Annotated in this window: 55 protein-coding genes (1 of these 55 cut by a window edge); 34 read left to right on the forward strand and 21 right to left on the reverse strand. The window is 70.6% G+C overall.

The features are described from left to right. The 4 genes from NP777_RS36015 to NP777_RS36030 form a co-directional block, all read right to left on the reverse strand. Positions 1-976, reverse strand: partial view of a S1C family serine protease gene (locus NP777_RS36015; RefSeq protein ID WP_256654396.1) — the 5' portion only. The gene continues 149 nt to the left of window position 1, outside the view; 976 of the gene's 1,125 nt are visible here — the first part of the coding sequence; it begins with the start codon at positions 974-976; its stop codon lies beyond the left edge, outside the window. Positions 977-1,088: 112 nt separating this feature from the next. Further along, positions 1,089-1,406, reverse strand: coding sequence for an acyl-CoA-like ligand-binding transcription factor (locus NP777_RS36020; RefSeq protein WP_305890482.1), 318 nt, complete (start codon positions 1,404-1,406; stop codon positions 1,089-1,091). Positions 1,407-1,534: 128 nt separating this feature from the next. Further along, positions 1,535-2,557 carry a LacI family DNA-binding transcriptional regulator gene (locus tag NP777_RS36025; protein WP_256654397.1) on the reverse strand — a complete coding sequence of 341 codons (1,023 nt, stop codon included), beginning with the start codon at positions 2,555-2,557 and terminating at the stop codon, positions 1,535-1,537. A gap of 23 nt (positions 2,558-2,580) precedes the next feature. After that, the gene (locus NP777_RS36030; RefSeq protein WP_256654398.1) at positions 2,581-3,393 is read right to left on the reverse strand and encodes a response regulator transcription factor; all 813 of its coding nucleotides are present in this window, start codon (positions 3,391-3,393) and stop codon (positions 2,581-2,583) included. Positions 3,394-3,720: 327 nt separating this feature from the next. Here NP777_RS36030 and NP777_RS36035 point away from each other — a divergent pair, with 327 nt between their 5' ends. Continuing rightward, on the forward strand, positions 3,721-4,641 hold the full coding sequence (locus NP777_RS36035; protein ID WP_256654399.1) for an alpha/beta hydrolase: 921 nt from the start codon (positions 3,721-3,723) through the stop codon (positions 4,639-4,641). Between the two features lie 81 nt (positions 4,642-4,722). Here the strand turns inward: NP777_RS36035 and NP777_RS36040 are convergent, their stop codons facing one another. After that, entirely contained in the window at positions 4,723-6,681 is a 1,959-nt protein-coding gene (locus tag NP777_RS36040; RefSeq protein ID WP_305890468.1) for an ABC transporter ATP-binding protein, read from the reverse strand. Next, the gene (locus NP777_RS36045; protein ID WP_256654400.1) at positions 6,678-8,420 is read right to left on the reverse strand and encodes an ABC transporter ATP-binding protein; all 1,743 of its coding nucleotides are present in this window, start codon (positions 8,418-8,420) and stop codon (positions 6,678-6,680) included. The genes NP777_RS36040 and NP777_RS36045 overlap by 4 nt, the downstream gene beginning before the upstream one ends. Before the next feature lie 121 nt (positions 8,421-8,541). Between NP777_RS36045 and NP777_RS36050 the strand changes: the two genes are divergently transcribed. From NP777_RS36050 to NP777_RS36075, 7 genes are all read left to right on the forward strand, one after another. Next, positions 8,542-8,817 (forward strand): MoaD/ThiS family protein, encoded by a 276-nt coding sequence (locus tag NP777_RS36050; protein ID WP_020869510.1) that lies wholly within the window; start codon positions 8,542-8,544, stop codon positions 8,815-8,817. Positions 8,818-8,828: 11 nt separating this feature from the next. After that, complete coding sequence (locus NP777_RS36055; protein WP_256654401.1) at positions 8,829-10,298, forward strand: hypothetical protein; 1,470 nt, start codon at positions 8,829-8,831, stop codon at positions 10,296-10,298. Between the two features lie 85 nt (positions 10,299-10,383). Continuing rightward, on the forward strand, positions 10,384-11,070 hold the full coding sequence (locus NP777_RS36060) for an LmeA family phospholipid-binding protein (protein WP_256654402.1): 687 nt from the start codon (positions 10,384-10,386) through the stop codon (positions 11,068-11,070). Positions 11,071-11,281: 211 nt separating this feature from the next. After that, on the forward strand, positions 11,282-11,362 hold the full coding sequence (locus NP777_RS48660) for a putative leader peptide (protein ID WP_359104787.1): 81 nt from the start codon (positions 11,282-11,284) through the stop codon (positions 11,360-11,362). Positions 11,363-11,520: 158 nt separating this feature from the next. Further along, entirely contained in the window at positions 11,521-12,360 is an 840-nt protein-coding gene (locus NP777_RS36065; RefSeq protein ID WP_256654403.1) for a sulfurtransferase, read from the forward strand. 32 nt (positions 12,361-12,392) lie between these two features. Continuing rightward, a complete protein-coding gene (locus NP777_RS36070; RefSeq protein ID WP_020869513.1) occupies positions 12,393-12,680 on the forward strand; it encodes a DUF1416 domain-containing protein in 288 nt (95 codons plus the stop codon). A 115-nt stretch (positions 12,681-12,795) separates the two neighbouring features. Further along, positions 12,796-13,053 carry a DUF3099 domain-containing protein gene (locus tag NP777_RS36075; protein WP_014053929.1) on the forward strand — a complete coding sequence of 86 codons (258 nt, stop codon included), beginning with the start codon at positions 12,796-12,798 and terminating at the stop codon, positions 13,051-13,053. Between the two features lie 90 nt (positions 13,054-13,143). Here the strand turns inward: NP777_RS36075 and NP777_RS36080 are convergent, their stop codons facing one another. Further along, positions 13,144-13,509 (reverse strand): DsrE family protein, encoded by a 366-nt coding sequence (locus tag NP777_RS36080; protein WP_256654404.1) that lies wholly within the window; start codon positions 13,507-13,509, stop codon positions 13,144-13,146. A 272-nt stretch (positions 13,510-13,781) separates the two neighbouring features. Between NP777_RS36080 and NP777_RS36085 the strand changes: the two genes are divergently transcribed. From NP777_RS36085 to ygfZ, 3 genes are all read left to right on the forward strand, one after another. After that, positions 13,782-14,345, forward strand: a complete 564-nt coding sequence (locus NP777_RS36085; protein WP_137978920.1) for an FABP family protein — start codon at positions 13,782-13,784, stop codon at positions 14,343-14,345. 160 nt (positions 14,346-14,505) lie between these two features. Further along, on the forward strand, positions 14,506-15,015 hold the full coding sequence (locus NP777_RS36090; protein ID WP_256654405.1) for a Fur family transcriptional regulator: 510 nt from the start codon (positions 14,506-14,508) through the stop codon (positions 15,013-15,015). A 9-nt stretch (positions 15,016-15,024) separates the two neighbouring features. After that, positions 15,025-15,990 (forward strand): CAF17-like 4Fe-4S cluster assembly/insertion protein YgfZ, encoded by a 966-nt coding sequence (gene ygfZ / locus NP777_RS36095; protein WP_256654406.1) that lies wholly within the window; start codon positions 15,025-15,027, stop codon positions 15,988-15,990. Between the two features lie 34 nt (positions 15,991-16,024). Here the strand turns inward: ygfZ and dtd are convergent, their stop codons facing one another. Continuing rightward, positions 16,025-16,450, reverse strand: coding sequence for a D-aminoacyl-tRNA deacylase (dtd, locus tag NP777_RS36100; protein ID WP_137978918.1), 426 nt, complete (start codon positions 16,448-16,450; stop codon positions 16,025-16,027). 146 nt (positions 16,451-16,596) lie between these two features. On the opposite strand from dtd, the gene NP777_RS36105 reads away from it, so the two are divergent. Next, positions 16,597-17,229, forward strand: a complete 633-nt coding sequence (locus tag NP777_RS36105) for an RsiG family protein (RefSeq protein ID WP_256654407.1) — start codon at positions 16,597-16,599, stop codon at positions 17,227-17,229. Positions 17,230-17,437: 208 nt separating this feature from the next. Then, positions 17,438-18,685: a GNAT family N-acetyltransferase gene (locus tag NP777_RS36110; RefSeq protein WP_256654408.1), complete on the forward strand. Its 1,248-nt coding sequence runs from the start codon at positions 17,438-17,440 to the stop codon at positions 18,683-18,685. A 12-nt stretch (positions 18,686-18,697) separates the two neighbouring features. Here NP777_RS36110 and soxR read toward each other — a convergent pair whose 3' ends face one another. Beyond that, positions 18,698-19,159 (reverse strand): redox-sensitive transcriptional activator SoxR, encoded by a 462-nt coding sequence (gene soxR, locus NP777_RS36115; protein WP_256654409.1) that lies wholly within the window; start codon positions 19,157-19,159, stop codon positions 18,698-18,700. Between the two features lie 52 nt (positions 19,160-19,211). Here soxR and NP777_RS36120 point away from each other — a divergent pair, with 52 nt between their 5' ends. From NP777_RS36120 to NP777_RS36130, 3 genes are all read left to right on the forward strand, one after another. After that, entirely contained in the window at positions 19,212-19,850 is a 639-nt protein-coding gene (locus NP777_RS36120; RefSeq protein ID WP_256654410.1) for an NADPH-dependent FMN reductase, read from the forward strand. Continuing rightward, positions 19,799-19,975 carry a hypothetical protein gene (locus NP777_RS36125; RefSeq protein WP_256654411.1) on the forward strand — a complete coding sequence of 59 codons (177 nt, stop codon included), beginning with the start codon at positions 19,799-19,801 and terminating at the stop codon, positions 19,973-19,975. Before NP777_RS36120 ends, NP777_RS36125 begins: the two co-directional genes overlap by 52 nt. Before the next feature lie 127 nt (positions 19,976-20,102). After that, positions 20,103-20,960: an NAD(P)H-dependent oxidoreductase gene (locus tag NP777_RS36130; RefSeq protein ID WP_256654412.1), complete on the forward strand. Its 858-nt coding sequence runs from the start codon at positions 20,103-20,105 to the stop codon at positions 20,958-20,960. Here NP777_RS36130 and NP777_RS36135 read toward each other — a convergent pair. The 4 genes from NP777_RS36135 to NP777_RS36150 all read right to left on the reverse strand — a co-directional run bounded on the left by NP777_RS36135 (position 20,957) and on the right by NP777_RS36150 (position 24,346). Then, on the reverse strand, positions 20,957-21,499 hold the full coding sequence (locus tag NP777_RS36135) for a GNAT family N-acetyltransferase (RefSeq protein ID WP_256654413.1): 543 nt from the start codon (positions 21,497-21,499) through the stop codon (positions 20,957-20,959). The genes NP777_RS36130 and NP777_RS36135 overlap by 4 nt on opposite strands. 102 nt (positions 21,500-21,601) lie before the next feature. Further along, positions 21,602-22,474, reverse strand: coding sequence for an oxidoreductase (locus NP777_RS36140; RefSeq protein WP_256654414.1), 873 nt, complete (start codon positions 22,472-22,474; stop codon positions 21,602-21,604). A gap of 175 nt (positions 22,475-22,649) precedes the next feature. Further along, positions 22,650-23,942 carry an RNA polymerase sigma factor gene (locus NP777_RS36145; RefSeq protein WP_391858641.1) on the reverse strand — a complete coding sequence of 431 codons (1,293 nt, stop codon included), beginning with the start codon at positions 23,940-23,942 and terminating at the stop codon, positions 22,650-22,652. 47 nt (positions 23,943-23,989) lie between these two features. Beyond that, positions 23,990-24,346: a YciI family protein gene (locus tag NP777_RS36150; protein WP_191068298.1), complete on the reverse strand. Its 357-nt coding sequence runs from the start codon at positions 24,344-24,346 to the stop codon at positions 23,990-23,992. A 238-nt stretch (positions 24,347-24,584) separates the two neighbouring features. Between NP777_RS36150 and NP777_RS36155 the strand changes: the two genes are divergently transcribed. From NP777_RS36155 to NP777_RS36165, 3 genes are all read left to right on the forward strand, one after another. Further along, positions 24,585-24,998 (forward strand): helix-turn-helix domain-containing protein, encoded by a 414-nt coding sequence (locus tag NP777_RS36155; RefSeq protein ID WP_256654415.1) that lies wholly within the window; start codon positions 24,585-24,587, stop codon positions 24,996-24,998. Between the two features lie 18 nt (positions 24,999-25,016). Then, on the forward strand, positions 25,017-25,718 hold the full coding sequence (locus NP777_RS36160) for a hypothetical protein (RefSeq protein WP_256654416.1): 702 nt from the start codon (positions 25,017-25,019) through the stop codon (positions 25,716-25,718). Positions 25,719-25,836: 118 nt separating this feature from the next. Next, the gene (locus NP777_RS36165; RefSeq protein WP_037955086.1) at positions 25,837-26,181 is read left to right on the forward strand and encodes a DUF2516 family protein; all 345 of its coding nucleotides are present in this window, start codon (positions 25,837-25,839) and stop codon (positions 26,179-26,181) included. A gap of 49 nt (positions 26,182-26,230) precedes the next feature. Here the strand turns inward: NP777_RS36165 and NP777_RS36170 are convergent, their stop codons facing one another. Then, complete coding sequence (locus NP777_RS36170) at positions 26,231-27,457, reverse strand: PP2C family protein-serine/threonine phosphatase (RefSeq protein WP_256654417.1); 1,227 nt, start codon at positions 27,455-27,457, stop codon at positions 26,231-26,233. A gap of 233 nt (positions 27,458-27,690) precedes the next feature. Between NP777_RS36170 and NP777_RS36175 the strand changes: the two genes are divergently transcribed. Next, positions 27,691-28,215, forward strand: coding sequence for an O-acetyl-ADP-ribose deacetylase (locus tag NP777_RS36175; protein ID WP_256654418.1), 525 nt, complete (start codon positions 27,691-27,693; stop codon positions 28,213-28,215). 17 nt (positions 28,216-28,232) lie between these two features. On the opposite strand, the gene NP777_RS36180 is transcribed toward NP777_RS36175, so the two are convergent. Further along, positions 28,233-29,297, reverse strand: coding sequence for a C40 family peptidase (locus NP777_RS36180; RefSeq protein WP_256654419.1), 1,065 nt, complete (start codon positions 29,295-29,297; stop codon positions 28,233-28,235). 485 nt (positions 29,298-29,782) lie between these two features. Between NP777_RS36180 and pstS the strand changes: the two genes are divergently transcribed. The 4 genes from pstS to pstB all read left to right on the forward strand — a co-directional run bounded on the left by pstS (position 29,783) and on the right by pstB (position 33,876). Further along, complete coding sequence (pstS, locus tag NP777_RS36185; RefSeq protein ID WP_256654420.1) at positions 29,783-30,907, forward strand: phosphate ABC transporter substrate-binding protein PstS; 1,125 nt, start codon at positions 29,783-29,785, stop codon at positions 30,905-30,907. Between the two features lie 115 nt (positions 30,908-31,022). After that, positions 31,023-32,012: a phosphate ABC transporter permease subunit PstC gene (pstC, locus tag NP777_RS36190; protein WP_256654421.1), complete on the forward strand. Its 990-nt coding sequence runs from the start codon at positions 31,023-31,025 to the stop codon at positions 32,010-32,012. Beyond that, on the forward strand, positions 32,009-33,073 hold the full coding sequence (gene pstA, locus NP777_RS36195; protein WP_256654422.1) for a phosphate ABC transporter permease PstA: 1,065 nt from the start codon (positions 32,009-32,011) through the stop codon (positions 33,071-33,073). Before pstC ends, pstA begins: the two co-directional genes overlap by 4 nt. A gap of 26 nt (positions 33,074-33,099) precedes the next feature. Further along, positions 33,100-33,876, forward strand: a complete 777-nt coding sequence (gene pstB / locus NP777_RS36200; RefSeq protein ID WP_256654423.1) for a phosphate ABC transporter ATP-binding protein PstB — start codon at positions 33,100-33,102, stop codon at positions 33,874-33,876. Between the two features lie 202 nt (positions 33,877-34,078). Here pstB and NP777_RS36205 read toward each other — a convergent pair whose 3' ends face one another. Together NP777_RS36205 and NP777_RS36210 are read right to left on the reverse strand one after the other, a co-directional pair. Further along, positions 34,079-35,077: an inorganic phosphate transporter gene (locus NP777_RS36205; protein ID WP_256654424.1), complete on the reverse strand. Its 999-nt coding sequence runs from the start codon at positions 35,075-35,077 to the stop codon at positions 34,079-34,081. A gap of 8 nt (positions 35,078-35,085) precedes the next feature. Beyond that, positions 35,086-35,706: a DUF47 domain-containing protein gene (locus NP777_RS36210; RefSeq protein WP_256654425.1), complete on the reverse strand. Its 621-nt coding sequence runs from the start codon at positions 35,704-35,706 to the stop codon at positions 35,086-35,088. Between the two features lie 192 nt (positions 35,707-35,898). Between NP777_RS36210 and NP777_RS36215 the strand changes: the two genes are divergently transcribed. Further along, positions 35,899-36,303 (forward strand): metal-sensitive transcriptional regulator, encoded by a 405-nt coding sequence (locus NP777_RS36215; RefSeq protein ID WP_256654426.1) that lies wholly within the window; start codon positions 35,899-35,901, stop codon positions 36,301-36,303. Between the two features lie 161 nt (positions 36,304-36,464). Here the strand turns inward: NP777_RS36215 and NP777_RS36220 are convergent, their stop codons facing one another. Continuing rightward, the gene (locus tag NP777_RS36220) at positions 36,465-36,776 is read right to left on the reverse strand and encodes a hypothetical protein (RefSeq protein ID WP_256654441.1); all 312 of its coding nucleotides are present in this window, start codon (positions 36,774-36,776) and stop codon (positions 36,465-36,467) included. Positions 36,777-36,975: 199 nt separating this feature from the next. After that, complete coding sequence (locus tag NP777_RS36225; RefSeq protein ID WP_256654427.1) at positions 36,976-37,893, reverse strand: hypothetical protein; 918 nt, start codon at positions 37,891-37,893, stop codon at positions 36,976-36,978. A gap of 95 nt (positions 37,894-37,988) precedes the next feature. Here NP777_RS36225 and NP777_RS36230 point away from each other — a divergent pair, with 95 nt between their 5' ends. Together NP777_RS36230 and NP777_RS36235 are read left to right on the forward strand one after the other, a co-directional pair. After that, the gene (locus tag NP777_RS36230; RefSeq protein ID WP_256654428.1) at positions 37,989-38,195 is read left to right on the forward strand and encodes a hypothetical protein; all 207 of its coding nucleotides are present in this window, start codon (positions 37,989-37,991) and stop codon (positions 38,193-38,195) included. 164 nt (positions 38,196-38,359) lie between these two features. Then, positions 38,360-39,973, forward strand: a complete 1,614-nt coding sequence (locus NP777_RS36235; RefSeq protein WP_256654429.1) for an FAD-binding oxidoreductase — start codon at positions 38,360-38,362, stop codon at positions 39,971-39,973. Between the two features lie 111 nt (positions 39,974-40,084). Here NP777_RS36235 and NP777_RS36240 read toward each other — a convergent pair whose 3' ends face one another. Together NP777_RS36240 and NP777_RS36245 are read right to left on the reverse strand one after the other, a co-directional pair. Then, positions 40,085-40,798 carry a phosphatase PAP2 family protein gene (locus tag NP777_RS36240; RefSeq protein ID WP_256654430.1) on the reverse strand — a complete coding sequence of 238 codons (714 nt, stop codon included), beginning with the start codon at positions 40,796-40,798 and terminating at the stop codon, positions 40,085-40,087. Between the two features lie 236 nt (positions 40,799-41,034). After that, the gene (locus NP777_RS36245) at positions 41,035-42,042 is read right to left on the reverse strand and encodes a bifunctional lytic transglycosylase/C40 family peptidase (RefSeq protein ID WP_308405319.1); all 1,008 of its coding nucleotides are present in this window, start codon (positions 42,040-42,042) and stop codon (positions 41,035-41,037) included. 225 nt (positions 42,043-42,267) lie between these two features. Between NP777_RS36245 and NP777_RS36250 the strand changes: the two genes are divergently transcribed. The 7 genes from NP777_RS36250 to NP777_RS36280 all read left to right on the forward strand — a co-directional run bounded on the left by NP777_RS36250 (position 42,268) and on the right by NP777_RS36280 (position 50,639). Next, on the forward strand, positions 42,268-42,516 hold the full coding sequence (locus NP777_RS36250; protein WP_256654432.1) for a DUF397 domain-containing protein: 249 nt from the start codon (positions 42,268-42,270) through the stop codon (positions 42,514-42,516). Between the two features lie 348 nt (positions 42,517-42,864). Continuing rightward, entirely contained in the window at positions 42,865-43,173 is a 309-nt protein-coding gene (locus NP777_RS36255; protein ID WP_009716148.1) for a hypothetical protein, read from the forward strand. A gap of 330 nt (positions 43,174-43,503) precedes the next feature. Continuing rightward, positions 43,504-44,394, forward strand: coding sequence for a hypothetical protein (locus tag NP777_RS36260; RefSeq protein ID WP_256654433.1), 891 nt, complete (start codon positions 43,504-43,506; stop codon positions 44,392-44,394). Then, complete coding sequence (locus NP777_RS36265; RefSeq protein ID WP_256654434.1) at positions 44,384-45,706, forward strand: hypothetical protein; 1,323 nt, start codon at positions 44,384-44,386, stop codon at positions 45,704-45,706. The genes NP777_RS36260 and NP777_RS36265 overlap by 11 nt, the downstream gene beginning before the upstream one ends. A 2-nt stretch (positions 45,707-45,708) precedes the next feature. Continuing rightward, positions 45,709-47,265 carry an SCO6880 family protein gene (locus NP777_RS36270; RefSeq protein ID WP_256654440.1) on the forward strand — a complete coding sequence of 519 codons (1,557 nt, stop codon included), beginning with the start codon at positions 45,709-45,711 and terminating at the stop codon, positions 47,263-47,265. A gap of 94 nt (positions 47,266-47,359) precedes the next feature. Next, a complete protein-coding gene (locus tag NP777_RS36275) occupies positions 47,360-48,763 on the forward strand; it encodes an ATP-binding protein (protein ID WP_223864918.1) in 1,404 nt (467 codons plus the stop codon). A 1-nt stretch (position 48,764) separates the two neighbouring features. Next, positions 48,765-50,639: a hypothetical protein gene (locus NP777_RS36280; protein WP_256654435.1), complete on the forward strand. Its 1,875-nt coding sequence runs from the start codon at positions 48,765-48,767 to the stop codon at positions 50,637-50,639. Positions 50,640-50,766 lie beyond the last annotated feature (127 nt).

The raw sequence follows: 50,766 nt of genomic DNA on the forward strand, positions 1-50,766 counted from the left end.
TGATCTGGCCGCTCATGTTGATCAGCGCGCCGCCGGAGTTGCCGGGGTTGAGCGAGGCGTCGGTCTGGATGGCCTTGTAGGTGGTGGTCGAGGAGCCGACGTCGCCGTTGTACCGGCCGCCGCCGAACTCGAACGGCCACTGCCCGCCGCCGGGCCCCTGACCGCCCTGGCCCTGGCCCTGATCCGTGGAGACGGTGACGTCACGGTCGAGCGCGGAGACGATGCCGCTGGTGACGGTGCCGGTGAGGCCCTCGGGCGAGCCGATGGCCACGACCTGGTCGCCCACCGTGACCTTGCTGGAGTCGCCGAGCGACGCGGGCTTCAGCCCGCTCGCGCCCTCCACCTTGATCAGGGCGAGGTCCTTCTTGCTGTCGGTGCCGACGACCGTCGCGGTCTTCTTGCTGCCGTCGCTGAAGGTCACCTTGATCGCGTCGGCGCCGGAGACCACGTGGTTGTTGGTGATGATCTCGCCGCCGCTGGTGATGACCACGCCGGAGCCGGTGGACTGACCGCTGGTGCCACCGGCGCTGACCTCCACGATGCTGGGGCTGACGGCCGCCGCGACGGCCGAAACCCCGCTGTGGCTGGTGGAGTTGGCGTTGACCACGGGGGTGGAGATCGTGGTGTCGGACTTCTGGGTGGCGTGGGTGACCAGCGCGGCCGCCCCGCCGCCCACGAGCGCCGAGACCGCCGCCACGGCCGCGATCAGCACGACCGGCCGTGAGGCCCGCGCCCTGCGCCGCCCCCCGCCCCCGTGCGCCCCCTCACTCGCGAACGCGCCGCCGTCCTCCCCCGCGCCGCCGCCACTGCCGCTGCCGCCACTGCCGCTGCCGTCACCCGGCCATACGGTCACCCCGGACGGCGTGGTGACCGGCTGCTGAGGCTGGTACGCGGGCGGATCGGGGTACCCCGCACCGCCACCGTACGCGTAGGGATAGGGCTCGTCTGCGCCGCTGCGGCGTGTGCTGTCCGTCATGTCTATGACTGTGCGGCCGGAGTATGAGAGTCAGCTGAGGGCCCGCTGAGAACCCCGCCAGAAGTCGGTATGCCCGACATAAGGGGAGCCGCCGCAGGGGTGCCGCCGCGGGTCAGCCGCGCACCGCGGCCAGGCACTCGTCGTACAGGTCCAGGATGTCGCCCTTACCGTCGTTGTCGACCCATGCCATCGACGCGGCGTCCAGGCACGCGAACGCCGTCGCGAGCACCGCGCGGGCCCTCGGATCCGCACTGCCGACGGTGACGCCCATCCGCGCCTCGACGAGCGGCAGCAGCTCCTCCTGGAACCGCAGTCGCTTTTCGAGCCAACCGGCACGCAGCGAGGCGGTGTTGTGCAGGAGGCGGAACCGCTCCAGGGCCTGTTCCCGGCTGTCGTGCAGGGCCAGTACGGCGGCGACCCCCGCGCGCAGACACCGGCTTCGGCGGGCTGTTCACCGGCGACAACCTCACCGTCTCCGGCGGCATCGGCGTTCACTCCCGCCCTTGAGGCGTTCACTCCCGGCCCTGACGAGCGGAAGCGCGAAGCGCCAGAAGGACCCTAGGCGCAGCCGCAGGAGTGGCGGACCACCAGTGCCGAGGGGAACTGCCTGACCCGTTCGCGGCGGGAGCCGGAGAGGCGGACGCCGTCGTCCAGGACCAGGTCGACCGCGGCGCGTGCCATCGCGGGGCGGTCGGAGCCGACCGTGGTCAGCGGGGGGTCGGTGAGGTGGGCTTCCTTCACATCGTCGAAGCCGGCCACCGCCAACTCCCCGGGGACATCGAGCCGCAGCTCACGCGCCGCCCGCAACACCCCGAACGCCTGGTCGTCGGTGGCGCAGAAGATGGCCGGGGGCCGGTCGGGCCCGGCGAGCAGATCGAGGGCGACCTTATAGGCGTCGTAGCGGTTGTAAGGGGCCTGGAAGAGCCGCCCGTCCGTCGGCCGACCGGCCTCGTGCATCGCCCGGCGCCAGCCCTCCACGTGGTCGGTGACCGGGTCGCCGACGGTCGGGGTTATCTCGGTGCCGCCGAGGCAGGCCACATAGTCATGGCCGTGCTCCAGCAGATGCCGCACCGCGAGTTGCGCGCCGCCGACGTCGTCCAGCACCACCGCCACGTCGTCGATCGCCTCGGGCCGCTCGTGCAGCAGCACCACCCGGGCGTCCCACGCCTCGATCTCCGCCGCCGCGTTCTCGCTCGGGCCCTGGCTGATAAGGATCAGCCCGGACACCCGCATCCCCAGGAAGGCGCGCAGATAGTGCACCTCGCGCTCGTCCAGGTAGTCCGAGTTGCCGACCAGCACCATCTTTCCGCGCTCGGCGGCCGCCTGCTCGACGGCGTGCGCCATCTCCGCGAAGAACGGCTGCCGGGCGTCCGGAACGATCAGCCCTATGAGATCGGTCCGGCGGCTCGCCATCGCCTGCGCGACCCGGTCCGGCCGGTAGCCGAGCTCCTTGATCGCGGCGAGCACCCGCTCGCGCGTGGCCGGGGCGACCGGCCGGGGTCCGTTATTGATGACGTAACTGACGACCGCGGTCGACGTTCCCGCAAGCCTTGCCACATCATCCCGCGTCACCTTGGCCACGCGCGAAGTCTACGCGGGTCCAGCTAGCTGTTGGCCGGTCGTGCGGCAGCGGGCCTCGCCGCGGAGCCGGCCGCGCCGTCGGGCTGCTCGCCCCGCGCCGCGCCGCCCGCCCCGGCGCCCCGCGCCGCCGCCTTGGCCCGGGCCTCCTCCGCGGCGCGCTCCACCTTCTCCGGCGCGACGAAGCGGTAGCCCACGTTCCGCACCGTGCCGATCAGGGACTCGTGCTCCGGGCCCAGCTTGGCGCGCAGCCGCCGGACGTGGACGTCCACGGTGCGGGTGCCGCCGAAGTAGTCGTAGCCCCAGACCTCCTGGAGCAGCTGCGCCCGGGTGAAGACCCGGCCGGGGTGCTGGGCGAGGTACTTCAGCAGCTCGAACTCCTTGAATGTGAGATCGAGCACACGCCCCTTGAGCTTGGCGCTGTAGGTGGCCTCGTCGACCGACAGATCGCCGTTGCGGATCTCCATCGGGCTGTCGTCGGTGGTGATCTGCTGACGGCCCATGGCCAGCCGCAGCCGGGCCTCGACCTCCGCCGGGCCCGCGGTGTCCAGCAGGACGTCGTCGACGCCCCAGTCGGCGGTGACGGCCGCGAGCCCGCCCTCGGTCACCACCAGGATCAGCGGACAGCCGGGGCCGGTGGACCGCAGCAGCTGGCACAGGCTGCGCACCTGCGGAAGATCGCGGCGGCCGTCGATCAGGATGACGTCGGCGCCCGGGGTGTCCACCAGGGCGGGACCCTCGGCGGGGGCCACCCGCACGCTGTGCAGTAGCAGGCCGAGGGCGGGGAGCACCTCCGTCGAGGGCTGGAGTGCGTTGGTCAGCAGCAGGAGGGAACTCATCGTCCATCACCTGCCCCGGCCGTCTTCTCGAGGTTGTGCACGCTTCGCTCGCCCATTACGTCGGTTCCTCCTCGGTCCCTTGCGAGAGGGGCACCTCCCAGGCCGTGCCCGGGGGAGTCTGCGGCTACTACTTCGTACGGTCACGCTCCGCGCCCTTGGAGCGACGGTGCGCTCAAACGCGCACTCCCGCCCTGAAAGCACAAAAGGACCCGGGGGCTACGTTGCCCGGATCCTCTTCACGACAGAATAACCCACATGACATGCGCCGGAGAGGCTCAATCTGCTCCCCGTTGTCCTTCCGCGGTCACCACGGGAGGGCAACGGGCCATGCTGCTGACCGATGACGGGGTCTCGATCGAGGCGCGCTACGAACCTTCCCCGGGGGTCGGCACCGAACCCTCCGGCCAGCTCGCGCTGGTGGTCGGACACGGCTTCTCCGGCGCCCTGGAGCGCCCCGCGCTGCGACGGGTGGCATCGGCGTTTCACCAGCGTACGGCCGTGATCACATTCTCGTTCCGGGGTCATGGGCGGTCCGGCGGACGGTCCACGGTCGGCGATCGCGAGGTGCTGGACCTGGCCGCGGCGGTGCGCTGGGCGCGCCGGCTCGGACATCGGCGGGTGGCCACGGTCGGCTTCTCGATGGGCGGCTCGGTGGTGATCCGGCAGGCGGCGCTCTACGGGAAGGCCGATGCAATCCAGCCGTTGCAAGACGTACATCAGGGGGAGCGCACAGGGCGCGCGGCGGGGCGCACGGACGGTGTGCTCGGGTTCCCCGGGGAGGTGCTCGGGTCCCCCGGGGAGGTGCTCGGGTCCCCCGGGGAGGTGACCGACGCCCTCGCCGGGCCGGTCGACGGCGCCGCGCCCGATGCCGTCGTCGCCGTGAGCTCACCGGCCCGCTGGTACTACCGGGGCACCGCGCCCATGCGGCGGCTCCACTGGGCGATCACCCGGCCGACGGGGCGGCTGGTCTCCCGCTACGGGCTGCGCACCCGGATCGACCCGCGCGGCTGGGCCGTCGATCCGCTGTCCCCGGTGGCCGCGGCGCCGCTGATCGCGCCGACGCCGCTGCTGATCGTGCACGGCGACCGGGACCCGTACTTCCCGCTGGACCATCCCCGGATGCTGGCGTCGGCGGCGGACCCGTCCACCTCGGAGCTGTGGATCGAGCCGGGCTACGGCCACGCCGAGACCGCCGCCTCCGCCGATCTGCTGGCCCGCATCGCCGACTGGGCCGCGGCCCACGCCTGAGCCCGTCCCCGAACGGTCGCCCATTCGGGTTCCGCCACCGGCCATTCGGGTTCCGCCCCGGCCATTCGGTTTCCGCCCCGGCTATTCGGGTTCCGCCACCGGCTCCGCGAACTGGGACGCGTACAGCCGCGCATACGCACCCCCGGCCGCGAGCAGCGCGTCGTGCGAGCCCTGCTCCACGATCCGCCCCGACTCCATCACCAGGATCACGTCCGCGTCCCGGATGGTCGACAGCCGGTGGGCGATCACGAAGCTCGTACGGCCGCTGCGCAGCGAGGCCATCGCCCGCTGGATGAGGACCTCGGTACGGGTGTCGACCGAGCTGGTGGCCTCGTCCAGCACCAGGATCGACGGCTCGGAGAGGAACGCCCTGGCGATCGTGATCAGCTGCTTCTCACCGGCGCTGACGTTGGAGCCCTCTTCGTCGATCACCGTGTCGTAGCCGTCCGGCAGCATCCTTACGAAGCGGTCCACATAGGTGGCCTTCGCCGCCGCCACGATCCGCTCGGAGCTCGCCCCCTCCGCGCCGTACGCGATGTTCTCGGCGATCGTCCCCCCGAACAGCCAGGTGTCCTGGAGCACCATCCCGATATGGGAGCGCAGTTCCTCCCGTGACATCGCGGCGATGTCCACCCCGTCCAGCGTGATCCGCCCGCCGCTGACCTCGTAGAACCGCATCAGCAGATTGACCAGCGTGGTCTTCCCGGCGCCGGTCGGGCCGACGATGGCCACGGTCTGGCCCGGCCGCACCGACAGCGAAAGACCCTCGATGAGCGGCGTGTCCGGCTGGTAGCGGAAGGAGACCTCCTCGAACGCGACCTGCCCGCGCACCTCCTCCGGCCGCCGCGCGTCCACCGGCTCCACGCTCTGCTCGGGCGCGTCCAGCAACTCGAAGACCCGCTCGGCCGAGGCCACGCCCGACTGCACCATGTTGGCCATGGACGCCACCTGGGTGAGCGGCTGGCTGAACTGCCGGGAGTACTGGACGAACGCCTGGACATCGCCGATCGACAGCGCGCCGGAGGCCACCCGGAGCCCGCCGACCACGGCCACCAGCACATAGTTGAGGTTGCCGATGAACATCATCGAGGGCTGGATCAGACCGGAGATGAACTGGGCCCGGAAGCCGGCCGCGTAGAGCTTGTCGTTCTGCTCCCGGAAGGCCTGCGCGGACTCCTTCTCCCGCCCGAAGACCTTCACCAGCGCATGGCCGGTGTACATCTCCTCGATATGGGCGTTGAGCTTGCCCGTGGTCTTCCACTGCTGCACGAACTGCGGCTGGGCGCGCTTGCCGACGCGCGTGGTCACCCACACCGAGACCGGGACGGTGATCAGCGCCACCAGCGCCAGCAGCGGCGAGATCCAGAACATCATCGACAGCACGCCCACGATCGTCAGCAGCGAGGCCATGATCTGGCTGAGGGTCTGCTGGAGCGTCTGCTGGATGTTGTCGATGTCGTTGGTGGCGCGGGAGAGCACCTCGCCGCGCGACTGCTTGTCGAAGTACGCCAGCGGCAGCCGCGCCAGCTTGTGCTCCACGTCCTCGCGCAGCCGGAAGACCGCGCGCTGGACGACGACGGTCGCCACCCGCGCCTGGATCAGGCCCAGGAGCGCGGCGGCCGCGTACAGCGCCGTGACCCACAGCAGTACGACGCCGACCGCGTGGAAGTCGATGCCCTGGCCGGGGGTGACGTCCATCGAGGCGACCATGTCGGCGACCGTGCCCTGGTCCTTGTCGCGCAGCCACTGGACGGCCTGCTCCTTGCTGACGCCGTCGGGCAGCTGCCGTCCGACGATGCCCGCGAAGATCAGGTCGGTGGCCTGGCCGAGGATCTTCGGGCCCACCACCGAAAGGCCGATGCTGACCGTGGCCAGCGCGAGCACCAGCAGCACGATCCCGCGCTCGGGGCGGAGCCGGGCCAGCAGCCGGCGGCTGGAGCCGCTGAAGTCCATGGACCGCTCGGTGGGCTGGCCGCCCATGAAGCGGCCGGGCCCGGCGGCGGGCGCCGGACCCCTGCGGGGCGCCGTGGGGCCGCTCATGCCGCCTCCTCCTCGGTGAGCTGGGAGAGCACGATCTCGCGGTAGGTCTCGTTGCCGGCCATCAGCTCGGCGTGGGTGCCGGCGCCGACGATCCGCCCCGCGTCGAGGACCACGATCAGATCGGCGCCGCGGATGGTGGACACCCGCTGGGCGACGATGACGACCGTCGCGTTGTCCGTCTCGTCCGCGAGCGCCGCCCGCAGCCGGGCGTCGGTGGCGTAGTCGAGCGCGGAGAAGGAGTCGTCGAAGAGGTAGACGGACGGCCTGCGGACCAGGGCTCGGGCGATCGCCAGCCGCTGCCGCTGACCGCCGGACACATTGGTCCCGCCCTGGGCGATCGGGGCGTCCAGGCCACCCTCCATGGCCGCCACGAACTCCCGTGCCTGGGCGGTCTCCAGGGCCCGCCACAGCTCCTCGTCGGTGGCGTCGGGGTCGCCGTACCGCAGGTTTGAGGCGACGGTGCCGGAGAAGAGGTACGGCTTCTGCGGGACCAGCCCTATGGCCCGGGTCATCACCTCGGGGTCGAGGTCGCGCACATCCACGCCGTCGAGGTGGACGCTGCCGTCGGTCGCGTCGAACAACCGCGGCACCAGCCCGAGCAGGGTCGACTTGCCGCTGCCGGTGGAGCCGATGACGGCGGTGGTCCGGCCGGGCCGGGCGGTCAGCGAGACGTCGCGCAGCACGGGCTCGTCGGCGCCGGGGTAGCGGAACTCCACGCCCCGCAGCTCCAGCAGCCCCCGTCCGGCGTCGGCGGGCGCGGGCGCGACGGGCATCAGCGGCGGTACGACACTGGTCCCGGTGTCCAGCACCTCCTGGACGCGCTCGGCGCACACCTCGGCCCTCGGCACCATCATGAACATGAAGGTGGCCATCATCACGGACGACAGAATCTGCATCAGATAGCTGAGGAACGCGGTCAGAGCGCCGACCTGCATCCCGCCGCTGTCGATGCGGTGCCCGCCGAACCAGACGACGGCCACGCTGGAGACGTTCACCACCAGCATCACGGCCGGGAACATCAGCGACATCAGCCGCCCGGCGCGCAGCGAGACATCCATCAGCCCGGTGTTGGCGGTGGTGAAGCGATCGCGCTCATGGGTGTCGCGGACGAAGGCGCGGATGACCCGGATCCCGGTGATCTGCTCGCGCAGCACCCGGTTGACGGTGTCGATGCGCTGCTGGACGTCGCGGAACAGCGGCCGCATCCGGCGGGCGATGAGCGTGACCACGAGGCCCAGGGCCGGAACGATGAGCAGGAGCAGCCCGGACAGCGGCACGTCCTCGTTGAGCGCCATGACCACGCCGCCGACACACATGATCGGCGCCGAGACCATCAGCGTGAAGGCCATCAGGCACAGCATCTGCACCTGCTGGACGTCGTTGGTGGTGCGGGTGATCAGGGACGGCGCGCCGAAGTGGCCCATCTCCCGGGCGGAGAAGGACTGCACCCGGTCGAAGACGGCGGCGCGCACATCGCGGCCGAGCGCCATGGCGGTGCGGGCGCCGAAGTAGACGGCTCCCGCGGCGCACACGATCTGGACGAGGGTGACGGCGATCATCAGCCCGCCGACACGGAGGATGTAGCCGGTGTCGCCCTTCACCACTCCGCTGTCGATGATGTCCGCGTTCAGCGCGGGCAGGTAGAGGGTGGCGAGGGTCTGCACAAGCTGCAATAAGACGATCAGCGTGATCGTTCGGGTATAGGGCCTCAGATACGCCCGTATCAGTCGTACCAGCACACGGAAACCTTAAGTGACGCTCGTCCCGAACCGGCCGTATTTTCGACGAACCGCGTGTGGTCCCGGGCGCGGCCCCGCACCCGTCATCATGGAGGCGGCAGATGACGGGAAAGGGATCGCGATGGCGATGATGAGCACGCCCGCCGGGACCATCCGGTACTGGGCCGCGGCCCGCGCCGCGGCCGGTACCGCGGAGGAGCCGTACACCGCGTGGACACTGGCGGAGGCGCTCGACGCGGCCCGGCAGCGGCACACCGCGCGGCCGGAGTTCGCGCGGGTCCTACTGCGCTGTTCGTTCCTGGTCGACGGAGCCCCGGCCGGCACCCGTGACCACAAGACGATCCAACTCGCCGAGGGCGGCACGGTCGAGGTGCTCCCGCCGTTCGCAGGAGGGTGAACCCCGAGCTCATGAGCAACCAGCCGCACCAGCCCAACGAGCCGCACCAGCCCCACGAGCCCCACCAGCAGCAGGGCCAGCAGCCGCAGGGCCAGCAGCCGCAGCAGCCGTATCCCCCGTACGGGTCGTACGAGACTCCTTACGGAGGGTACGACCAGAGCGGGCAGCCTTACGGCGGCCATGGCGGCCCCGGTGGCCATGGCGGCCCCGGTGGCAACGGCACTCACGGCGGCAATGGCGCTTACGGCGGCAATGGCGCTTACGGCGGCAATGGCCAGGGTGCCCAGCAGCCGGCCGACTGGCAGGGGTACGCGGGGTATCCGCAGCAGCAGGGGTACGCCCAGGCCCAGCCGTCGCAGTACCAACACCCGCAGCAGCAATACCAGCAGCAGTACCAGCAGCAGCCGTACGCGGATCCCTACGCCGCCGCCCAGCAGGGCCGGCACGGGCAGCAAGGCCAGCAAGGCCAGCACGGGCAGCAGCCGTACCAGGGGCACCAAGGCCAGCAGCCGCACCAGGGCCACCAGGGCCAGTACGCCCAGGGCTGGGATCAGCAGCAGCATCCGTACCACCAGCCCGCCGCCCCGTCCCAGCCGCGCCCCCAGCCCCCGTCCCAGGCACAGGCCCCCTCCCACCCCCAGGCCCCGGCTCAGGCGCAGGCTCAGGCACAGGCCGCGACCGCCGAGCCGCCCGCCCCGCAGCCCGACCGGCCGCTCACCGCCGCCGAGAAGGCGAAGGCCGAGGGCCGTCCGCAGATCGTCCACCCGGGGTTCGTCCCCGCCGCCCTGACCTCCGTGCTGGCCGCCCTGCTCGCGGCCACCGCGCCGCTGGGCCGCCCGGCCGTCGCCGTCGCCGTGGTGGCGCTTCAGGCGGTCACGGCGGCGGGCTGGTTCCGGCTGAACGGCATGTGGCCCGCCCGGCAGGGCATCGCGCTCGCCTTCGCGGGCGGTCTGGCCGCCGACATCGGCCTGCTCGCCACCGAGCCGTCACACGCCCCGACGGTCGTCATCGGCGCCATCGGCGTCTGGCTGTTGCTGGTGCTGATCCTCCAGCTGCGCAGCCACGCCTCCCCGGACGAGCGGCTGTACGGCCTTACGGCCGCCGTGGCGGCCACGGCCCTCGCCGTGCTCGCGGCCGGTCATCTGGCCGCCGTCGCCGAGTCCTCGGACGCCGTGGTGGTGGGGGCGGCCGCCGTCGCCGTGGCCGTGCTCGTCCGGGCGCTGCCGCTGCCGACCGCCGCCGCCGTCGTGGTCGCGCTGGCGGCCGCCACGGGCGCCGGGGTAGGGGCCGGGCAGCTCACCGGGACGGGCACGTCCACCGCCGCCCTGCTCGGGTTCGCGGCCGGGGCGTGCGCGCTGATCGGCCACCGGGTCGCCAGCTACGACTACCCCTCGCGCTTCGTCCATATGACGGCCGGCGTGGCGCTGCCGCTCGCGGCCGCGGCCCCCGTGGTCTATGTGATCGGCCGCGCCCTGGGCTGACTCCCCGGCTCCCGCTCACCCGCTCCGGATAGGCTCGCAGTCTCAGGCGCGAGGGCCTGAGCGAGAGCCTGGGGGACCCACGCACATGCGCGCACTACGCATCACACTGATCGTCGTCGTGATACTCGGCGGCCTCTTCGTGGCCGCCGACCGCATCGCGGTGTACATGGCCGAGTCCAAGGCGGCCGACAAGATCAAGAGTTCTCAGGGTCTGACCACCACGCCCAATGTCTCGATCAAGGGCTTCCCGTTCCTGACCCAGGTCGTGGGCAAGGAGCTGGACGAGGTCGACGTCGGCGTGGACGGGCTGACGACGGACGCGGGCGACGGCCGCAGCGTCCGGGTCACCGAGCTCGACGCCCAGCTGCACAACGTCCGCATCTCGGGCAACTTCTCGTCGGCCAGCGCCGACCACGCCACCGGCTCGGCCCACATCAGCTACGCCGACCTGTCACAGGCCGCCGGTCCGGGGATCACGGTCGGCTACGACCCGTCGGGCACCAACAAGGTCAAGATCACCGGCAGTCTGCTGGGCCTCAGCCTCTCCGCCCACTCCCAGGTCACCATCGTGAACGGCAACACCATCCGGCTGCACGCCGAGTCCATACCGGGCGGCAGCATCCCCCAGTGGGAGGACAAGGTGCGCGAGAAGGCCGACATGGAGCGGAAGATCGAGGGCCTGCCCACCGGCATGCGGCTGGAAAAGGTGGAGACCTCAAAGGACGGCATAGACGTCTCGGTCGCGGGTAATAACGTCCAGCTGACGGGCTGACGCGATCAGTACCAGGGGCGTCCGATCACGCCTCTGGTCCATTCACTGAGACGATCATGTCCGCACCCATGGACGCTCCCGCCCGGCGTGGCCCCCTCCGACCACGCCGTCCGGCCGTTCAAGGTTCTCTCATCTCACTCTCCGGACGATAACGTCTCATCATGCGACATGCCGGTGACATGCCCGCCTGTCCGTCCCTACGATCGGACCCATGAAGCGACAGGCGGATCTCACGAAGCGGCGGGCAGTCGACCTGTGCCGCGTCGCCGCCATGCTCTGTCGCCACGTCTGAATGGGACGTGGTCCGCACACGCCACGGACCGGCCCCCTCTTCGGCCCGTCACGCCGGGCCTTCCCGCACCTTCGCTCGTACGCTCGCCGCACGCTCGCGACGCGGCGCCGCGTCGCGAGCGTGCCCGTACCGCCGCAACTGCCCCGGAGGAGAGAAACATGAGCCGCAGTGACGTCCTGGTGGACGCCGACTGGGTCCAGGCCCGTATCGACGACCCCAAGACGGTCATCGTCGAGGTGGACGAGGACACCTCGGCCTACGACAAGAACCACATCAAGAACGCCATCCGGATCGACTGGAAGCAGGACCTCCAGGACCCGGTGCGCCGTGACTTCGTCGACCAGGCCGGCTTCGAGAAGCTCCTGTCGGAGAAGGGCATCGGCAACGACGACACGGTCGTCCTCTACGGCGGCAACAACAACTGGTTCGCGGCGTACGCCTACTGGTACTTCAAGCTCTACGGCCACCAGGACGTCAAGCTGCTCGACGGCGGCCGCAAGAAGTGGGAGCTGGACTCCCGCGACCTGGTCGCCGAGGTGCCGACCCGCGCGCAGACCGAGTACCGGGCCAAGCCGCAGGACACCGCCATCCGCGCCTTCCGCGACGAGGTCGTGGACGCCATCGGCTCACTGAACCTGGTCGACGTGCGCTCCCCCGACGAGTTCTCCGGCAAGCTGCTCGCCCCGGCCCACCTCCCGCAGGAGCAGTCGCAGCGTCCGGGCCACGTCCCGAGCGCCCGCAACATCCCGTGGTCGAAGTCGGCCAACGACGACGGCACCTTCAGGTCCGACGACGAGCTCAAGGAGATCTACGAGGGCGCGGGCGTGGATCTGTCGAAGGACACCATCGCCTACTGCCGCATCGGTGAGCGCTCCGCTCACACCTGGTTCGTCCTGCACGAGCTCCTGGGCCAGACCAACGTCAAGAACTACGACGGCTCCTGGACCGAGTACGGCTCGCTGGTCGGCGTGCCGGTCGAGCTCGGCTCCGACAGCTGACCCCTCTCCCCCGAACGTAAGGACAGACATCCATGTGTGGAGCCAAGGCCGGCGGCCCCGACGCCTCGACGATCAAGCCCGGTGAGACCACGATCCAGGGTTCGGTGACCCGCGACGGCGAGCCCGTCGCCGGGTACGTCCGGCTGCTGGACAGCACCGGCGAGTTCACCGCCGAGGTCCCCACCTCCGCGACCGGACAGTTCCGTTTCTACGCCGCGGAGGGCACATGGACGCTGCGTGCCCTGGTTCCCGGCGGCACCGCGGACCGCACCGTCGTCGCCCAGAAGGGCGGGCTGGCGGAGGTCGCCATCGCCGTCTGACGCGCCACGGCGCGTCGTGACTCACGGCCGGAGGGCCGCACCCCGGGGTTGGACGCCTCGGCGGGGTGCGGCCCTCCGTCTGTCGGTGCGGCGGTCCCGGACGTACGCTGGACATATGTACGCGCGACGCCGCCACGCATACTTCTTCCTGATGGGCGCGTGTCTGACGCTCTTCATCTCGGCGTGGGCCTTTGTGCGCCTGTGGTCCGTGCCCGCCGCGGTCGCGATGTGCATCGTCGCCATGGTGATCCCGCCCCTGGCGGCGATCGTCGCCAATCGCCGCGGCCCGGACGACCGGTGGTGGGACGAATCGGGGGACGAGGAGTCCGACCGGTGGTGGCGGGAGCTGGACGAGCACAACCACCGCCATTGACCGACATTGACCGGGAACAGCCCGCCGCGGGCGTCACGACCGCCCGGACGCCCCCTCGCACACGGGCTGATACCCGGGCTGACACCCGGGCTAATACACGAGCGCCTGGACGCCATCCGGCATGATCTCGCTCACGAAGACCTGAGCGCCCGCGATCCGGGCACCTTCGATCAGATCCTTCTCCTCGATCTCCCGGCGCGCGGCGCACTGCGTGCACACCGTGATCGCCCCGCCGCCCGTAAGGATGCCGTCGATCAGATCCGGAAGCGGCGCGGCATGCGGAAGCTCGAACTCCGCGGCCCGGCCCGGCAGCGCGAACCACGTCGCCTCCCCGGTCAGCCAGAGCGAGACCTCGACCCCGCTCGCCGCGGCCACCGCCGCCACCGTGAACGCCTGGGAACAGCGCTCGGGAGCGTCCGCGCCCGCCGTCACCTTGACCACCAGCTTCTTCGCCATGCGTCAACCATAGGCTCGGCACCCGGGGCCCGGCGCCGCACGGCCACCTGTCTCCACCGGCCGTCCCGGCGGCGACTAGACTCGGTGCCGTCCGTCATCTGTTCCGAGGAGCGCGCTCGTGCTTGAGGCAGTCTTCACCACCCTGATGATCCTGGTCGCCGTGGCCACGCTCGGCTTCGCCGCGCTGACCTGGAAGAAGCTGTACCAGGGCCAGCGCTGAATCACTCCCGCCCCGCCACCACGGCTCGACTCTCGACAGATCGCCTGAATTCATGATCCAGATTCCGTCCGACCTCCACCCGGACCTCGTGCCGCTCGCCTTCCTCCTGGGCAACTGGGAAGGGGCCGGCGTCTCGGACTTCCCCGGCGCCGAGAAGTGCAACTTCGGCCAGGAAGCCACCTTCACGCACGACGGCCGTGACTTCATCGAGTACGTCTCGCACACCTGGGTGCTGGACTCCGAGGGCAAGAAGGTCCGCCCCCTGGAGACCGAGTCCGGCTACTGGCGGATCGACAAGGACCGTAAGGTCGAGGTCGTGATGAGCCGCGACCAGGGCATCATCGAGGTCTGGTACGGCGAGCTCGCGGAGGGCAAGCCGCAGATCGACCTGGCGACGGACGCGGTGGCCCGCACCGCCCACGCGGCCCCGTACTCGGGCGGCAAGCGGCTGTACGGCTACGTCAACAGCGATCTGATGTGGGTCGGCGAGAAGGCCACCCCCGAGGTCGAGCTGCGCCCTTACATGTCCGCGCATCTGAAGAAGGTCGTGGACCCCCGGGAGTGGGCCAAGGACCTCAAGGACCTGCCGGACGACGGGATCGCCTTCTTCCGCTGAGCTCCCCCGGCTCGCGCCTTCCGCTCTCCGCTCTCCGTTCCCTGCTCTCCGCTCTCCGTTCCTGCTCTCCGCTCTCCGCCGAGGCGGGCTCTTCCGTGCCGCGTCCGGTTCTGCCCCTGTGCGTCCGGCCGGGCACCGCGGGCCCGCCTACACTTGCACCGTGGCGACCACCGACTGGAAGAGCGATCTGCGGGAGCGCGGCTACCGTCTGACCCCGCAGCGCCAGCTCGTGCTCGAAGCCGTCGATCATCTGGAGCACGCCACTCCGGACGAGATCCTGACCGAGGTGCGCCGCACCGCGAGCGGCGTCAACATCTCCACGGTCTATCGCACGCTGGAGCTGCTGGAGGAGCTGGGCCTGGTCAGCCATGCCCACCTCGGCCACGGCGCCCCCACGTACCACCTGGCCGACCGGCACCATCACATCCATATGGTGTGCCGGGACTGCACGGATGTGATCGAGGCCGATGTCTCCGTGACCGACGCCTTCACCCGGCAGCTCCGGGCGGACTTCGGCTTCGACACCGATCTGAAGCACTTCGCGATCTTCGGCCGGTGTGCCTCCTGCTCCGCCCGGCAGCGCGGTGGAGAGGCCGGTGGAGACCCCGGACGGCTCGATGGGGACGACGCCGAAACCCGCTCCGGTGAGGGCCGAGCCCGCAGGTCGTAGGCTGAGTTCATGAAGAGCCCTTTGCTGTCGCTGCCCGGCGCCGTCCCCGGCGAGGGCCCCGACGAAGGCGTCGCCGCCCACTACGGCGACCTGTTCCGCGAGCAGCGCACGCTCGCCGACGGCACCGGCTTCGTGGACCTCTCGCACCGCGGCGTGGTCACGGTCAGCGGTGCCGACCGGCTCAGCTGGCTGCATCTGCTGCTCACCCAGCACGTCAGCGACCTCCCGCCGGGCCAGGCCACCGAAGCCCTGATCCTCTCCACCCACGGCCACATCGAACACGCGCTCTATCTCGTCGACGACGGCGAGACCACCTGGGCCCATGTGGAGCCCGACAGCCAGGGCGAGCTGATCGCCTACCTGGAGAGCATGAAGTTCTTCTACCGGGTGGACATCGCGGACCGCACCGAGGACTACGCGGTCGTCCACCTCCCGGCGGGCAGCATCACCGACGCCCCCGAGGACGCCGTCGTCCGCGAGACCCCGCACGGCCGGGACCTCTTCCTGCCGCGTGAGCGCCTTACCGCCTTCGCCGAGACGAGCGGCCCGCCGATCGGGGTGCTGGCGTACGAGGCGCTGCGGGTCGAGGCCCACCGGCCGCGGGTCGGCCTGGAGACCGACCACCGCACCATCCCGCATGAGCTGGGGTGGATCGGCTCGGCCGTCCATCTCCAGAAGGGCTGCTACCGCGGTCAGGAGACCGTCGCCCGGGTGCAGAACCTGGGGAAGCCACCGCGCCGGCTGGTCTTCCTCCACCTCGACGGCAGCGAGGTGGCACTGCCGTCCCACGGCGCGCCCATACGGCTTGCCTCGGAGGGCGAGGAGGGCCGCCAACTGGGCTTCATCACCTCCTCGGCCCGCCATCACGAACTGGGGCCGATCGCGCTGGCGCTGGTCAAGCGCAATGTGCCGGTGGACGCGGAGCTGATCGCGGACTCCACGGCCGCCGCACAGGAGACGGTCGTGGAGCCGTGAACCCGCTGCCGGTCCACCGGGCCCCGCGGTTCGGCTAGACCTCGACGAGCACCGTGAACGGGCCGTCGTTCGTGAGCGAGACCTTCATGGCCGCTCCGAACCGGCCCGTTTCCACGTGTGCGCCCAGCTTCCGCAGCTGGGCCACCACCTCGTCGACGAGCGGTTCGGCGACCCCGCCGGGCGCCGCCGCGTTCCAGGTGGGACGGCGCCCCTTACGGGCGTCGCCGTAGAGCGTGAACTGGCTGATGACCAGCAGCGGAGCGTCCAGGTCCGAACAGGACTTCTCGTCGTGGAGCATCCTTACGGACCACAGCTTGCGGGCCAGTTGGGCCGCCTTCTCCGGGGTGTCGTCATGCGTCACCCCGACCAGTACGCACAGCCCCTGGCCGACGATCTCGCCGACCGTCTCGCCGTCCACGACGACGCTCGCCCCGTCCACTCTCTGTACCACAGCACGCATGGCGACCATCATGCCGTGCGTCCATCCGGGGCCGATCGGGTGGAGAGCCGCTGCACAGGGAGCATCACTGGTGGCACGATGCGTGCAGGCGGTGCAGGCGGGCAGGAACTGCGGGAACGACGCATCGCTGGAGGGGACGGACACCAATGACCACATCGGGCACCGGCCAGCCCATGGCCACCGAGGGCCTGCTGCCGCCGCGGCCGCCGAGCCAGCGCGGCGGGCGGCTGGCGGACTCCGCCGCCGTGACGGCGCCGACCGTGACGTCCGCGGCCGCGAGCGGTCTGGACGCTCTGCGGCTGCCGGAGCTGCGGGCACTGCGCCGCTCGGCACAGCGTGAGGAAGCGGATCTCAGCTATCTGCGCAGACTGCTCCAGGGGCGGATCGACATCCTCCGCGCCGAGCTGGGCCACCGCCGTGACCCGGCGCCCGCGGCGGCCGCGGCCCAGCCGCCCGCCGCGCTGGTGGACCGGCTGCCGGAGATCCTCGCGGATCTCCCCTCACGGCACCGCTCCTCGGCCCGGCATGTCACGCTCGGCACGCCGCAGGACGCGGAGTACGAGCGGCTGGCCGAGGAGATGCTGGCCGAGGTGGGCCTGTCCGATCTGCGGGCCCGTACGGACGAGGAGCTGCACGGGGCGATGGCCCGCCTCGTCGGCCATGAGCAGCAGGTGTCGCGGCGGCGGCAGGAGCTGCAGCGCACGGCGGACGGCTGCAGCGCGGAGATCGCCCGCCGGTACCGCGAGGGAGAGGCGCAGGTGGACGACCTGCTGGCGTAGGCGGCGACGGGCCGCCGGGGGCTGCCCGCGGGGGGTGCTCGGGACACGGTTCGCGAGACGCTCGGGGCACGTTCGCGAGGTGCTCGGGACGCTGGTTCGCGGGGTGCTCGCCGAGCTGTCCACAGGGTGCGGTGTGATGAAAAGACCTGGTCCGAGGGGTGTGGAAATCGGCGTGCGGCCGGTGGCGGCGGGCGCTTAGCGTGTGCGCATGGCCCTCGAACTCCGCACCCCACTCGCCGATTCCGACCTCGTCAACTGGACCGTCGCGCTCAACACCGGCTTTCTGCGCCCGCCGGAGGCGCCGAAGGAGGAGGTGGAGCTGCGGCGGGAGCAGATCGACCTGTCCCGTACGCAGGGCGTCTTCGACGGGGACCGCTGCGTGGCCACCTTCCGCAGCTTCGCGCAGCGGCTGACGGCGGTCGGCGGGGCGGATGTCCCGGCCGACGCGATCAGCAATGTCGCGGTGTCGGCCACCCACCGCCGCCGGGGCCTGCTCAGCCGGATGATGGAGCACGATCTGCGTGCCGCCAAGGAGCGGGGCGAGGCGGTGGCCACCCTGATCGCGGCCGAGTATCCGATCTACGGGCGGTACGGCTTCGGCCCGGCCACCTGGATCACCGAATGGCAGGTGGACGTCCCCCGCGCGGGCCTCGACCCGCGCCACTCGGCTCCGGTGGACGGCGGCCGGGTCGACTTCGCCGACGCCGACGAGGTGCGGAAGCTGGGCCCCGCCCTGCATGAGCGGCTGCGCGCCCGGCAGCATGGCGTCATCGACCGCCCGGACCACTGGTGGCGGATCAACACCGGTCAGCGGCGGTACCCCAACCGCCCCTGGACCGAGCCGTTCTATGTCCTCTACCGCTCCCCCGACGGCTCGGTGGACGGGCTGCTCGCCTATACGGCGGACGACCGCTGGGAGGGCAACAAACGACCGCACAACACCGCCACCGTGCTCGAGCTGACCACGGTCACCCCGGCCGCCGAGCGGGCGCTGTGGCACTTCCTGCTCTCGGCCGACTGGGTGACCCGGGTCAACACCGGCCGACGCGCACCCGACGATCTGCTTCCGCTGCTGCTCGGCGACCCCCGCGCGGCCCAGGTCACCATGTATGCCGACTGGCTGTGGCTGCGCCCGCTGGATGTGCCCCAGCTGCTGGAGACGCGTACGTACCCGGCCGAGGGCTCGCTGGTGCTTGAGCTGCGCGACGCCGCCGGGCTGGCCGGGGGCCGCTACTTCCTGGAGGCGGGCCCCGACGGCGCGGCGTGTGCGACCACGGGCCGTCCGGCCGATCTGACCATGGACATCGGCGAGTTGGGCACCCTGTGGCTGGGCGACGAGTCGGCGGTCCGGCTCGCCTCGCTGGGCCGGATAGCCGAGGAGCGCCCGGGCGCCGCGGCGCTGGCGGACCGGCTGCTGCGGACCCCGCGCCGCCCCTGGTGCCCCGATAGCTTCTGAGGCGCCCGGCGCTCAGCAGCTGGACTTGAGCAGTCGGCGCGCTCCCGCACCCTGCTCGCCCAGCCGGTCGTAGGGGTTCGCCAGCGCGCACTTGTCGATCGACAGACAGCCGCAGCCGATGCAGTCGGTGAGGTGGTCGCGGAGGTTCTCCAGCTGTTCGATGCGCTCATTGAGGTCCGCGTGCCAGCACTCCGAGATCCGGGCCCAGTCCTCCTTGGTGAGGACATGGTCCTCGGGGAAGAGCCCGAGGACCTCCCGGATCCTCGCCAGCGGGATGCCGACGCGCTGCGAGGAGCGGACGAAGGCCACGCGGCGGAGGGTGTCGCGGGTGTAGCGGCGCTGATTGCCGGAGGTGCGGCGGCTGTGGATCAGCCCCTCGCGCTCATAGAAGCGCAGCGCGGAGGCGGGCACCCCGCTGCGCTGCGCCAGATCGCCGACCGTGAGCTCATGGGTCTTCCAGGTCAGTTGCGTCATAGTGCCGAGGGTAGCTTGACTTCAACCTTTGTTTAAGTCCGAGGCTCGTCCCATGACGACAGACACCGCCGTCCTGACGGCGACCACCACGCCCGTATCCGCCACCGACACCGACTCCCCCATCCGGCTCGCCATCATCATCGGCAGCACCCGCGAGGGCCGCTTCGGGCCGAAGGTCGCGGACTGGTTCGCCGGTCATGCGACGCTCCGCTCCGATATGGCCGTCGATGTCGTGGACCTGGCCGAGACCCCGCTGCCCACCGACCTCACCCACCGGCCCGGCCCCGAGGACGTCGCGGCCCTGGAGGCCGTGACGCCCAGGCTGGACGCGGCCGACGCGTTCGCCGTGGTCACGCCCGAGTACAACCACAGCTACCCCGCCTCCCTGAAGAACGCGATCGACTGGCACTTCACCCAGTGGCAGGCCAAACCGGTCGGCTTCGTCTCCTACGGCGGTATCTCCGGGGGCCTGCGCGCGGTCGAGCATCTGCGGCCGGTCTTCGCCGAGGTCCACGCCGTGACCGTCCGGGACACGGTCAGCTTCCACAACGCCGGCGGGCTGTTCGGGGAGGACGGCCGACTGAAGGACCCCGAGGGTCCGGACACCGCCGCCGGGGCGATGCTCGACCAGCTCACCTGGTGGGCGCGGGCCCTGCGCACGGCCCGCACCACCCACCCGTACGGCGGCTGATCCACCCGGCGGCGCCGACCCCCGTCGACGGCGCCGCCGGAAACGCGGCCCCCTACGACGAGTTCGTCTTCGGCCTGGAGCGGATCCTCGACGGTGTGGAGGCGCTGATCAGCGGGCGTAGCTGACCGCCCGGGGCCTCGCGCTCCGCACGCCCTCGGGACTCCGTCGGTCCACCGGACTGGCCAGATTCTTGTACATCCTGGCCATCCGGCCACTCGTCGGCCCCGGGGCCGGTTTCCGAACATGGTGGGCATGAATGTGCTGTGGATATTCGCCCACCCCGAACAGCGTTCCCTCAGCGGGGCGTTGCGCGACGAGGGGCTGCGCGCCCTGCGCGAGGCGGGCCATGAGTACCGGCTGTCCGACCTCTACGCGATGCGCTGGAACCCCGTGGTGGACGGCGCCGACTTCCGGCATGACGCGGACGAACGCCTCATCGTCGGGGCCGCCTCGCGGCGCGCCTATGACGCGGGGACGCTCGGCGCGGACATCCGCGCCGAGCAGGAGAAGATCGCCTGGGCCGATACGCTCGTCGTGCAGTTCCCGCTGTGGTGGTACGGCATGCCCGCCATCCTCAAGGGCTGGTTCGACCGCGTCTTCGTCAAGGGCTTCGCGTACGGGGTCATCGGGCCGGACGGCCGCACCCTGCGCTACGGGGACGGCAAGCTGGCCGGTAAGCGCGCCATGGTGGTCCTGACCGCCGGGGCGCCCGAGGCCACCATGGGCCCGCGCGGTGTCAACGGTGAGCTCGGCGATCTGCTGTTCCCGCTGCACCACGGCACCTTCTGGTACAGCGGGATGTCCGTGCTGCCGCCGTATGTGGTGTACGGCGCGGACCGGGTCCCGGCCGAGGTGTACGAGACCCATGCCGCCGAGCTGCGGAAGCGGCTGGCCGCCCTGCCGACCGAGGAGCCGATCCCGTTCCGCCGTCAGAACGGCGGGGACTACGACGAGCGCCTGGTGCTCCGCCCCGACCTCCTGCCGGGCCGCACCGGCCTCTCCGTGCACTACGCACAACCCCGCACCCCGGCCGCCGAAGACGCCCAGGGCACGCAGAGCAACCAGGGCACAAAGGGCCCACAGGGCACGCGGGCCGCCGTGAACGGCTAGGAGGGCGGCCACAGCTCCAGCCGCCAGTCGTTGCACCGCGTCATCGTCCCCACCGGATACTCGAATTCACACTCGCCGAGCAGTGTGAACCCGGCCTTGCGGCACACCCCGTTCGACGCGGGATGGCCGATGGACGGATACGCGTGCAGATACCGATGGGTTCGTTGCGCCGCGGCCGCCCGGGCCACCTCCCCCGCGGCCGCGGCCGCGATCCCCCGCCCCTGGAACGGCGGCAGCACGCCCCAGCCGGTCTCGTACACCGACTCACCCCGCCACTCCCGCTCCCAGTACCCGATGCTGCCGACCGTCTCGTCCCCCTCGTCCCCCTCCGGCAGCACGATCCGGTACATCCGCCCGGCGCCCGGCCCGGTCAGCTCGGCGTACCGCCGGTGGCGGACCAGGAGTTGCTCCTCGCTCTCCGGTCCGCCCAGGTGGCCCGTCATCTCCGGGCTGTTGACGCGGCGCAGCAGCTCAAGGCAGAGCGCGCTGTCCTCCCACGGCTCGAGCCGCATCCGCGCCCCGCTCGCCCCACCGGACATGCGCCACCTCCCGCCGTCGGCGCACCCTGCGCCCGCCTTCCGTTCATTCGACCACGGGGGTACGACAACGGCCTCGCGCCCAGGTCACGGCCCGGCCCGGCGTCAGTCCGCCACCGGCGCCAGCAGCGCCATGTCGTCCTCGTCCAGGGCGATCCGCGCCGCCGCCATGTTCTCCTCGAGGTGGGCGAGTGAGCTGGTGCCGGGGATCTGGACGATCACGGGCGAGCGGGCGAGGCCCCAGGCGAGGGCGATCTGATGCGCGGTCGCGCCGTGCCGCTCCGCGACCGTCCGCAGGTTCTCGCTCTCCAGGTCGGTGTGGCCGCCGCCCAGCGCGAAGAACGGCACATAGGCGATCCCGGCCGCGGCGCACTCGTCCACCAGCGCCCCGTCGGCCTGGTCGAGCACCCCGAACCGGTTCTGCACCGCCGCCACGGGCGCGATCGCGCGGGCCTCGGCGAGCTGCTCGGCGCTCACATTGCTCACCCCGAGCTCCCGCACCAGCCCCTCCTCCCGCAGTGCGGCCAGCGCGCCGAACCGCTCCCCGATCGGCACCCCGCCCACCGCCTTCAGCCGCCCCACCCGCAGGTACACCAGGTCGAGCGCGTCCACGCCCAACTGCCGCAGGTTCTCCTCCACCAGCCCCCGCAGCTGCTCCGGCCGCGCCTCCGCGTACATCTCCCCGGTCGCGGTGCGCAACGGCCCGATCTTGGTGGCGATGGTGAGGTGCCCGGGGTACGGGTGCAGGGCCTCGCGCAGGATGTCGTTGGCCCGCTCGGTGGCCGAGAAGTAGAAGGCCGCGGTGTCGATATGACGGGCGCCCAGCTCCACGGCGCGCCGCGCGACCGCCACGGCCGTCGCCCGCTCGACGACGGGACCGCTCCACCGCCCCGGCAGCTGCATGGCCCCGAAGCCCAGCCGATCAACCGGTGACGATGGGTACGACGATGCGAACAAGGATGAGAAAGGTGAGGTCATGGGGCAGCATGCGCATGTTTTCGCCCCGACCACAAGATCAACCCGGCTCGACAAGATCAGCCCAACCCAACGGGACCGGACCGGCCCGACAAGATCAGCCCAGCCCGACCGGATCAGCTCAGCACGACAGGACCGGACCGGCCCCACAAGACCAGCCCAGCACGACAAGACCAGCTCAGCCCGCCGCCGACCGCTCCAGCAGCAGCGCCCGCTCCCGGGCGTTACGGGTCAGGGCCGCCGCACGCGCGAACTCCGCGCGGGCCTCCTCATGCCGCCCCAGCCGCTCCAGCAGATCCCCGCGGACGCTCGGCAGCAGGTGGTAGCCCTTGAGGGCCGGTTCCTCCGCCAGCGCCTCGACCAGCTTCAGACCCGCCGCGGGCCCCTCCGCCATCGCGACGGCGACCGCCCGGTTGAGCTCCACCACCGGGGACGGGGTCAGCGCCATCAGCCGGCCGTAGAGGGCGGCGATGGCCGTCCAGTCGGTGTCCTCGTAGCGGATCGCCCGTGCGTGGCAGGCGGCGATGGCGGCCTGGAGGGAGTACGGGCCCTGGCCCGCCCGCTGCAGGGCCTCGACGCCCCGGCGGATGAGCAGGCGGTTCCACTTGGTGCGGTTCTGGTCGGCGAGCAGCACCGGCTCACCGCCGGGGCCGATACGGGCCCCGACCCGGGAGGACTGGAACTCCAGCAGCGAGACCAGTCCGTGCACTTCGGGCTCCCGGGGCAGCAGCCCCGCGAGCACCCGCGCCAGGCGCAGCGCGTCCTCGCACAGGGCCGGGCGCACCAGATCGTCACCCGTGGTCGCGGAGTAGCCCTCGTTGAAGACGAGGTAGATGACCTCCAGGACCGAGGAGAGCCGGGCGGTCCGGTCGTCGCCGTACGGCACCTCGAAGGGGACCTCGGCCTTGGCGAGGGTCCGCTTGGCCCGGACGATGCGCTGGGCGACGGTGGGCTCCGGGACCAGGAACGCGCGGGCGATCTCCTCCGTCGTCAGCCCGCCCAGCAGCCGCAGGGTGAGCGCGACCCGGGCCTGCGTGGCCAGCACGGGATGGCACGCCGTGAAGATCAGCCGCAGCAGATCGTCGTCGATGTCCTCGGCGGTCCCGGCGAGATCCGCCGGATCGGGCGGTGAGACGTCCTCCAGGGCCCGCCCGACCTCCGCCAGCTTGCGTGCGTAGGTCTCCTTACGGCGTACGAGATCGATCGCGCGGTGCTTGGCGGTGGCCATGAGCCAGGCGCCCGGATTGTCCGGCACACCCGACTCCGGCCACCGCTCCAGCGCGGTGACCAGGGCGTCCTGCGCGAGTTCCTCGGCCAGCCCGACGTCCCGCACGATGCGGGCGACGCCTGCGATGATTCGCGCGGACTCGATCCTGAAGACCGTTTCGACCGTTCCGGCGATGCCGGCTGTTTCGCCGCCCTGGGCGCTTTCAGCCGCTTTCGCCGCATCGGCCGGGTTTGCTGCCGTCACGGCCACCATGAGAGCAGCCGTAAGGGGACGGAGCAAGCGTTACCGGCTCAGGGCTCGACCACCTCGCGGACCTCGACGGTGATGGTCCAGAACTCCTCATGGACCCGCAGGAACCGCTTGGTCCACTCCAGGGCCTCGGCCTTGTCCTTGGCCTGGAGCAGGGCGTAGCCGCCGATGACCTCCTTGCTCTCGGTGAAGGGGCCGTCGGTGCAGCTGATCTTTCCGCCGGACCAGGTGACCCGGGTGCCGTCGGAGGTCGGGGTGAGCCCGGCCGTGTCCAGCATGACCCCGGCCTTGGTCATCTCCTCGATCAGCTCGCCCATCCGCTCCATGAGCTCGGGGCTGGGACCCTCGGCGGGGGCGTTCTGCTCATCGACGCGGATCATCGACAGATAGCGCGGCATGGTGACTCCTCATGCGGAACGAGATCGAGATTTCGGAACGGAGGCCGGGGGCTGACCCCGCCTCTCACCCCTGCGTCGAACGGGCACCGCCCGGATCGACAGATCTCACGAAATTTTTTGGCGAGGCCGGATCGGCGAGGTGCGCCGACAGGCCCACACCGACGGCCCCCGCATGACACACACCACTATTGCAAGCAAATGCTTGCAATAGTTAGCGCTCCTGTTGCAGCATCGAGGCATGGCATCACTCAACGTCGGCAACCTCGGCGAGTTCCTGCGTGAGCAGCGGCGCACCGCGCAGCTGTCGCTGCGGCAGCTGGCCGATGCGGCCGGGGTGTCCAATCCGTACCTCAGCCAGATCGAGCGCGGGCTGCGCAAGCCGAGCGCCGAGATCCTGCAGCAGCTGGCGAAGGCGCTGCGGATATCCGCCGAGACCCTGTACGTACAGGCGGGGATCCTCGACGAGCGGGACCGCGAAGAGACCGAGGTGCGCAGCGTGATACTCGCCGACCCCTCGATCAACGAGCGGCAGAAGCAGGTCCTGCTGCAGATCTACGAGTCCTTCCGCAAGGAGAACGGGCTCCAGACCGCCTCGGACGACGCCTCCGACACCCCCGACACCGGCGCCGACGTCGCCGCACCCTCGAACTGATCCGGGAGGACCATCACCATGGCCATCACCGACGACGTACGCAAGACCCTCACCGACCCGACCCCGCTGTACTTCATGGCGGGCACGGCCGACATCGCCGCCCAGAAGCTCAAGGAGGTGCCGTCGTTCGTCGAGAAGATCGTCGCCGAGGCCCCGGAGCGCCTGAACGCGGTGCGCAACACCGACCCCAAGGTCGTGCAGGAGCGGGTCTCCCAGCAGGCCAAGGGCGCCCAGGACAAGCTCACCGAGATGCTGGGCACCATCGACACCGACATCAAGCGGCTGCGCGACACCGCGCAGGAACTGGCCCTACAGGGTGTGGGCCGGGCCGCCGAGCTCGCCGTGAAGGCGCGGGAGCGGTACGACGAGGTGGCCGAGCACGGCCAGGAGGTCGTGCGGACCTGGCGCGGTGAGGCGGCCGACGAGGTCGTCGACATCGCCGACGCGATCGAGCCCAAGGGGGAGCGGGACGGCCACGCCACCCGGTCCAAGGCGCCGTCGCACTCGGTCGCCATGGACTCGTCCAAGGAGACCCCGAAGTCCCCGGCCAAGCCGGCCACTCCCGCCGCGTCGGGCGGCTCCGGCCACTCGGGCGGCTCCGGCCACTCGGGCGCTCAGCCGTCCGCGGCCTCCTCGGCCTCCCAGGCCAAGAAGGCCCCGGCCCGCGGCAACAAGCCCGCCACCGCCGCCAAGAAGCCGGAGCCGAAGTCGGCCGGCTGACGCGCACACCCACGACCGGGCCGGGTACGCCGGGTATACCCTGCGTGCCCGGCCCGGTGGGCGGGTACGGTGGCCCGCAGAGACGCTTCCCATACATATCTTCTAGGCGGTGGACGGCGTGCTGGTTGAAGGCTTCGGCAAGCTGATGTACTGGGTCTCCTGGGCCCTGCTCCTCTTCAGCCTCTTCGCCTTCGTCGACTCGGCGATCCGCCGGGAGGACGCGTATCGAGCGGCGGACAAGCAGACCAAGGCATTCTGGTTGATCATCCTCGGCCTCGCCGCCGCGGTGAACTTCTTCATGGGAATCCTGGACTTCCTGCCGATCATCGGGCTGATCGCGACGATCGTGTACATCGTCGACGTCCGGCCCGCGCTGCGGCAGGTCTCCGGCGGCGGCCGCCGCTGGCCGCGCGGCCGCGGCTCCAGCTCCGACGGCCCTTACGGGCCCTTCAACGGCCGATAGCGGGCACGAGCGGCCTCATCACGAACGATCGCAAACGGGCCGCGGCCGGTCAGCCGCGGTCCAGCAAGAGCACCGCCAGATCGTCGGTCAGCTCCCCGCCGTTCAGCGACCGCACCTCGGTGACGGTCGCGTCCAGCAGCTCCTCGCCGCGCCGTCCCTCCGCGACCTGGCGCGCCACGATCTCGACCATCCCCTCCTGGCCGAGCCGCTGCACCCCCTGCCCGACGCGGCCCTCGATCAGCCCGTCGGTGTACATCATCAGGCTCCACGCCCCGCCGAGCTCGACCTCGCGGCGCGGCCAGCGGGCGTTCGGCAGCAGGCCCAGCGCCGGGCCGTTCTCGTCGGTCGGCAGCAGCCGGGGCGCCATGCTCGGGCGGATCGCCAGCGGTGCGGGGTGCCCGGCCAGGCAGACCCCGGCCCGGCGGCCGTCCGGGGCGATATCGACGGTGCACAGTGTGGCGAAGATCTCATCGTCGGCGCGTTCGTTCTCCAGCACCTGCTGAAGGGTGCCGAGCAGCTGATCGCCGCAGAGCCCGGCGAAGGTCAGGGCGCGCCAGGCGATCCGCAGCTCCACGCCGAGGGCGGCCTCGTCCGGGCCGTGGCCGCAGACGTCGCCGATCATCGCGTGGACCGTGCCGTCCGGGGTGCGGACGGTGTCGTAGAAGTCGCCGCCGAGCAGGGCGCGGCTGCGGCCGGGCCGGTAGCGGGCGGCGAAGTGCAGCCCGGAGCCGTCCAGCAGCGGGGTGGGCAGCAGTCCGCGCTCCAGCCGGGCGTTCTCCTGGGCGCGCAGCCGTGACTCGGTGAGCTGGCGCTGGGCGAGGTCGGCACGTTTGCGCTCGACGGCGTAGCGGATGGCGCGGCTGAGGATCCGGCCATCCAGCTCGCCGCGGAAGAGGAAGTCCTGGGCGCCCACCCGCACCGCCTCGGCGGCGCGCTCGGCGTCGTCCTCGGCGGTGAGCACGAGGACGGCGTGCGAGGGCGCGAGCCTCAGCACATCGCGCAGCGTGGCCAGCGAGTCGACGCCGTCGTGGCACGGGCCCGGCAGGGCCAGGAGGATGCACTGCACCCCGTCGGTGAGCAGCCGGCTGGCCTCGGTGAGGTTGCGGGCCATACGGATGCGGACCCGGTTACCCTCGGTATCAAGCATTTCGGGAACGTTGAAGGCACCGGACGGATCGTCCTCGATCACCAGCAGGGTGAGCCCGTTGTCGGGCAGGGTGGCGGGACCGGCCGACTGGGCCGGTGCCTCCCGTTGCCTCGGCACGGGTACGGACATCGCTCGATTCCTTCCCTCCCCCCGAGGGCGCGCCCCGCCGACCGGTGGAGCGCTGTGGGATTCCGGGTACGCACACCGACTGGTCGGTTTCAGCGGCGTCAGGGCGCGGGTACCGGATACTGCCAGGCGACCTTAGCGCTAGGCGGCCGTTTCGCGGAATGGCCTCCAGGCACCGACTTTTGTCATATGCCGCACGTCATGCGGCACTTGGCGGCCCGGGAGACAATCCCGAGATGACGAACATCACGCTGGCGTTGGGCGATATCACCGAGCAGAGCGTCGACGCGGTCGTGAACGCGGCCAACTCCTCCCTGTTGGGAGGGGGTGGCGTCGACGGGGCCATCCATCGGCGGGGCGGTCCCGACATTCTGGATGAATGCCGCGATCTGCGCGCATCTCGCTACGGCAAGGGACTTCCGGCCGGTGAGGCGGTCGCCACCCCGGCCGGGCGACTGCCCGCCCGCTGGGTGATCCACACGGTCGGACCGGTCTTCTCCGCGACCGAGGACCGCTCGGCCACCCTCGCCTCCTGCTACCGCGCGTCGCTGCGGGTCGCCGACGAACTGGGCGCCCGTACGGTGGCCTTCCCGGCCGTCTCCACGGGCGTCTACCGCTGGCCGCTGGACGACGCGGCCCGCATCGCGCTCACCACCGTGCGCGATACGGACACTTCGGTCACCGAGGCCCGTTTCACCCTCTTCGACCAACGCGCGTACGACGCCTTCGAGACGGCCCTGAACGAGCTGCCGCCGGCCTGAGCCCTCGGCGGCCGGTGCTACCTCGCGTCCGGCCGCACCACGCCCAGGATCGGCATCGAACCCGCGCCCGCGACCGTCACCTGGCGGCCGGGGCGGGGGGCGTGGATCATCGCGCCGCCGCCCACGTACATCGCCACATGGCTGGCGTCCCGGAAGTAGATGATCAGATCACCCGGGCGCATGTCCTTCACGCTCACCTTCGGCAGCAGCCGCCACTGCTCCTGCGAGGTCCGCGGGATCGCCCGGCCGGCCGCCGCCCACGCCCGCTGGGTCAGCCCCGAACAGTCATAGGTGGTCGGGCCCACCGCGCCCCACACATAGTCCTTGCCGAGCTGGTCCTTCGCGAAGTCGACCGCGCGTCCGCCCCTCGCGGTGGCGCCGCCGCCGAGCTCCCGCAGTATCCCGGTGTCCAGCCACTTCGCCTGCGCGCCACGGGCCTTGTCCTCCTCCAGCCGGCGCAGCCGCTCCCGCTCGTCCTTCGCCAGCCGGGACTCCAGCCGCTGCGCCCGCGCCAGCTTGCGCAGGATCTCCTTCTTCGCGGCCGCCTTCTTCGCCCGGCTCCCGTCCAGCCGTTCCCACTCCTGGGAGGCCGACTCGGCGTAGCGGTCCAGCGCCACCTGGGTGCGCGCCAGACGGCCGATCAGACCGTGGGTCGCCTTTTCGCCCTTGCGCGCGAGCGTGACGCCGTCGAGGAAGTCACCCGGGTCGCCGTTGAGGAACAGCCGCGCCTCCGCGGGCATCCCGCCGCCGCGGTACTGCGCCCGTGCCATCGCCCCGGCCCGCTTGCGCAGTCCGGCCATCTCCTTCTGGGCCTTCACCACGGCTCGGGCGATCCTCAAGATGGACTTCTCCTGCCGGGTCTGTTTCTCCCGCGCCAGGTTGTACGCGTCGGTGGCGGACTCCGCCTTGCGGTAGAGCCCCTCGACCTCCTGACGGACCGCCTCCAGACTCCGGTCCCCGCTCCCGCCGCCGGTCCCGCCGCCCGGCGTCGGCCCCGGCTCGCCGGGCGCGGCGTACGCCGTCTCCGGCACGGCCGACAGTCCCAGCGCGCAGACGAGCGCGGTGGCCGCGGCGACGCTCACACCCCTCCCTCTCCCGTCCCGCCTCACCCGCGGTCTCCTCTCGTTCCGCTCCGGTCGTTCCGCTCCGGCCGTGCGCGCTCCTGTCCCTCTCCGTGCCAGACCTGACGTACCGGCACGTAGGGACGGATAGTGACATGCCGCACCGCAATCCGACAGAGACACGCGGCGGTTACGCCGGCAGCCCCCCCGATCCGGTTCACCGGACGGGTGCCGCACAGGTGTCGGACGGGCCTCGGGCGGCCTCCGCAAGGGGGGTCGCCCTCGTCGCGATCCGGCCGTGACCTGGCCGTGACATGGCCACCACACTGACGGCCGAGGTTCACCATCCGTTAACTCACCCCCTTAAGCCGCTTCACCTGATCTGCCTAATTTCGGCCCTACTGAGCGTGAGCCGAGTACGGCTCCGGCGCACGCCGCAACAAGTGCGCTCCACCCAACTCGCGCGCCGTCCCCCAACCGGCGGCTTCTGGAAGGAACTCCCGAAAGTGAAGCTTCAGCGCAAGAACCGGCTTCGCGCCATCGCCGCCGGTGCCCTCGCTGTCTCCGGCGCCCTTGTCCTCACGGCGTGCGGCTCCGACGACAACAGCAGCGGTGGCGGCGGCAGCGACTCCAAGGCCGCCTCCAACATCAAGTGCGACGGCAAGGGGCAGCTGCTGGCCTCCGGCTCCTCCGCGCAGAAGAACGCCATGGACCTGTGGATCAAGACCTACGGGGCGGCGTGCAAGGACACCAAGCTCAACTACAAGGCCACCGGCTCCGGCGCGGGCATCCAGGAGTTCCTGCAGGGCAAGACCGCCTTCGCGGGTTCCGACTCGGCGCTGAAGCCCGAAGAGGTCAAGTCCTCGGAGAGTGTCTGCAAGGGCGGCAAGGCCATTGACCTGCCGATGGTCGGCGGCCCGATCGCCGTCGGCTTCAACGTGCCCGGCGTGGACAAGCTGACGCTGAACGCCGAGGTCCTCGGCAAGATCTTCAACTCCGAGATCAAGAAGTGGGACGACCCCGCGATCAAGGCGCTGAACAAGGACGCGAAGCTTCCGAGCCTCAAGATCCAGGCGTTCCACCGCTCCGACGAGTCGGGCACCACGGACAACTTCACCAAGTACCTCAAGGCCGCCGCGCCCAAGGCGTGGCCGCACGAGCCGGGCAAGGCGTGGGAGGGCAAGGGCGGCCAGTCGGCCGACGGCTCCTCCGGTGTCTCCTCGCAGGTCAAGCAGGTCTCGGGCTCGATCTCGTACTTCGAGCTCTCCTACGCGACCGCGAACAGCATCAAGACCGTCGACCTGAACACCGGCGCCTCCGCCCCGGTCCAGGCCACCGTCGAGAACGCCTCCAAGGCCATCTCCGAGGCCAAGATCAAGGGCACCGGCAGCGACCTGGCCCTGGACCTGGCCTACGACACCAAGGCTGACGGCGCCTACCCGATCACCCTGGTCACCTACGAGATCGCCTGCGACAAGGGCAACAAGGCGAGCACCCTCCCCGCGACCAAGTCCTTCCTGACCTACGTCGCCAGCGAGGACGGCCAGGCCTCGCTGAAGGAGCTGGGCTACGCCCCGCTGCCGACCGAGATCGCCAACAAGGTCCGCGAGAGCGTCAAGAGCCTCTCCTGACCCGAGTGCGGCTGACTCCGCCGTGGCGATCGCCACGGCGGAGTCAGCCGCATCGTCCGGTGCACCGCCGCGCCAGGAGCCTCATCCACACCAGGCTCCGCAGACCGGAGAACCCATGAAAACGGATATAGAACCCACATCATCAGCCGCAGGGTCACCGTCAAAGGTCAGGACCCGCTCCACCGGCCGCGCCGGTGACAAGATCTTCCTCGGCCTCTCCCGGGGTTCCGGTATCGCTCTCCTGGTGATCATGGCGGCCATCGCGGCCTTTCTCACCTACCGCGCCGCCATCGCGATCTCCAAGGACGAGGCCAACTTCCTCACGTACTTCGAGTGGAACACCGGCTCCTCGCCGATGCGGTTCGGCATCGCCGTCCTCGCCTACGGCACGATCGTCAGCTCGATCATCGCCATGCTCATCGCGGTCCCGATCGCGGTGGGCATCGCGCTGTTCATCTCGCACTACGCCCCGCGCCGGCTGGCCACCCCGGTCGCCTATGTGATCGACCTGCTCGCCGCGGTCCCCAGCATCGTCTACGGCCTGTGGGGCGCGCTCTTCCTCGTGCCGCATCTGACCGGCCTGTACACCTGGTTCGACGACTACCTGGGCTGGACCGGGATCCTCAGCTACCAGGGCGGCGCCGCGCGCTCCCTGTTCACCGTCGGCATCCTGCTGGCGATCATGATCCTGCCGATCGTCACCAGCGTGAGCCGTGAGGTGTTCCGGCAGGTCCCGAAGATGCACGAGGAAGCGGCGCTGGCGCTCGGCGCCACCCGCTGGGAGGTCATCCGGATGGCCGTCCTCCCGTTCGGCCGCTCCGGCATCATCAGCGCCTCGATGCTGGGTCTGGGCCGTGCGCTGGGCGAGACCATGGCGGTCGCCACCGTGCTGTCCCCCAACTTCCTGATCGAGACCAGTCTGCTGGACCCGGGCGGCGGCACCTTCGCCCAGAACATCGCCAGCCGCTTCAAGGAAGCCGGCAACGACGGCCGTGACGCGCTGATCGCCTCCGGTCTGGTGCTGTTCGTCATCACCCTGCTGGTGAACGGCGCCGCGCGAATGATCATCGCCCGCCGCAAGGAGTACTCGGGGACCGCCGCATGAGCACTGTCGTTGACAAAAACCCCGCACGCCGCGCTTCCAGCCTCCAGCAGGCCCGGCTGCCCGGATGGGCCCCGTACGCCCTGGTCGTGGTCTCGCTGGGGCTGGGAGCCGGCGTCGGCGCCGCCCTCGGAATGGGCAACCCGTTCCAGATGGGCCTGCTCGCCGCCCTGATCTTCATTGTCGCCTCGTACGCCCTCGGCGTCGTGGTCGAAGGCGGCCGACAGGCCAAGAACCGGCTGGCCACCAGCCTGGTGTGGGTCTGCTTCCTGCTCGCCGTCGTCCCGCTGCTCTCCCTGATCTGGGAGACCATCGACCGGGGCCGGACCGTGCTCGACGGCTACTTCCTGGCCCACTCCATGGAGGGCGTGCAGACGATCCTGCCCGGCGGTGGCGCGTACCACGCGATCATCGGCACCCTGGAGCAGGTCGGCCTCGCCGCGCTCATCGCCGTGCCGATCGGCCTGCTGACCGCCATCTACCTGGTGGAGTACGGCCGCGGCCGGCTCGCCAAGTCCGTCACCTTCTTCGTCGACGTGATGACCGGTATCCCCTCGATCGTCGCCGGTCTGTTCATCCTCAGCTTCTGGATCATCATTCTCGGCTTCAGCTACTCGGGCTTCGCCGGTGCCATGGCGCTGGCCATCCTGATGATGCCGATCGTCGTCCGCTCGACCGAGGAAATGCTCAAGCTGGTCCCGGACGAGCTGCGTGAGGCGTCTCTCGCCCTCGGCGTGCCCAAGTGGCGCACCATCCTCAAGGTGGTGCTGCCCACCGCGATCGGCGGGATCACCACGGGTGTGATGCTCGCGGTCGCCCGTATCGCGGGTGAGTCCGCGCCCATCGTGCTGCTGGTCTTCGGTGCCGCCGGGATCAACAACAACCCGTTCGAAGGCGCCCAGTCGTCGCTGCCGTACTACATCTACGAGCAGTGGCAGCTCGGCAACGAGGCCTCCTTCAACCGGGCCTGGGCAGCGGCGCTCGTGCTCATCGCCTTCGTCATGATCCTGAACCTGGTGGCCCGCGGCATCGCCCGCTGGAAGGCCCCGAAGTCCGGCCGCTGAGGCCAAGAAGAAGAGAAGTGATTCACATGGCCAAGCGCATCGACGTCAGCGGGCTCACCGCCTACTACGGCAGCCACAAGGCCATCGAGGACATCTCGATGACCGTCGAGCCCCGCTCGGTGACCGCCTTCATCGGCCCGTCGGGCTGCGGCAAGTCCACCTTCCTGCGCACCCTCAACCGGATGCACGAGGTCACCCCCGGCGGCCGGGTCGAGGGCAAGGTGATGCTCGACGACGAGAACCTCTACGGCTCTGGGGTCGACCCGGTCTCCGTGCGGCGCACGGTCGGCATGGTCTTCCAGCGCCCCAACCCGTTCCCGACGATGTCCATCTTCGAGAACGTGGCCGCCGGGCTGAAGCTCAACGGCTCGTACAGGAAGAGCGAGCTCGAGAGCGTCGTCGAGAAGTCCCTCAAGGGCGCCAACCTGTGGAACGAGGTCAAGGACCGGCTCAACAAGCCGGGCGCCGGGCTCTCCGGCGGTCAGCAGCAGCGGCTGTGCATCGCCCGCGCCATCGCGGTCGAGCCCGATGTGCTGCTGATGGACGAGCCCTGCTCGGCGCTCGACCCGATCTCCACGCTCGCCATCGAGGACCTGATCGGTGAACTCAAGGAGCGCTTCACGATCGTCATCGTGACGCACAACATGCAGCAGGCGGCGCGCGTCTCGGACCGTACGGCCTTCTTCAACCTGGCCGGTGTCGGCCAGCCGGGCAAGCTCATCGAGATCGACGAGACCGAGCGGATCTTCTCCAACCCGTCGGTGCAGGCGACCGAGGACTACATCTCCGGCCGCTTCGGCTGACCAGGCCCCTCGCACGACCGGCGAGGACAGAACGTCCTGCGGTGCTGCATGGCGGTGCCACCGCAAGACGAAGGGCCCGCCCCTGGCTCCCGGGGGCGGGCCCACTTTCATGGGTCCGGTCTTGTTGTGCGATGGCCGGCTTGTGCGGCGGTGGCCGGCTTGTGCGGCCGTCAGCTTGTGCGGCGGTCAGCTTGTGCGGCGGTCAGCCGAAGGCCAGGTTGACGATCCAGTAGCTGAGCGCGGCGACTCCGGCCGCCGCGGGCATGGTGATGAACCAGCCGAGGATGATGTTCTTCGCGACCCCCCAGCGGACCGCGCTCACCCGCTTGGTCGCCCCCACGCCCATGATCGCCGAGGTGATGACATGGGTGGTCGAGATCGGCGCCTGGAACATGAACGACGCCGTGTACATGACGCCTGCCGCCGTGGTCTCCGCCGCGAACCCCTGCGGCGGGTCCAGCTCGATGATCCGCCGTCCCAGCGTGCGCATGATGCGCCAGCCGCCCGCGTAGGTGCCGAGCGACAGCATCGCGGCGCAGGAGATCTTCACCCACACCGGAATCGCGTCGCCTTCGTCCTCGACACCCCCGATGACCAGGGCCATCACCACGACACCCATGGTCTTCTGGGCGTCCTGGAGGCCGTGGCCGAGCGCCATGCCCGCCGCCGAGACGGTCTGCGCTATCCGGAAGCCGCGCTTGGCCTTGTGCGGGTTCGCGTCGCGGAAGATCCAGAGGATGACCACCATCACGAAGTAGCCCAGCACCAGGCCGACGATGGGCGAGAGGACCATCGGGATGACGATCTTCTCCACCACCCCGTCCCAGTGGACCGTGCTCGCCCCCGCGAGCGCCGCCCCGACCAGCCCGCCGAACAGCGCGTGCGAGGAGGAGGACGGCAGACCGTAGTACCAGGTCACCATGTTCCAGGTGATCGCGCCGACCAGGCCGGCGAACAAGATCATCATGCCTTGGCCGCCGGTGGGGGTGGCGATCAGGCCCTCGCTGACGGTCTTGGCGACACCGCTGCCCAGGAAGGCACCCGCGAGGTTCATCACGGCGGCCATCGCGAGCGCCGCCCGTGGGGTCAGCGCCCGGGTGGAGACCGAGGTCGCGATGGCGTTGGCCGAATCGTGGAAGCCGTTGGTATAGGTGAAGAACAGCGCGACCGCGATGGTCACGACAAGCGCGAAGGTGTCCATGCCCGGGCTCAGGACTCCTTGACGGCGATGGTCTCGACCGTGTTGGCCACATGCTCGAAGGCGTCCGCCGCCTCCTCCAGCACATCGACGATCTGCTTGAGCTTGAGCACCTCGATGGCGTCGTACTTACCGTTGAAGAGGTGGGCCAGGAGCTTGCGGTGGATCTGGTCCGCCTGGTTCTCCAGCCGGTTGACCTCGATCCAGTACTCGGTGAGGTTGGTCATGGTGCGCAGATTCGGCATCGCCTCGGCGGTCAGCTCGGCCGCCCGCGCCAGCACCTCGATCTGCTGCTCAACCCCCTTGGGCAGCTCTTCCACCTGGTAGAGGACGACCAGGTCGACGGCCTCCTCCATGAAGTCCATGATGTCGTCGAGGGACGAGGCGAGGGAGTAGATGTCCTCGCGGTCGAACGGCGTGATGAAGGAGGAGTTCAGCTGGTGGAAGATCGCGTGCGTGGCATCGTCCCCCGCGTGCTCCGCGGCCCTCATCCGCTCCGAGATCTCGGTACGAGCGGAGGAGTCCGCCCCGAGCAGTTCCATCAGGAGCTTGGAGCCCGTCACGATGTTGTCCGCGGACGCGGCGAACATGTCGTAAAAGCTCGTCTCCCTGGGGGTCAGACGAAAGCGCACTGGGGATCCTCGGAATGCAGCGGATGGGGACTCGACGATGCTAGGCGCATCTTCCGGCCACGGTAACCGGCGTCCCCAGTGTCGCCCATCGGGCAGAGTGCTCAGCACGGGGGCCCGGTTCGACCGGAAAAGGCGGTACCATATACCCACTGGGGGTATATGCGGACATAGCGTAATCAACGGGAGGAAGCCATGACGACCTCGGCGGCCGACACCACCGCGTCCACCGACGGCGACGAGCGGGGCCAGTCGTCCGGGCACACCTCCGCCCAGGACTCCGTACCCCACGGTGGGCATGGATACGCCAAACAAAAGGATCAGCACCTGAAGCGGCTGCGCCGGATCGAGGGCCAGATCAGGGGACTGCAGCGGATGGTTGAGGAAGACGTCTACTGCATCGACATACTCACCCAGGTCTCGGCGAGCACCAAGGCGCTCCAGTCCTTCGCCCTCCAACTGCTCGAGGAGCATCTGCGCCACTGTGTCGCCAGCGCGGCCGTGGAGAGCGCCGCCCAGGGCGAGGCGGAGGGCACGGGAGAGGTCGACGCCAAGGTGGCCGAGGCCACGGCGGCAATCGCCCGGCTGCTGCGGACCTGAGCGCGGGCGCGGGGCGCGTCTCCGGGGCAGCGCCGGTACGGGGCCGTGCCCCGTACCCGGGCGTGGACATGATCGGTCGCCGTCCGCTCACGTCTCGCCGGACGGGGCCGCCCGGCGCCCGCCGGCGAGACGGCGGCATCGACATTGCCGCGGGGCGTCCGCTATGGGGCGTCCGGGCTCCCGGCACCGGCCTCCGGGGCGGCCTTCGCGTCCTCGGCGGCATTTCCGTTCTCGGGGGACTTCGCGTCCTCGGCGGGGTTTCCGCTCCCGGCGCCCCGCGCCTTCTCGGCCGCCTGCGCCTTCTCCGCGCGCCTCACCTTCTCCGGGCGCTTCCCCTCCTCGGCGCCCTTCCCGTTTCCCCTGGCACCCGTGGTCCCCTCGGCCGAATCTGATCGGTCGGCCTGCACCCGGAGCACCTCGTCGATACGGTCCGTACTGAGCCTGTCCTCGTCCGCGCTCGACGCAGCGATCATCAAGTCACCATAGAGATCGATTTCGACGAGGGCCACGGGGTCCGGGCCCGACGAGCCGCGACGCGCAACCACGTGTTTCACCTCCTCCAGCGAGCACCTGCGAGCACTTTCGAGCAGCGGCTTCCCAGCGTAGGGATCGGTACACACTCCGCGCATGGCACGGATGGGCCATTTCGAAGGGCAAAGCGGGCCCCTCCGACTACTTCTGAGGTGATCCGACCTTCCCTGTGTAGATATCCGTGGGCTTGGGGAGCTCAACCTCGGCGGGGGCCCCGAAGTCGTACAGCTCCGTGGTCGAGGCGACCCCCAGTTCGCCGCGCCGCCGTCCGGCGGCGTCCGGGCTCTCCGCCGCCTCCTTGCCGTCGGCCCGGCCGGTCACGGTGAACCGGTGACGCACCTCGCGCAGCCGGCCGAGTCCGTCGAGATACGCGTCGAAGCGCACCGTGCTCTCGTCGAACCCCCTGGCCGCGGCCGCCAGCGGCCCCCGCGCGCCCCGCGAGGCGGCCCGCGCCGCCCGGCCGATGTCGGTGGTGCCGCGGTAGTGGCGCACCAGGTCCCCGCCGAGCCCCTCCTCGCCGACCAGGCTGGCCGCCCGCACCCCGCGCAGCAGCTCGGCCGCGGTCAGCGGATCCGTGGCCCCGCCGGTGACCAGATTGCCGTCGGGGATGTCCGTCGTATCCACCCGCACCCATTTGTCGCGCGGAATGCCCGCACCGCGATTGCGCATGAAAAGCGCCCCGGAGGTCAGGAGTTCGGTGATCGGCGCATGCTCTGCGGTCCCCATCGCGTCCCTCGGCAGCAGCAGCCGCAGCCGACCCAGCCGCTTCTCGAAGTCGTACGCGCCGCTGCCCCTGATGGACACGCGGGTGCCGCCCGTCGCCGTCTCCATGGTCGTACGGACCCGTGAGCTGCCCGCCTTGACCAGCACATCCGCGGCCCGGTGCAGGACCGTGACCGCGCTCTCGCGTGCGGTGCCGCCCGGTCGTTCATCGGCCGCCGTCTCGGTGGAGCAGCCGCTCAGAGTCGCCAGCGACACGGCCAGCAGGCCACCCGACACGGCCCCGGCGACCGCTCTCAGCCGTCTCCGTACGCCGAGCCCGCGCTGCTGGAACACCATCGACCGCCGACCCCCTGGCCACGCTCGTCCCGCTTGGTACTTGTTCGTTTAACGATCCACACCGGGAGCTCGTCACGGCCCGGTAGCGTGGTCATGTGCTCGACTCAGGCGACATAGGCCCCGGCCAGAACCGCACCACCACCGTGGAGCGGGGCTCCTTCTCCATCGCCCGCTGCACCTGCGGCTGGTCCGGCCCGGCCCGTCGCGCCAGAGCCCTCGCCCGCGATGACGCGGCGGACCATGCGACGATCCGTCACACCTCGTCCGAAACAAGCGATTCATCGGACTCGTCCGATGAGTGACGATCGGACTCGTCCGATTGGCGCGGGTTGTCCGTCCCCCGACAACTCTTCGGCCACGAGCGGAACCACACCCCCCGGCCCACCCCTCTGACCAAGGGACCGGGCCGCCTTCGCGGTGCCCGGCCGACGGTTGAGAGCAGCGCCGACAGGGAGGGGACACCGCCATGAACCGGCGGACACTGCTGGCAGCGGGCACGGGGCTGACGGCCACCGCCGCAGGGGTCACCGCGTGCGACGACGACGCGGGGAAGGCCGGCGGTGACACGAGCCCGGTCGGCTCCTCCTCCTCGACGTCGGACGCCCGTTCGGCCTCCGCGAGCGGCACTCGCCCCGCCGTCGACGGCAAGCCCAAGTCCGCGGACTGGAGCGCGCTCGGCAAGGACCTCCAGGGCGACCTGGTACGCCCCGGAGACTCCGACTACACCTCCGCCAGCCGGCTCTACAACACCCGCTTCGACCATCTGCGCCCGGCCGGCGTCGCCTATATAGAGAACACCGCGGACATCTCCGCCTGTCTGGACTTCGCCCGGCGCCACGGCGCCCCCGTCGCGATCCGCAACGGCGGTCACTCCTACGCCGGCTGGTCGAGCGGCGACGGCCGCCTCGTCATCGACGTCTCCGCGCTCTCCGCGATCCGTACGACCTCCGGCGAGGCGCGGATCGGCGCCGGCGCCAAGCTCATCGACGTCTACACCACACTGGGCGCCCGCGGCGTCACCGTCCCCGGCGGCTCCTGCCCGAGCGTCGGCATATCGGGGCTGACCCTCGGCGGCGGCCACGGTGTGGTCTCCCGGGCGTACGGACTGACCGCCGACAGCCTTACGGGCGCCACCATCGTCACCGCGGACGGCAAGGCCCTGGAGGTCTCCAAGAGCCGCGAGGCCGAGCTGTTCTGGGCGCTGCGCGGCGCGGGCAACGGCAACTTCGGCGTCGTCACCGAACTGCGCTTCCGTACGCATGACGCGGCCGACGGCGTGACCTGTTACATGTCATGGCCATGGTCCAAGGCCGCGAAGGTGCTGAGCGCCTGGCAGAAGTGGGGCCCGGACCAGCCGGACGAGATCTGGTCGGCGCTCCACCTGTCGGCCACCCCCGGACGCACCCCCACCGTCTCCATCAGCTGCTTCTCGCTCGGCACCTACGGCGCGCTGCAGAACGCGGTGGACAAGCTCGCCGACGGACCGGGCGGCCCCGGCCCCGCCTCGCAGGTCAGCCTGCGCCGCCGCGGCTATGTCGACGCCATGCGGATGTACGCGGGCTGCGGCGACACCTCCACGGCCAACTGCCATCTGCCGGGCGACAAGCCCGGCCGCAGCACCTCCGGGGTGCTGAACCGCGAGACCTACGCGGCGCGCTCGGACTTCTTCGACCGCTCGCTGAGCCAGGCGGGCGTCCGGGCGATGCTGGACCAGTTGGAGCGCTACGGGCGGCGCACCGGCGGCGGGGGCGCGGTCAGCATCGCGCTCACCGCGCTCGGCGGGGCGGTCAACCGGGTCTCGCCCACGGCCACGTCCTTCGTCCACCGCCGCTCGCGGTTCCTCGCGCAGTACACCGCCTCCTGGGCGGCGGCCGGCTCGGGCACCGCGGGCAACGCCTGGCTGGACGGCGCCCATAAGGCGATGCGGCGGTACGCCTCCGGGGCGGCGTACCAGAACTACACGGACGCGTCGCTGAAGGACTGGCGCTCGGCCTACTACGGCCCGGCCACCGACAAGCTGACGCGGGTGAAGAAGCGTTACGACCCGGACCGGCTCTTCGACTTCCCGCAGGCGCTGTGAGGCCCTCGGCGCGACGCCGCACGTCTGCGGCTGATCTGCGGAGATGACAGAAGGCCCGGCAGCCGCCGGGCCTTCTTCGTATCCGCGTTCGTGGCGTCCGTAAGGATGCCGCTACGCCGCCAGGTCCTTGTTCCCGTGGTCGCCGCCCACCGAGCGGGACTCGGCGAGCTCCGCGCGTGCCTCGTCCGCGTCCTGGTCGGTGGCGGCGGGCTCGGCCCGTATCAGGCGGCCGACGCGCGAACCCGCGACCGCCGTGGTCAGCGGGGTCAGCAGCATCATCGCGAGCGGCGCCAGCAGCAGCGTGACCGCCGTCCCCAGGGCGAACCCGCCGATCACATCGGTGGGGTAGTGGACACCCATGTAGACGCGGCAGAACCCTTCCAGCAGTGCGAGCCCTATGGCGGCAACCCCATAGGCGCGATGGGCCATGAAGACGCCGACGGCGACCGCCATGGTCAGCGTCGCGTGGTCGCTGACGAACGAGAAGTCGGTCTTGCCCGCCACCAGGACGTCGAGCCCCTGATGGTCCCTGAAGGGTCTGGGCCGCTCGACGAAGCCGCGGATGGGGATGTTGGCGATGAGCGCCAGCCCGGCGGCCAGCGGGGCCCACACCAGCCCGGCGACGGCGGACGGCGCCTCCTGCGGCCGCTTCCGGACACTCCACCAGGCGGCCAGGGTCACCAGGGCGAGCCCGATGATGATCCCGTACTCGCCGACGAACTCCATGACGCGGTCGAACCAGTGCGGGGCGTCCTTCGCCAGCCCGTTGATGTCGTAGAGAAGGCTGACATCGGGGTTCGACCCGTCGAGTGCGAGTCCAGCCATATGCCGTGGCCCCTTATCTCTTGCCTGTCACTACGTGCAGCTGCCGACCCCCCGTAATGCCTTGCGAGCCGTGGCAACGCGACCGGCGCCGGAGAGTCCGCCGTCGATCCACGCTGATCCACGCCTCGATCCACCTCCAGGGAACGCCCTCTTCTCGCCAGGGGTTCCGTACTCCACCCAACGATCACCGGGACGTTATCGAAGGGTGACCGATCGTCGCAGCTCAGGGGGAATCCTTACGCGGAGTTCGCCCGCGGCAGCGCTTTCGCGCCATCCTGAGTCACCCGCGTAGCTCCGATGTAGTCCGGCGAGTCGATCTTGTCAAAACGGATCACCGCACCGGTATAGGGCGCGTTGATCATGTAGCCGCCGCCTACGTAGATCCCCACATGGTGGATCGATCTCGGGTCGTCGAGGTCGTAGGCGAAGAAGACCAGATCGCCGGGGAGCAGCTCGCTCCGCTTGGGGTGCGGTCCGGCGTTCCACTGGTCATTGGCGACGCGCGGCAGATCGATGCCGACGGTCTTGTACGCCGCCTTGGTCAGCCCCGAGCAGTCGAACCGCCCGCCCTCCTCCGGCGTGCCGTTCCCACCCCACAGGTAGGGCTTGCCGAGCTGCTTCTGCGCGAAGTAGATCGCCCCGGCCGACTGCTGGGAGGGCTGGACCTTCTGGATCGGCGCCTCGAAGCTCTTGGCGAGGGTGGTGATGGTCTTCACGTAGTTCTGGGTCTCGCGGTAAGGCGGCACCCCGCCGTACTTGATCACGGCATAGGCGCCCGCGTTGTACGAGGCCAGCATGTTGTGCGTCTGATCGCCCGGCACGTCCTTGACGTACTTGGCGAGCGAGCAGTCGTAGGCGGCCGCCGACGGGATCGCGTCCTGCGGGTCCCAGATGTCCTTGACGCCGTCCTTGTTGCCGTCGACCCCGTGCGAGGCCCAGGTGGCGGGGATGAACTGCGCTATCCCCTTGGCGTTGGCCGGGCTCTGCGCCTTAGCGTTCCAGCCGCTCTCCTGGTAGAGCTGCGCGGCGAGGAGCGCGGGGTTGATGGCCGAACAGGAGTTCCCGTACCGCCGGATGAGCGGTTCGTACGTGGCGGGAACGGCGCCCTTGGCCAGCCCGACGGCCTTACCGCCGGCACCGCCGACGAGGTCCGCCGCGACCATATAGGTACCGACGACGAGCAGGGCGACGAAGGAAAAGGAGACTCCGAGACCGACACTGACACCCAGCCAGACCTTACGCACCCGGCCATCCTCCCCCATTCGCCCGCCATGCGAACGCGTTTCCGCTCGCACGGCGAAAATCAGCCGCTCCGCAGCCGAAACCATACGACGGCCGACGACGCGCGCCCCCTTATGCGCCGCCGACCCGCCCCGCACGCCTCACCGCCCCGTCTCGGCCGCCTCTCGCGGGGTCGCGGACCGCGTAGAGTCCAGCCGTCCGAGCACCACGACCCCTGGGGACCGCAGATGACACGGCTCGACTGGCAAGACCTCGACTGGCAGCGGGCCGCACCCGCCGACCTTCCGGAGGGCGCCGCCTACCTCGAGGTGGCCGTGGGCCCCGACGACCAGATCCTGATGCGCGAGAGCAACGACCCGGAGACCGTGGTCGTCACGACCCGCGCCAAATGGGACGCGTTCATCAAGGGCGTCAAGGCGGGCGAGTTCGACGACTTCGCGGACCTCACGGAGACGGACGAGCCCGCGGGGCAGTGAGCGGCCGCGGGGAAACGACGGGCCCGCGGGGAAGTGAGGGGCGGGACACAGCGGGCGGAGGTGCCGGGCGCAGCCGCGCTGATGACCCTTCGCCAAGGAGCCTGCCCGCCAACCCCTCACGGATCGTTGCCCGGCCCCCACCCGCGTGATACACAGAGTGACCATACGACACTCCGTTGACCTGCCTCACACGGCCGCCGGACGGGCGTGTCCCACAACACGCACGAGATCCGCCAAGAAATGCCGCCAAGTCGACATGCGGAAGCGGATTCATCAGCGAAGATAGAGGCTGACCCACGCCATGCCGGCGAGGAGACACAACAACCCACAAGGGGCGGTGAGTTCATCATGTTCCTAGCGGCCGAAAAGGGCGACATCAACACCATCATCGGCGGAATCGCCCCAGACTGGGGTCCGTTCGGCAGCCTGGGCAGCGAGGCCCGCGTCATGATCGAGGTCGTGATGGCGGTCGCACTGCTGCTGTGCTTCGGCATCGCCATCTGGGGCGCGGCCAAGCAGCGGATCGGCGCGACGGCCCTGCGGGACACCTTCAGCGCGGAGCAGGGCAAGGGGCTGATCGTCGCGGGCCTGACCGGTGTGTTCATCATCGGATCTCTGGGCACGCTCTTCACCATCGTGTACGGCATGGCCATCTAGCCGCGTCCCCGCCCGCCCCCGAGCCGCCCCTCCCGCGCGGGGCGCACACCCCTGGCCGCAAGCCTCCGCTCCCGATTCCCTCTACCGGCCCCACACCCCGCACCCGAGGCTGCTCCCTGATGCCCGCTCCCGCTCACCACGCTGAGGTCGTGTCAGCTTGATGTCCACTCACACCAGAGCGCCCGAGCGTCAGTCCTCGCCGTTACCGTCGTATGCGGGTGACGGAAGAGGGACCATGGATGACGCGGTCGCCGGAATCGGCGAGATCGGTGGGATCGGCGGTACCAGCAGGCTTGGCAGGCTCGGCACGGGTGAAGGGGCGTACGCAGGATGAGTCTCGGCGGCGACGACGGATACGGCGGTGACTACGAGGGCCATGAGCCGCGCCGCGGACGCGGCGCGGCCTCCGAAGGTCACCTGACGCGCACCCGCCTGCCCGAGGGCGACGGCGACCCCTACGGTCCACCCCGCCGAGCCCCCGGCCGCGCCAAGCCCAGCCGCAACGTGATCACCGTGGTCGGCGTCGTCGTCCTCCTCCTCGCGGCCATCGCCTTCGTCAACCGCGGCGACGGCAAGGACGGCGGCTCCAGCAGCGGCGACACCGGCGGGGGCGGCGGCACCGAGGCCCACCCCACGGCCCCCACGGGCGAGCGCCCGGTCGACGGCAAGAACGCCACGACCGGCATCGCCTCGGGCTTCGCCAAATCGGAGCAAGGCGCCCAGAGCGCGGCGGCGAACTACGCGGTGGCACTGGGGTCCACCGAGATGTACAACCGCGACCAACGCCATGAGCTCATCCCTCAGATCTTCACCACCGCGGCCGCCGACCGGCTCCAGACCAGGCTCGACAAGGCCTACTCCGCATCGTCCCTGGGGAGAATCGGCCTGGACGCGAACGGTAAGGCCGCCGACGGCATGACCTACGTCTCGCGCACCGCCCCTCTGGGCACCAAGGTCGGCAAGTTCTCGGGCACCAGCGCGACCGTCGCCGTCTGGTGCACCGGCGTGTTCGGCACGGCCGGAGAGGGATCGAAGAACCCGGTCACCAACGACTGGTTCACCCTGACGCTCAAGCTGCGGTGGGTGAACAACGACTGGAAGGCCGAGAGCTACTCGCAGAAGGCCGGGCCGGCCCCGGTCAACAGCGACCGCACCGCGTCCACGGCCGATGAGATCGCCAAGGCAGTCGAGCAGTACGGAGGGTTCACCTATGCCCGCTAGCCCCCGCCGACGCGCTCTCACCCTCGCCGGAGCCCTGGCGTCCGTGCAGACGGCCGCCATTCTGCTGGCCGGCCGCGCCGTGGCGGCGCCGAGCCCCACCCCAAGCCCGTCGGACGACGGTCACTGCGGCGACATCATCGGCCCCGCGCCCTGTGGCAAGGATTCCGGCGGCTCCAGTGGCCCCTCCGACCCCTCCAACCCCCTCGACCCCGCCGCCTCCCTCGCCCGCGGCTGCGCCGACGCCGCCTCCTGGCTCGTCGGCAAGCTCTCCAAGCTCGTCAAGGAGACGGCCAACGTCGACTTCACCAACGAGGCCTTCCTCCGCCAGTACGCCGTCGTCTTCGCCGCCTCCACCGTCCTCACCCTCATCCTCTGGCTCCTCGCCGTCGCCAAGCGCGCCATCCGCGGCGTCCCCCTCGGCGAGGCGCTCTCCGAAGCCATAGGTTTTCTCTGGCTGACGGTCCTGGCCTCCGCCTTCACCCCCCTCGTCCTCTATACGGTCGTCACCGCGACCGACGCCGTCACCGACGCCATCGCCTCCGGCACCGGTGCGGACAACGACGCCTTCTTCGGCTCCTTCTCCCAGGCACTCAAGCAGGACGAGGACATCGGCGGCGGCCCGATCATGCTCATCGTCGTCTCGCTCGTGACGATCCTGGCCGCCGGCGTCCTCTGCCTGGAGCTGGTCATCCGCGCCGCCCTCCTCTACGTGGGCGCGCTGCTCGGCACCGCCGTCTACGCGGGCCTCGTCGACAAGAACATGTGGAGCCATGTGCGCCGCTGGGCGGGGATCATGATCGCTGTGATCCTCGTCAAGCCGGTGATCATCACCGTCCTGGCCCTCGCCGGCGCGCTCTCCACCAACGGCGACAAGCCCGACGCCTTCTCGGCCGTCGTCTCCGGCCTGTCGATCATAATCCTCGCCATCTTCGCCAGCGCGATGATCTACCGCTTCGTGCCCGGCTTCGGCGACGAGATCGTCAAGGCCCGCAGCGCCAGCGCCGACCCCGCGTCCCGCCAGGCCGCCGCCGTCATCAGTTCCCCCGCCGCGCTGGTGAAGCAGGGCATCAACACCCACAGCGCTCGCGGCGGAGGCGAGGCCGGCGGGGGCGGCGCCGCCCCGGGGCAGGCCAAGCCCGCCAACCCCGTCTCCGGCGGTGTGGCGGCCCACTCCACCCGCACCAGCGGCGGCGGAAGTGGCGGAGGGGGCTCCCCCGCACCTGCCAGCCGCACCGGCCACACCGGAGGCTCCGGCGGCGGCTCCACCACGAACCGCAGTTCCGGCAACAACTCGGGAGGTGACCGGCGGTGACGATCGACGCCCAGTCGCACTCCATCGCGCCCCGTCGCACATATCTGATCGGGCGTCCCCGCCCGAACGCGATCGTCGGCAAGAACCGCGAGACCGGCGAGATCGCGCTGATCATCGGGGGGGCGTTCATCGGGATGATGTGCGGGCTGCTGGTGCCGGTGCTGATGTTCCGCATCACCACCCTGGTCGGCTTCCCCACCCTCGCCCTCGCCGCCGTGTACGTCCCGTACAACGGGCGGACGTTCTACCGCTGGTTCGAGATCAACCGCTCCTACAAGCGCAGCGTCCGTAAGGGCACCACCGCCTACCGCTCCGGCGCCGCCGAGGCCGGCACCCGCCTGGACGGCCGTGAGATCGAGGTCGGCCCGCCCCCCGGCATCGGCCGGATCAACTGGCTGGCCGCCCCCTTCGGCCCCGACGAGATCGCCGTGCTCCTGCACGCCGACCGCCGCACCGTCACCGCCGCCATCGAGATCGAGGGCCCCGGCGTAGGGCTGCGCGACAGCGAGGACCAGGAGGCCCTCGTCGACCGGTTCGGCACCCTGCTCAAGCATGTGGCCAACGGCGACGGCTTCGTGACCCGGCTGCAGATGCTGGCCCGCACCCTCCCCGCCGACCCCGACGCGCACGCCAAGGACGTCGAGCGGCGCGGCGACGACCAGGCCCCCAACTGGCTCAAGGACTCCTACGACCAGTTGCAGTCCATGGTCTCCACCTCCTCCGAGCAGCACCGCGCCTATCTCGTCGCCTGTATGCACTACACCCGCGACCTGGCCGCCGAGGCCCAGGCCATCGCGCGAGCCGCCCGCCACAGCGGCGGCGGCCGGCGCATCGACAAGGACGCGGGCCTCGCCGTGGTGATGGCCCGTGAACTGACCGACATCTGCGCCCGGCTCGCCGAGGCCGACATCCGGGTCCGCCAGCCCCTGGGACAGGGGCGGCTGGCCTCGCTCATCCACTCCATGTACGACCCGGACCACCCCATCGACCACATCCAGGCCATGACCAAGCGGAACGCCTGGCCCGCCGAGCTGGACGCCATGGAGCCCACCTACCTCCAGGCCAAGACCCGGGAGTCCAGCACCCGCGAGCCCTGGTGCCACTCCACGGCCTGGGTGAAGGAGTGGCCCATGACGCCCGTCGGGGTCAACTTCCTCGCCCCGCTGCTCGTCCACACGCCCGATGTCATCCGTACGGTCGCCGTCTGTATGGACCTCGAGCCCACTGAGGTCGCCATCGAGCGGATGCTCACCGAGAAGACCAACGACGAGGCCGAGGCCAGCCGCGCCGCGAAGATGAACCGCACCGTGGATCCGCGCGACATCGCCGCCCACGGCCGGCTCGACCAGCGTGGCGAGGACCTCGCCAGCGGCGCCGCGGGCGTCAACCTCGTCGGCTACATCACCGTGTCCTCCCGGTCGCCGGAGGCCCTCGCGCGCGACAAGCGGACCATCCGGGCCTCGGCGGGGAAGAGCTACCTCAAGCTGGAGTGGTGCGACCGCGAGCACCACCGGGCCTTTGTGAACACGCTGCCGTTCGCGACCGGCATCCGCCGATAGAACAGACAGAGCAGACAGAGCCGATACAGCCCGTAGAGCTGATAGACACGACTGGGACGACAGGGACGATAGGGGCTCCGCCGTGGCCGATCCGATGAGCGCCATCACCGATGCGTTCACCAGCTTTCTCTTCGGAAAGGTGGAGACGACACGGCTGCCCGTGCGCACCTCCACCGGCCAGGCCCAGGCCGTCTATCTCCCCACCGCGGCCCCCGGCCTCGGCGACTCCGGCGTGGTCATCGGCCGTGAGGTCTACTCCGGCAAGGGCTATATCTACGACCCCTTCCAGCTCTACGGCCAACAGCTGCCGGCCCCCCACTGGCTGGTGCTCGGCGAGTCCGGTAACGGCAAGTCGGCGCTGGAGAAGACCTATGTCCTGCGCCAGCTGCGGTTCCGCGACCGCCAGGTGGTGGTGCTGGACGCCCAGGGCGAGGACGGCGTCGGCGAATGGAACCTCATCGCCCAGGAGCTGGGGATAACGCCCATCCGGCTCGACCCCATGGCGGCCCTGGACGGCGGTATCCGCCTGAACCCCCTGGATCCGGCGATCACCACGACCGGTCAGCTCGCCCTGCTCCGCACGATCATCGAGGTCGCGATGGGGCACGGGCTCGACGAGCGCTCCGGGTTCGCCCTCAAGGTCGCCCACGCCTACGTCAACGAGACCGTCGTCGACCGCCAGCCGGTGCTGACCGACATCGTGGAGCAGCTGCGCCATCCCGAGGAGGAGTCGGCGGCGGCGATGAACGTCGACATAGACGACGTACGGGCCTGGGGCCTCGATGTCGCCCTGGTGCTGGACCGACTGGTCGACGGTGATCTGCGCGGTATGTTCGACGGCCCCACCACGGCCGGAATCGATCTGGACTCACCCCTGATCGTCTTCGACCTGTCCCATATCGATCGCAATTCGATCGCGATGCCGATCCTGATGGCCATCGTGGGCGTCTGGCTGGAGCACACCTGGATCCGTCCCGACCGTAAGAAGCGCATCTTCCTGGTCGAGGAGGCGTGGCACATCATCAACTCGCCCTTCGTCGCCCAGCTCTTCCAGCGGCTGCTGAAGTTCGGGCGGCGGCTCGGGCTGTCGTTCGTCGCCGTCGTCCACCATCTCTCCGACGTGGTCGACGGCGCGGCGGCCCGGGAGGCCGCGGCCATCCTCAAGATGGCCTCCACCCGGACGATCTACGCCCAGAAGGCGGACGAGGCACGGGCCACAGGGCGCGTACTGGGCCTGCCCCGCTGGGCCGTCGAGATCATCCCCACGCTGTCCCCCGGTATCGCGGTATGGGACGTCAACGGCAACGTACAGGTCGTCAAACACCTGATCACCGAGGCCGAGCGGCCCCTCGTCTACACCGACCGGGCGATGACGGAGGACGCGCTGGCCGTGCAGATGGCGGCCGAGGCGGAGGCCGAGGAGCGCGCCGCCGCGGCGGTCGAGGCGGCGGAGGCGGACACCTACGGCGGGCCGTCGTACGGATCCACGGTGGCGTGAGATGGCAGCGGGACAGAATCACGACGGGCCCGCGGAGCACGGAAGACCTCCGTCCGCGGAACGCGGCATTCCGGATGGGCTGCTGATCGGCGCCATCGCCCTCCTCCTGGGCACGCTCGGCCTGATGTGGTCGGCGACCGGGCTGGCCGGGCTCTTCGCCCACGGCGCCTGGCCGGACAACCTGACCTTCATGCGCGCACCGGTGGCGTTCCGCCATCTGCTGCAGGAGCCCCAAAACCTGGCGGCGGCCTGGCCCGACACCCCGAAGGACCAACTGTCGGGGTACGGGCTGTTCTGGGGCATCTTCATCAGCGAGCTGATGGTGCTGATCGTCCTGACGATCTTCGTGATGGGCACCCTGGCCCGCTACCGGACGGTCCGCGCCCAGCGCCGCGTCGCCCGCGCGACCGCCCGCGCGAAGGCGGCGGAGGCGAAGCGGCTCCGCCTCAAGGACACGAGGGCCGCGAAGGACGGCACCCAGCCCACGCCCGTCAACGGTACGGGCGTGGAGACGCCCCCTGGTGTCGAGGCGCCACCGCCACCCGCCCCCGGCCCTGGAAACGCCTCAGCGGCCCCAGGAGCCGCCTCCGCCAGGCCCTCTGAGGGTTCGCCCGGCACCAGCGCTCCCGACCGCCCCAGCGGGCTCCCCGCACCGGGCCCGGCCGAGACGATCCCCGGCGACGGCGTCATCGCACCCGCCGCCGGTCACCACCACCCGACCGAGGCAGTCGCCGCCGGAGCGGCCGCCGGAATGGGCCACAAGCCGCACCCCCACATCACCGAGCAGAAGGCCGGCGCACAGGACGCCCCCACCGGGAGCGCGACCACTCCCCCGGCCCAGGACGACCCGTACGCCCCGCTCGACCCGGCGTCCGCGCCACAGCCGCTCCCCACTCCCCGCACCGGCCCGCTGGCGCCGGCCGCGCTCCCCGACGGCGAGCCGGCCCGGTCCCGCGTCCTCTTCGGCACCCAGCGCGGGGAGTCCGCGGCCCACACCGTACTGGAGGCCGTCGGCCCCGTCCTCGTCGTCACCAGCGATCCCAAGCTCTGGGCCACGACCAAGGACGCCCGCGCCAAGCTCGGCCCCACCCATGTCTTCGACCCGTCCCATCTGCTCGACACCCCCGCCCGGCTGCGCTGGAACCCGGCGGCGGACTGCGGCTCCCGCGATATCGCGGCCGCCCGCGCCACCGCCCTCCTCGCCCCCGTACGGCCCATGCACGCCATGGACCGGCCCCTGGCGGAAGCCGCCGAGACGATGCTCCGCTGCTGGCTGCACGCCGCCGCGGTGGACGGCCGGCCGTTCCGCCATGTGCACCGTTGGGCCCAGGGCAACTCGGCCCACGAGCCCGTGAAGATCCTCCGTACGCATCCCAAGGCGGCGGGCGGCGCGGCCGGCGAGCTGGAAGCCACGCTCACCGCCCACCGCGAACGCCGCGACATGGCCCAGGAACTGACCGCCCGTGCCCTCGGCGCGCTCTCGTCGATCCATATCCGGGACGCATGCAATCCGGGACGCGCCGACACGCTCGCACTGGAGTCATTCGTCACCGAAGGGGGAACGCTCTATCTGATGGGCGAATCCATCGAGGATCCCCGAACCCATCCGGGTGCGATGCCGCTGTTGACCGCACTCGCCTCACACGTGGTCGAGCACGGCCGGCGCATGGCCGAACGGTCATCCTCCGGTCGGCTCGACCCACCACTGACCCTCGTCCTGGATGACGTCGCCGCCGTGGCCCCGCTCCCGGCGCTCCCCGACCTCCTCGCCCAGGGCACGGACCAGGGCCTCCCCACACTGGCCCTGATGCGCTCCCAGGAACAGGCCCGAGCCCGCTGGCCGCATCGCTCCCTGGTGGGCCAGGAGTCGCACTGACGGCACGCCCGCCCCACCGGGTCTTCCGGTCAGCTTGGTGCCGGTGGGGCCGGCATGACGTATGTCCTTCGATCGTGCCCACCGGAACGTCTCTTGCGGGCACTGCTGGAGACGGAAAATGGGAGCT

The sequence above is a fragment of the Streptomyces rugosispiralis genome, from assembly GCF_024505145.1.
In the GTDB taxonomy this organism is placed as follows: domain Bacteria; phylum Actinomycetota; class Actinomycetes; order Streptomycetales; family Streptomycetaceae; genus Streptomyces; species Streptomyces rugosispiralis.

What these genes read in the sequence shown, in the direction of transcription:
- NP777_RS36135 (WP_256654413.1), bottom strand. Translation starts at nt 21,499, where the DNA reads ATGTCCGGTGGGGCGAGCGGGGCGCGGATGCGGCTCGAGCCGTGGGAG.
- NP777_RS36225 (WP_256654427.1), bottom strand. Translation starts at nt 37,893, where the DNA reads ATGGTGTTCCAGCAGCGCGGGCTCGGCGTACGGAGACGGCTGAGAGCG.
- NP777_RS36220 (WP_256654441.1), bottom strand. Translation starts at nt 36,776, where the DNA reads ATGATCGCTGCGTCGAGCGCGGACGAGGACAGGCTCAGTACGGACCGT.
- NP777_RS36275 (WP_223864918.1), top strand. Translation starts at nt 47,360, where the DNA reads ATGAGCGCCATCACCGATGCGTTCACCAGCTTTCTCTTCGGAAAGGTG.
- NP777_RS36130 (WP_256654412.1), top strand. Translation starts at nt 20,103, where the DNA reads ATGAATGTGCTGTGGATATTCGCCCACCCCGAACAGCGTTCCCTCAGC.
- NP777_RS36160 (WP_256654416.1), top strand. Translation starts at nt 25,017, where the DNA reads ATGGCCATCACCGACGACGTACGCAAGACCCTCACCGACCCGACCCCG.
- NP777_RS36140 (WP_256654414.1), bottom strand. Translation starts at nt 22,474, where the DNA reads ATGACCTCACCTTTCTCATCCTTGTTCGCATCGTCGTACCCATCGTCA.
- NP777_RS36070 (WP_020869513.1), top strand. Translation starts at nt 12,393, where the DNA reads ATGTGTGGAGCCAAGGCCGGCGGCCCCGACGCCTCGACGATCAAGCCC.
- ygfZ (WP_256654406.1), top strand. Translation starts at nt 15,025, where the DNA reads ATGAAGAGCCCTTTGCTGTCGCTGCCCGGCGCCGTCCCCGGCGAGGGC.
- NP777_RS36155 (WP_256654415.1), top strand. Translation starts at nt 24,585, where the DNA reads ATGGCATCACTCAACGTCGGCAACCTCGGCGAGTTCCTGCGTGAGCAG.
- NP777_RS36255 (WP_009716148.1), top strand. Translation starts at nt 42,865, where the DNA reads ATGTTCCTAGCGGCCGAAAAGGGCGACATCAACACCATCATCGGCGGA.
- NP777_RS36075 (WP_014053929.1), top strand. Translation starts at nt 12,796, where the DNA reads ATGTACGCGCGACGCCGCCACGCATACTTCTTCCTGATGGGCGCGTGT.
- soxR (WP_256654409.1), bottom strand. Translation starts at nt 19,159, where the DNA reads ATGACGCAACTGACCTGGAAGACCCATGAGCTCACGGTCGGCGATCTG.
- NP777_RS36060 (WP_256654402.1), top strand. Translation starts at nt 10,384, where the DNA reads ATGCGCGCACTACGCATCACACTGATCGTCGTCGTGATACTCGGCGGC.
- NP777_RS36105 (WP_256654407.1), top strand. Translation starts at nt 16,597, where the DNA reads ATGACCACATCGGGCACCGGCCAGCCCATGGCCACCGAGGGCCTGCTG.
- NP777_RS36265 (WP_256654434.1), top strand. Translation starts at nt 44,384, where the DNA reads ATGCCCGCTAGCCCCCGCCGACGCGCTCTCACCCTCGCCGGAGCCCTG.
- NP777_RS36110 (WP_256654408.1), top strand. Translation starts at nt 17,438, where the DNA reads ATGGCCCTCGAACTCCGCACCCCACTCGCCGATTCCGACCTCGTCAAC.
- NP777_RS36205 (WP_256654424.1), bottom strand. Translation starts at nt 35,077, where the DNA reads ATGGACACCTTCGCGCTTGTCGTGACCATCGCGGTCGCGCTGTTCTTC.
- NP777_RS36170 (WP_256654417.1), bottom strand. Translation starts at nt 27,457, where the DNA reads ATGTCCGTACCCGTGCCGAGGCAACGGGAGGCACCGGCCCAGTCGGCC.
- NP777_RS36260 (WP_256654433.1), top strand. Translation starts at nt 43,504, where the DNA reads ATGAGTCTCGGCGGCGACGACGGATACGGCGGTGACTACGAGGGCCAT.
- NP777_RS48660 (WP_359104787.1), top strand. Translation starts at nt 11,282, where the DNA reads ATGAAGCGACAGGCGGATCTCACGAAGCGGCGGGCAGTCGACCTGTGC.
- dtd (WP_137978918.1), bottom strand. Translation starts at nt 16,450, where the DNA reads ATGCGTGCTGTGGTACAGAGAGTGGACGGGGCGAGCGTCGTCGTGGAC.
- NP777_RS36065 (WP_256654403.1), top strand. Translation starts at nt 11,521, where the DNA reads ATGAGCCGCAGTGACGTCCTGGTGGACGCCGACTGGGTCCAGGCCCGT.
- NP777_RS36050 (WP_020869510.1), top strand. Translation starts at nt 8,542, where the DNA reads ATGGCGATGATGAGCACGCCCGCCGGGACCATCCGGTACTGGGCCGCG.
- NP777_RS36120 (WP_256654410.1), top strand. Translation starts at nt 19,212, where the DNA reads ATGACGACAGACACCGCCGTCCTGACGGCGACCACCACGCCCGTATCC.
- NP777_RS36150 (WP_191068298.1), bottom strand. Translation starts at nt 24,346, where the DNA reads ATGCCGCGCTATCTGTCGATGATCCGCGTCGATGAGCAGAACGCCCCC.
- NP777_RS36175 (WP_256654418.1), top strand. Translation starts at nt 27,691, where the DNA reads ATGACGAACATCACGCTGGCGTTGGGCGATATCACCGAGCAGAGCGTC.
- NP777_RS36055 (WP_256654401.1), top strand. Translation starts at nt 8,829, where the DNA reads ATGAGCAACCAGCCGCACCAGCCCAACGAGCCGCACCAGCCCCACGAG.
- pstC (WP_256654421.1), top strand. Translation starts at nt 31,023, where the DNA reads ATGAAAACGGATATAGAACCCACATCATCAGCCGCAGGGTCACCGTCA.
- NP777_RS36250 (WP_256654432.1), top strand. Translation starts at nt 42,268, where the DNA reads ATGACACGGCTCGACTGGCAAGACCTCGACTGGCAGCGGGCCGCACCC.
- NP777_RS36030 (WP_256654398.1), bottom strand. Translation starts at nt 3,393, where the DNA reads ATGAGTTCCCTCCTGCTGCTGACCAACGCACTCCAGCCCTCGACGGAG.
- NP777_RS36215 (WP_256654426.1), top strand. Translation starts at nt 35,899, where the DNA reads ATGACGACCTCGGCGGCCGACACCACCGCGTCCACCGACGGCGACGAG.
- NP777_RS36035 (WP_256654399.1), top strand. Translation starts at nt 3,721, where the DNA reads ATGCTGCTGACCGATGACGGGGTCTCGATCGAGGCGCGCTACGAACCT.
- NP777_RS36280 (WP_256654435.1), top strand. Translation starts at nt 48,765, where the DNA reads ATGGCAGCGGGACAGAATCACGACGGGCCCGCGGAGCACGGAAGACCT.
- NP777_RS36040 (WP_305890468.1), bottom strand. Translation starts at nt 6,681, where the DNA reads ATGAGCGGCCCCACGGCGCCCCGCAGGGGTCCGGCGCCCGCCGCCGGG.
- NP777_RS36080 (WP_256654404.1), bottom strand. Translation starts at nt 13,509, where the DNA reads ATGGCGAAGAAGCTGGTGGTCAAGGTGACGGCGGGCGCGGACGCTCCC.
- NP777_RS36235 (WP_256654429.1), top strand. Translation starts at nt 38,360, where the DNA reads ATGAACCGGCGGACACTGCTGGCAGCGGGCACGGGGCTGACGGCCACC.
- pstA (WP_256654422.1), top strand. Translation starts at nt 32,009, where the DNA reads ATGAGCACTGTCGTTGACAAAAACCCCGCACGCCGCGCTTCCAGCCTC.
- pstB (WP_256654423.1), top strand. Translation starts at nt 33,100, where the DNA reads ATGGCCAAGCGCATCGACGTCAGCGGGCTCACCGCCTACTACGGCAGC.
- NP777_RS36085 (WP_137978920.1), top strand. Translation starts at nt 13,782, where the DNA reads ATGATCCAGATTCCGTCCGACCTCCACCCGGACCTCGTGCCGCTCGCC.
- NP777_RS36240 (WP_256654430.1), bottom strand. Translation starts at nt 40,798, where the DNA reads ATGGCTGGACTCGCACTCGACGGGTCGAACCCCGATGTCAGCCTTCTC.